This is a genomic window from Flavobacterium pokkalii (assembly GCF_014596575.1).
In the GTDB taxonomy this organism is placed as follows: domain Bacteria; phylum Bacteroidota; class Bacteroidia; order Flavobacteriales; family Flavobacteriaceae; genus Flavobacterium; species Flavobacterium pokkalii.
Window position 1 is genome coordinate 1 of the sequence record NZ_NASZ01000019.1, and the last position, 57671, is coordinate 57671.

53 protein-coding genes and 1 tRNA gene (1 of these 54 running past the window's edge) are annotated in these 57671 nt (G+C 34.7%); 35 read left to right on the top strand and 19 right to left on the bottom strand.

Annotation, left to right across the window (positions count from 1 at the left end):
- Both B6A10_RS11865 and B6A10_RS11870 read right to left on the bottom strand, forming a co-directional pair.
- Positions 1-1158, bottom strand: a 1158-nt coding sequence (locus tag B6A10_RS11865; RefSeq protein WP_188221047.1) for a sodium:solute symporter family transporter, incomplete at its 3' end; no start/stop codon positions are given.
- A 384-nt stretch (positions 1159-1542) separates the two neighbouring features.
- Positions 1543-2271: a biotin--[acetyl-CoA-carboxylase] ligase gene (locus B6A10_RS11870; protein ID WP_188221048.1), complete on the bottom strand. Its 729-nt coding sequence runs from the start codon at positions 2269-2271 to the stop codon at positions 1543-1545.
- Positions 2272-2367: 96 nt separating this feature from the next.
- On the opposite strand from B6A10_RS11870, the gene rsfS reads away from it, so the two are divergent.
- From rsfS to B6A10_RS11935, 13 genes are all read left to right on the top strand, one after another.
- On the top strand, positions 2368-2739 hold the full coding sequence (gene rsfS / locus B6A10_RS11875; protein ID WP_026715516.1) for a ribosome silencing factor: 372 nt from the start codon (positions 2368-2370) through the stop codon (positions 2737-2739).
- A gap of 18 nt (positions 2740-2757) precedes the next feature.
- On the top strand, positions 2758-4683 hold the full coding sequence (gene ftsH / locus B6A10_RS11880; RefSeq protein WP_188221049.1) for an ATP-dependent zinc metalloprotease FtsH: 1926 nt from the start codon (positions 2758-2760) through the stop codon (positions 4681-4683).
- A 110-nt stretch (positions 4684-4793) separates the two neighbouring features.
- Entirely contained in the window at positions 4794-5396 is a 603-nt protein-coding gene (locus tag B6A10_RS11885) for a lactate utilization protein B/C (protein WP_188221050.1), read from the top strand.
- Between the two features lies 1 nt (position 5397).
- Complete coding sequence (locus tag B6A10_RS11890; RefSeq protein WP_188221051.1) at positions 5398-6288, top strand: phosphatidate cytidylyltransferase; 891 nt, start codon at positions 5398-5400, stop codon at positions 6286-6288.
- Positions 6278-6928, top strand: a complete 651-nt coding sequence (locus tag B6A10_RS11895; RefSeq protein ID WP_055092615.1) for a phosphatidylserine decarboxylase family protein — start codon at positions 6278-6280, stop codon at positions 6926-6928. The genes B6A10_RS11890 and B6A10_RS11895 overlap by 11 nt, the downstream gene beginning before the upstream one ends.
- A 2-nt stretch (positions 6929-6930) precedes the next feature.
- On the top strand, positions 6931-7191 hold the full coding sequence (locus tag B6A10_RS11900) for an acyl-CoA-binding protein (protein WP_026715511.1): 261 nt from the start codon (positions 6931-6933) through the stop codon (positions 7189-7191).
- Between the two features lie 12 nt (positions 7192-7203).
- Positions 7204-7980 (top strand): superoxide dismutase, encoded by a 777-nt coding sequence (locus B6A10_RS11905; protein WP_188221052.1) that lies wholly within the window; start codon positions 7204-7206, stop codon positions 7978-7980.
- A gap of 178 nt (positions 7981-8158) precedes the next feature.
- Positions 8159-9790: an OstA-like protein gene (locus tag B6A10_RS11910; protein WP_188221053.1), complete on the top strand. Its 1632-nt coding sequence runs from the start codon at positions 8159-8161 to the stop codon at positions 9788-9790.
- Positions 9791-9959: 169 nt separating this feature from the next.
- Positions 9960-11153 (top strand): aspartate aminotransferase family protein, encoded by a 1194-nt coding sequence (locus B6A10_RS11915; protein WP_188221054.1) that lies wholly within the window; start codon positions 9960-9962, stop codon positions 11151-11153.
- A gap of 115 nt (positions 11154-11268) precedes the next feature.
- Positions 11269-12666, top strand: coding sequence for a tetratricopeptide repeat protein (locus B6A10_RS11920; RefSeq protein ID WP_055092985.1), 1398 nt, complete (start codon positions 11269-11271; stop codon positions 12664-12666).
- A complete protein-coding gene (locus B6A10_RS11925; RefSeq protein ID WP_188221055.1) occupies positions 12666-13415 on the top strand; it encodes a shikimate dehydrogenase family protein in 750 nt (249 codons plus the stop codon). Before B6A10_RS11920 ends, B6A10_RS11925 begins: the two co-directional genes overlap by 1 nt.
- 134 nt (positions 13416-13549) lie before the next feature.
- Positions 13550-15004 carry a sialate O-acetylesterase gene (locus B6A10_RS11930; protein WP_202986219.1) on the top strand — a complete coding sequence of 485 codons (1455 nt, stop codon included), beginning with the start codon at positions 13550-13552 and terminating at the stop codon, positions 15002-15004.
- A 118-nt stretch (positions 15005-15122) separates the two neighbouring features.
- Positions 15123-17633, top strand: a complete 2511-nt coding sequence (locus B6A10_RS11935; protein ID WP_188221056.1) for a PemB family protein — start codon at positions 15123-15125, stop codon at positions 17631-17633.
- A gap of 58 nt (positions 17634-17691) precedes the next feature.
- On the opposite strand, the gene B6A10_RS11940 is transcribed toward B6A10_RS11935, so the two are convergent.
- The 4 genes from B6A10_RS11940 to B6A10_RS11955 all read right to left on the bottom strand — a co-directional run bounded on the left by B6A10_RS11940 (position 17692) and on the right by B6A10_RS11955 (position 20143).
- Positions 17692-17765, bottom strand: a tRNA-His gene (locus tag B6A10_RS11940).
- 85 nt (positions 17766-17850) lie between these two features.
- A complete protein-coding gene (gene bshB1 / locus B6A10_RS11945) occupies positions 17851-18567 on the bottom strand; it encodes a bacillithiol biosynthesis deacetylase BshB1 (protein WP_055092636.1) in 717 nt (238 codons plus the stop codon).
- Positions 18568-18613: 46 nt separating this feature from the next.
- Positions 18614-19675, bottom strand: coding sequence for an isochorismate synthase (locus tag B6A10_RS11950; protein WP_188221057.1), 1062 nt, complete (start codon positions 19673-19675; stop codon positions 18614-18616).
- 33 nt (positions 19676-19708) lie between these two features.
- Positions 19709-20143, bottom strand: coding sequence for a PaaI family thioesterase (locus B6A10_RS11955; protein WP_055092640.1), 435 nt, complete (start codon positions 20141-20143; stop codon positions 19709-19711).
- Between the two features lie 139 nt (positions 20144-20282).
- Between B6A10_RS11955 and B6A10_RS11960 the strand changes: the two genes are divergently transcribed.
- The 4 genes from B6A10_RS11960 (at position 20283) to pheT (ending at position 26626) form a co-directional block, all read left to right on the top strand.
- Positions 20283-21794: a hypothetical protein gene (locus tag B6A10_RS11960; RefSeq protein ID WP_188221058.1), complete on the top strand. Its 1512-nt coding sequence runs from the start codon at positions 20283-20285 to the stop codon at positions 21792-21794.
- 33 nt (positions 21795-21827) lie between these two features.
- Positions 21828-22688 carry a bestrophin family protein gene (locus B6A10_RS11965; protein WP_188221059.1) on the top strand — a complete coding sequence of 287 codons (861 nt, stop codon included), beginning with the start codon at positions 21828-21830 and terminating at the stop codon, positions 22686-22688.
- A 286-nt stretch (positions 22689-22974) separates the two neighbouring features.
- On the top strand, positions 22975-23883 hold the full coding sequence (locus B6A10_RS11970) for a hypothetical protein (RefSeq protein WP_188221060.1): 909 nt from the start codon (positions 22975-22977) through the stop codon (positions 23881-23883).
- A gap of 322 nt (positions 23884-24205) precedes the next feature.
- Complete coding sequence (gene pheT, locus B6A10_RS11975; protein ID WP_188221061.1) at positions 24206-26626, top strand: phenylalanine--tRNA ligase subunit beta; 2421 nt, start codon at positions 24206-24208, stop codon at positions 26624-26626.
- Between the two features lie 92 nt (positions 26627-26718).
- Here pheT and B6A10_RS11980 read toward each other — a convergent pair whose 3' ends face one another.
- The 5 genes from B6A10_RS11980 to rpsA form a co-directional block, all read right to left on the bottom strand.
- Positions 26719-27273: a fasciclin domain-containing protein gene (locus B6A10_RS11980; protein ID WP_188221062.1), complete on the bottom strand. Its 555-nt coding sequence runs from the start codon at positions 27271-27273 to the stop codon at positions 26719-26721.
- 149 nt (positions 27274-27422) lie between these two features.
- Positions 27423-29546, bottom strand: coding sequence for an OmpA family protein (locus tag B6A10_RS11985; protein WP_188221063.1), 2124 nt, complete (start codon positions 29544-29546; stop codon positions 27423-27425).
- A 10-nt stretch (positions 29547-29556) separates the two neighbouring features.
- Entirely contained in the window at positions 29557-30492 is a 936-nt protein-coding gene (locus B6A10_RS11990) for a PorP/SprF family type IX secretion system membrane protein (RefSeq protein WP_188221064.1), read from the bottom strand.
- A 31-nt stretch (positions 30493-30523) separates the two neighbouring features.
- A complete protein-coding gene (locus tag B6A10_RS11995) occupies positions 30524-33175 on the bottom strand; it encodes a gliding motility-associated C-terminal domain-containing protein (RefSeq protein ID WP_188221065.1) in 2652 nt (883 codons plus the stop codon).
- A gap of 155 nt (positions 33176-33330) precedes the next feature.
- The gene (rpsA, locus tag B6A10_RS12000) at positions 33331-35106 is read right to left on the bottom strand and encodes a 30S ribosomal protein S1 (protein WP_055092657.1); all 1776 of its coding nucleotides are present in this window, start codon (positions 35104-35106) and stop codon (positions 33331-33333) included.
- Positions 35107-35573: 467 nt separating this feature from the next.
- On the opposite strand from rpsA, the gene B6A10_RS12005 reads away from it, so the two are divergent.
- Together B6A10_RS12005 and B6A10_RS12010 are read left to right on the top strand one after the other, a co-directional pair.
- A complete protein-coding gene (locus tag B6A10_RS12005) occupies positions 35574-36155 on the top strand; it encodes an O-methyltransferase (protein ID WP_188221066.1) in 582 nt (193 codons plus the stop codon).
- 293 nt (positions 36156-36448) lie between these two features.
- Entirely contained in the window at positions 36449-36886 is a 438-nt protein-coding gene (locus tag B6A10_RS12010; RefSeq protein ID WP_188221067.1) for an Hsp20/alpha crystallin family protein, read from the top strand.
- Positions 36887-36929: 43 nt separating this feature from the next.
- Here the strand turns inward: B6A10_RS12010 and cmk are convergent, their stop codons facing one another.
- Both cmk and B6A10_RS12020 read right to left on the bottom strand, forming a co-directional pair.
- Positions 36930-37622: a (d)CMP kinase gene (cmk, locus tag B6A10_RS12015; protein WP_188221068.1), complete on the bottom strand. Its 693-nt coding sequence runs from the start codon at positions 37620-37622 to the stop codon at positions 36930-36932.
- Positions 37623-37739: 117 nt separating this feature from the next.
- Positions 37740-39995: a M1 family metallopeptidase gene (locus B6A10_RS12020; RefSeq protein ID WP_188221069.1), complete on the bottom strand. Its 2256-nt coding sequence runs from the start codon at positions 39993-39995 to the stop codon at positions 37740-37742.
- Between the two features lie 110 nt (positions 39996-40105).
- Here B6A10_RS12020 and B6A10_RS12025 point away from each other — a divergent pair, with 110 nt between their 5' ends.
- Complete coding sequence (locus B6A10_RS12025; RefSeq protein ID WP_188221070.1) at positions 40106-40954, top strand: aldose 1-epimerase family protein; 849 nt, start codon at positions 40106-40108, stop codon at positions 40952-40954.
- Positions 40955-40991: 37 nt separating this feature from the next.
- Entirely contained in the window at positions 40992-41549 is a 558-nt protein-coding gene (locus B6A10_RS12030) for a DUF3575 domain-containing protein (protein ID WP_188221071.1), read from the top strand.
- Here B6A10_RS12030 and B6A10_RS12035 read toward each other — a convergent pair.
- On the bottom strand, positions 41546-41773 hold the full coding sequence (locus tag B6A10_RS12035) for a VF530 family protein (protein ID WP_055092672.1): 228 nt from the start codon (positions 41771-41773) through the stop codon (positions 41546-41548). The genes B6A10_RS12030 and B6A10_RS12035 overlap by 4 nt on opposite strands.
- A 69-nt stretch (positions 41774-41842) precedes the next feature.
- On the opposite strand from B6A10_RS12035, the gene smpB reads away from it, so the two are divergent.
- Positions 41843-42301 (top strand): SsrA-binding protein SmpB, encoded by a 459-nt coding sequence (gene smpB / locus B6A10_RS12040; protein WP_026715480.1) that lies wholly within the window; start codon positions 41843-41845, stop codon positions 42299-42301.
- Positions 42302-42313: 12 nt separating this feature from the next.
- On the opposite strand, the gene B6A10_RS12045 is transcribed toward smpB, so the two are convergent.
- Positions 42314-42955: a protein-L-isoaspartate(D-aspartate) O-methyltransferase gene (locus B6A10_RS12045; RefSeq protein WP_055092674.1), complete on the bottom strand. Its 642-nt coding sequence runs from the start codon at positions 42953-42955 to the stop codon at positions 42314-42316.
- 124 nt (positions 42956-43079) lie between these two features.
- On the opposite strand from B6A10_RS12045, the gene B6A10_RS12050 reads away from it, so the two are divergent.
- The 12 genes from B6A10_RS12050 to B6A10_RS12105 all read left to right on the top strand — a co-directional run bounded on the left by B6A10_RS12050 (position 43080) and on the right by B6A10_RS12105 (position 52104).
- Positions 43080-44045 carry a Gfo/Idh/MocA family oxidoreductase gene (locus B6A10_RS12050; RefSeq protein WP_188221072.1) on the top strand — a complete coding sequence of 322 codons (966 nt, stop codon included), beginning with the start codon at positions 43080-43082 and terminating at the stop codon, positions 44043-44045.
- A gap of 82 nt (positions 44046-44127) precedes the next feature.
- A complete protein-coding gene (locus tag B6A10_RS12055) occupies positions 44128-45015 on the top strand; it encodes a 3-hydroxyacyl-CoA dehydrogenase family protein (protein WP_055092678.1) in 888 nt (295 codons plus the stop codon).
- Positions 45016-45048: 33 nt separating this feature from the next.
- Positions 45049-45708, top strand: a complete 660-nt coding sequence (locus B6A10_RS12060) for a YggS family pyridoxal phosphate-dependent enzyme (RefSeq protein WP_055092987.1) — start codon at positions 45049-45051, stop codon at positions 45706-45708.
- 75 nt (positions 45709-45783) lie between these two features.
- Entirely contained in the window at positions 45784-47145 is a 1362-nt protein-coding gene (locus B6A10_RS12065; RefSeq protein WP_055092680.1) for an exonuclease domain-containing protein, read from the top strand.
- Between the two features lie 11 nt (positions 47146-47156).
- The gene (locus B6A10_RS12070; RefSeq protein ID WP_055092682.1) at positions 47157-47990 is read left to right on the top strand and encodes an ion transporter; all 834 of its coding nucleotides are present in this window, start codon (positions 47157-47159) and stop codon (positions 47988-47990) included.
- A gap of 1 nt (position 47991) precedes the next feature.
- Complete coding sequence (gene miaA, locus B6A10_RS12075; RefSeq protein ID WP_188221073.1) at positions 47992-48915, top strand: tRNA (adenosine(37)-N6)-dimethylallyltransferase MiaA; 924 nt, start codon at positions 47992-47994, stop codon at positions 48913-48915.
- 27 nt (positions 48916-48942) lie between these two features.
- Positions 48943-49683 carry an acyl-[acyl-carrier-protein] thioesterase gene (locus B6A10_RS12080; RefSeq protein WP_188221074.1) on the top strand — a complete coding sequence of 247 codons (741 nt, stop codon included), beginning with the start codon at positions 48943-48945 and terminating at the stop codon, positions 49681-49683.
- A gap of 14 nt (positions 49684-49697) precedes the next feature.
- Positions 49698-50033, top strand: a complete 336-nt coding sequence (locus B6A10_RS12085) for a hypothetical protein (RefSeq protein ID WP_188221075.1) — start codon at positions 49698-49700, stop codon at positions 50031-50033.
- Between the two features lie 51 nt (positions 50034-50084).
- The gene (locus tag B6A10_RS12090; protein WP_188221076.1) at positions 50085-50660 is read left to right on the top strand and encodes a zeta toxin family protein; all 576 of its coding nucleotides are present in this window, start codon (positions 50085-50087) and stop codon (positions 50658-50660) included.
- Complete coding sequence (locus tag B6A10_RS12095; protein ID WP_188221077.1) at positions 50657-50803, top strand: hypothetical protein; 147 nt, start codon at positions 50657-50659, stop codon at positions 50801-50803. The genes B6A10_RS12090 and B6A10_RS12095 overlap by 4 nt, the downstream gene beginning before the upstream one ends.
- Positions 50804-50912: 109 nt before the next feature.
- A complete protein-coding gene (locus tag B6A10_RS12100) occupies positions 50913-51626 on the top strand; it encodes a peptidoglycan DD-metalloendopeptidase family protein (protein WP_188221078.1) in 714 nt (237 codons plus the stop codon).
- A 1-nt stretch (position 51627) separates the two neighbouring features.
- Positions 51628-52104, top strand: a complete 477-nt coding sequence (locus B6A10_RS12105) for a hypothetical protein (RefSeq protein ID WP_188221079.1) — start codon at positions 51628-51630, stop codon at positions 52102-52104.
- A gap of 90 nt (positions 52105-52194) precedes the next feature.
- Here the strand turns inward: B6A10_RS12105 and B6A10_RS12110 are convergent, their stop codons facing one another.
- From B6A10_RS12110 to gyrA, 4 genes are all read right to left on the bottom strand, one after another.
- Positions 52195-52524: a hypothetical protein gene (locus B6A10_RS12110; RefSeq protein WP_188221080.1), complete on the bottom strand. Its 330-nt coding sequence runs from the start codon at positions 52522-52524 to the stop codon at positions 52195-52197.
- 27 nt (positions 52525-52551) lie between these two features.
- Complete coding sequence (locus B6A10_RS12115) at positions 52552-53136, bottom strand: 5'-methylthioadenosine/S-adenosylhomocysteine nucleosidase family protein (RefSeq protein WP_317172036.1); 585 nt, start codon at positions 53134-53136, stop codon at positions 52552-52554.
- A gap of 145 nt (positions 53137-53281) precedes the next feature.
- Entirely contained in the window at positions 53282-54556 is a 1275-nt protein-coding gene (locus B6A10_RS12120; protein WP_055092700.1) for a tetratricopeptide repeat protein, read from the bottom strand.
- 45 nt (positions 54557-54601) lie between these two features.
- A complete protein-coding gene (gene gyrA, locus B6A10_RS12125; protein WP_188221081.1) occupies positions 54602-57247 on the bottom strand; it encodes a DNA gyrase subunit A in 2646 nt (881 codons plus the stop codon).
- Between the two features lie 255 nt (positions 57248-57502).
- Here gyrA and B6A10_RS12130 point away from each other — a divergent pair, with 255 nt between their 5' ends.
- Positions 57503-57671: the beginning of an ATP-dependent Clp protease ATP-binding subunit gene (locus tag B6A10_RS12130; protein ID WP_188221082.1), read on the top strand. 2381 nt of this gene lie beyond the right edge of the window; the window shows 169 of its 2550 coding nt (coding positions 1-169); its start codon is at positions 57503-57505; its stop codon lies off the right edge, out of view.

Genomic DNA, 57671 nt, shown 5'->3' on the forward strand with positions numbered 1-57671 from the left:
CCCTTTTTGAATGTATTTTTTATGAACATCTAAAGTATAAATTGTAGAAATACTGTTTACTTTTCCAGCTAAAGAAGCCACGATAGCTGCTGTTAAAGCCGCAACCGAAAGTCCCTTTAAACCTGTTGGCAAGAATGTTAACATCGCTGAGTAAGCTCCGTCTTTTCCTCCAACTAATTGTGGTAAATGACCTCCTTGGTACAACACATAAGCCGCAATACCTGGCAACATTACAATTACAGGCATTAATAATTTCAATAAACCAGCGAATAAAATTCCTGTACGGGCTGTTTGTAAATCAGCTCCAAGGGCTCTTTGTGTGATGTATTGGTTACATCCCCAATAGTTCAGATTGATAATCCAGATACCTGCTAAATAAGATAAAACTCCAGGGAATGTCAAATATTTATCAATTTCTAATTGTGTAGAAGTCGCTGTTGGACGTGGAATAATCATTTTGAAATGCTCCGGAGCTTCCTGCATCAATACGTTGAATCCGGCTATGGCATCTTTTCCAACACCAAAATATTCCCCTACTGTTGTTAATGCAATATAAGAAGTTACTAAACCTCCAATAATCAATACAGCAACCTGAATAACGTCGGTATAAGCTACCACTTTCATACCTCCCAAAGAGATAATCAAAGCAAAAACAGCCAATCCTAACATGATCACATGAAGGTAATCACCTCCTGCTAATCCGTTAATGGCAACGGCTCCTAAGTATAAAATAGAAGTTAAGTTTACAAAAACATACAAGAACAACCAGAAAACTGCCATAATCAAAGCCGTAGTTTCATTATAACGGGTGGTTAAGAATTGTGGCATGGTGTAAATCTTGTTTTTCAAATAAACCGGAATAAACCAAATCGCAATGATAATCAAAGCAATCGCTGCAATCCACTCATAAGCAGCAACGGCAATTCCTAAGAAGAAACCTTCTCCACTCATCCCGATAAATTGTTCTGCTGAAATGTTAGAAGCAATTAACGAAGCTCCAATGGCCCACCAGGTCAATGTTCCTTCGGCTAAGAAATACGCCTTAGCATCGTGTTCGTTTTGTTCACGCTTGCGGTAAACGATGTATCCGTAGATGGATACAATTAAAAAGTAAATTATAAATACTGCATAATCTGCAAATTCGAGACTTGAGCTCATAAGAAAATAATTTTTAGTTGATTAATATTAGTTGATAGATGTTAAATTGTTCGCGTTTTATTTATTATTCCTACTCAAAACAAACCTTTAAATTAGCCTTTTATGAATAATAAAAAGCTTCATTTCAAAGCTTCCGAATTTCGTTAAAATTCTCATTATAAAATCATGCATCTGTTTTATTATTAAACATTTTTTACGAAAAATGAAATCCAAAAGTAAAATAAAAATACTTATTTCCATCATTTTTTTAAATGTAAAAACAACATTTATAAAAAACAAAGCCGTTAAAACATTAAAAAACAACACTTTAACCACTGTAAAAAGTAGTCATTTTTTTCTACAACAAAAGTAATCAGAATCTCTATTCTTTAATTTTTATGCATTTTAATACAGCATTTGAATCTCTTTTAGTCCATATTCAACTAAATGATCATCTTCTAAAAGAACAATTAATTTCCCCGCAGCCGAAACTCCTTTTATAATTCCCATAAAGGTTTTTTCATCCTGAGTTTTAAACGGCATGGGGAGTCCGAGCTTAAAAAGCAAACTCATATAATGATCCCATAAAGTAGTTGCACTTAATTTTATAAGCTCCAGATTAGTCTTTAATTCCTGAACTATTAAATTCAAAATTTCTTCTTTATCAAAAATAGCATTAGCCACAACTGCCATCGAAGACGCTTTGGGTAAATCCGTAAAATCGGTTTGATTTACATTCAAACCAATTCCAATAATTGTAAAAACAGAACCGTCACTTTTAAAACTATTTTCAATCAAAATGCCAGCAATTTTGGAATTAGCTGACATAATGTCGTTTGGCCATTTAATACTCAAATTCTTAATATTGTTTTTTTTCAAAGCTTCAATTACCGACAAGGCCGTTGCAATATTCAACAGATAAGCCTCATCTGCATTGGTAATAAAACCTTTCACAAAAACACTCATTATTAGGTTTTTATACTTTTCAGAATTCCAAACAGCTCCCATTTGTCCTTTGCCCTTAGTTTGATTTTCGGCAGTAACCACAGTAAAATTTTCCAATTCCTGAGAACCCGATAAAGCTTTCAGAAAATCATTTGTAGAATCTATGGCATCGAGTTTGATTAGTTTCATTAGCAATTATTTTTGTAACATTTTTTAATATTATGTTAAGGTTCAAAAATAATCACAAAAAATGGTAACTTTACAAACTTATTATAAAAACAATTCATGGCAAAAAAGACTGTAAATAATGATGCTTTATTGGCAAACATTATCAAAGGAATAGAAGAAGTAAAAGGAAATGACATAGATATTCTCGACCTTAGAGAAATTGATAGCGCAGTTTGCGACTATTTTGTTATCTGCAACGGAAACTCAAATACTCAGGTTAACGCCATTGTTAACTCCATCCAAAAAATCGTTTCAAAAGAAATTAAAGACAAACCCTGGCATGTTGAAGGTACTGACAATGCCGAATGGGTACTTATGGACTATGTAAACATCGTAGTTCATGTTTTCCAAAAACAAATCAGAGAATATTATAATATCGAAAGTTTGTGGGGAGATGCAAAAATTACTACAATTGCAAACAAATACTAAAAAGAAAGATAAAAAATAATGGCAAAAGATAATAATCCAAATCCTAACAAATTTAGAATAAGTCCGTGGTTAGTATATACTGCCATTTTGCTTATTTTCTTGTTCATAAGCTTTATAACCGGCAGTTCTAACTTACAGGAACCGGCTCAGCTAAAATCCTCTAACATAGACAATATGTTAGCTAAAGGAGAAATAAAAAATGTAATTATTTTCAATAATAAAGATGCTGAAATCTACCTTTCTGACAAAGGCTTAAAAGATCCTGCCAATAAAAAAGTAGCCAAAGACATCTTTGACCGACCTAACAAAGGACCACATTACACCACAAAATTTGGTGATTTAAAATCTTTTCAGGAAAAACTGGATCAGGCTAAAGCAGAGAAAAAACTGGTTGATTATGATTTTAAAGAATCCAGCAACTGGTCGGATATCATTATTAGTTTACTTCCGGTAATCATCATCATTGCGGTGTGGATTTTTATCATGCGTAAAATGTCCGGTGGCGGTGCCGGAGGAGGCGGACAAATTTTTAGCATTGGAAAATCAAAAGCAAAACTTTTTGACGAAAAAACCGATGTTAAAACTACTTTTAAAGATGTAGCCGGACTGGAAGGTGCTAAAGAAGAAATTCAGGAAATCGTTGAATTCCTGAAAAACCCTGAAAAATATACCAATCTTGGAGGAAAAATCCCTAAAGGAGCTCTATTAGTTGGACCTCCGGGAACAGGAAAAACTTTGTTAGCCAAAGCCGTTGCCGGTGAAGCTCAGGTTCCGTTTTTCTCACTATCAGGTTCTGATTTCGTGGAAATGTTTGTAGGAGTTGGAGCTTCCAGAGTTCGTGATTTGTTCAAACAAGCCAAGGAAAAATCGCCTGCTATCATTTTTATTGACGAAATTGACGCCGTAGGTCGCGCCAGAGGAAAAAATAATTTCTCCGGTGGAAATGACGAAAGAGAAAACACCTTAAACCAATTATTAACGGAAATGGACGGTTTTGGTTCTAATTCCAGTGTAATAGTTTTAGCAGCGACAAACAGAGCCGATGTTTTAGACAAAGCTTTGATGCGTGCCGGACGTTTTGACAGACAAATTTTTGTTGACTTACCGGACGTTCGTGAACGTGCCGAAATTTTTAAAGTTCACCTTGCTCCTTTGAAAAAAGTAGAAGGTTTAGATCTTGACTTTTTAGCTAAACAAACTCCGGGGTTCTCTGGTGCTGATATTGCTAACGTATGTAACGAAGCCGCTTTAATTGCTGCCCGAAACAACAAAACTGCTGTTGACAAACAGGATTTCCTTGATGCTGTTGACCGTATTGTTGGAGGTTTGGAAAAGAAAAATAAAATCATCACTCCTGAAGAGAAAAAAGCAATCGCAATTCACGAAGCGGGTCACGCTACAGTAAGTTGGATGCTAGAACATGCTGCTCCGCTTATCAAAGTAACTATTGTTCCTCGCGGACAAAGTTTAGGTGCTGCCTGGTATTTACCGGAAGAACGCCAAATTGTTCGCACCGATCAAATGCTAGATGAAATGTGCGCTACAATGGGAGGTCGTGCTGCCGAAAAAGTTACATTCAATAAAATATCTACAGGAGCTTTAAGCGACTTAGAAAAAGTAACCCGTCAGGCGCGCGCAATGGTAACCGTTTATGGTTTGAATGACAAAATAGGAAACGTTACTTACTATGATTCTACCGGACAAAGTGAGTACAATTTCTCTAAGCCTTACTCGGATGAAACCGCTCAAATTATAGACAAAGAAATTTCTTTACTTATTGAAAACCAATACCAAAGAGCCATTCAGATTCTGGAAGAAAACAAAGACAAACTGAACCAATTAGCTGATATTCTTATCGAAAAAGAAGTAATTTTCAAAGACGATTTAGAAACAATTTTTGGAAAAAGAAACTTTGACAAAAATCTGGAAGAAAGAGTCTCTTAATAAGGCTTTTAATATAAATTATTTAAAATCTTAATTCAAAATCCCGTTTTGAATTAAGATTTTTTTATCTTTGGACGGTTACAAATAATATATCAAGTACCTAACAAAATATGAGTCTTTTTAGAAAACTTTTTGGATCTAGTAATTCATCTTCAGAAGAGGAAAAAGAAAGTCAGAGCACTAACTTTTTCCCTGAAAACAATATTTCTGTTGATGAACGATTTATCTATAATTTCAAAAAAAACGGGGGGAAATTTTTATACTGTGAAAACAACGAAGAAGTAAAAGACCAATTTGAAAATATTTTAGAAGAAAACGACTGGTTTGAAAGCGAAGTATTATGTTACGACCCTAAACTTTACGGGCTTTTGGACGAAAATAAACTTCCACACACCAATCCTTCCAAACCAAAATTCTTATTATCCAGTTGCGAAAATTTAATTGCTGAAGAAGGATCTATTCTTTTTTCCTCCAAACAAATTAAACAACACAAGCCTAACGAATTACCAACTAACATCGTTGTTTTGGCCACAACCAGCCAAATTTTGGCTATGAAAAGTGACGGACTTAGCGCCATCAAAAAGAAATACGAAAGAGATTATCCTACCAATATTACCGCTATAAAATATTTTGAGAAAGCAAAAGAAGAAGACTTTACCCAATACGGCAGTTCTGCTAAAAATCTTTATTTATTGCTTTTAGAAGATCTTTAAAATGAATGAAACTCTAAAAAGATCAATTTCAGGAGCTGTCTATATCGTTTTATTATTAGCTTCTATATTATACTCCACCGAAAGTTTTTTTATACTGTTTGGTATTTTTCTGCTTATTGCTATCGCTGAATTTTGCAATCTGACTCAGCTCAACAAAATACTTCCCTTAATTGTGGGAGCACTACTCTATTGCAGTATTACGCTAATTAGTCATTATAACCAATTAACGACCGATACTATCAATCAATATTTAGGAACTAATATTGAAATCACACTAAACATTCAACAGCTTAACATCATTTTATTAGCTACTACACTGGTAGTTTCGGTAAAATGCATCCTGTTTCTTTTTTATGACAATGTTCAAAAAATAAGTACTTCTTCTAAATACTTATATTTATTTGGCTACATCACACTTCCATTTGTGTTTATCACTAAAATTTCATTTGGTATCAAAGATTACAACCCAAAAATCATCATTGGATTATTCCTTTTAATCTGGACTAATGATACTTTTGCTTATATCGTTGGAAAATCCATTGGAAAACATAAATTATTGGAACGCATTTCACCGAAAAAAACGATTGAAGGTTTTGCCGGCGGAATTATTTTTGCCATTGTAGCAGGTTATTTAATTTCCAAATATTACATTCAGGCGAAACCTGAATTTAGCCAACAATCCATATTAATATGGACTTCCATTGCTGCTATTGTGGGCGTTTTTGGAACTATTGGCGATTTAATTGAATCTAAATTCAAACGAATTGCCGGTGTAAAAGACAGCGGAAACATCATGCCGGGTCACGGAGGTGTGCTAGATAGACTAGATAGTGTTATATTTGTAGCACCAATAATATTTTTATTTTATCAAATTTTAAATTATGTTTCATAAAGAAGGAACCAAAAGCATCTTATTAGCAATTATTTTTACTGCTATAGTTTTATTAATTTCTGACAATTTAACTGATATCTTTTGGTTAAAAAAAGGATTGCAAATCTTTGCTTTTTTAGTTTTGATTATCATTTTACAATTCTTTAGAAACCCAAAAAGAACTGTTGTTATCAACGAAAATCAAATTCTTGCTCCGGTTGACGGAAAAGTGGTCGTTATCGAAGAAGTTTACGAAGGTGAATATTTTAAGGACAAACGTTTGCAGGTTTCTATCTTTATGTCACCTATCAACGTTCACGTAACCCGTTATGCGATGAGCGGAATTGTAAAATTCAGCAAATACCATCCGGGTAAATTTTTAGTTGCCTGGCATCCAAAAGCCAGCGAAGAAAACGAAAGAACAACCGTAGTGGTAGAAAACAAAACTTTCGGAGCCGTTTTATACCGCCAAATTGCAGGAGCTTTAGCCCGACGAATTGTTAACTACGCCGAAGAAGGTATGCAGGTAGTGCAGGGAACTGACGCCGGTTTTATAAAATTTGGTTCAAGAGTGGATTTATTCTTACCTTTAGGTACACCAATAAACGTAGTTTTAAACCAAAAAGCTATTGGAGGAAAAACCATTATTGCAACAAAATAATAATGACCGAAAAAGATTTAGATACAAGATTTAACGAAGCCGTAGAAAAAGCTTCCAAAATGACTCAGGCATCTTTACCTCAGGATGTTCAGTTAAGACTTTATGCTTTTTACAAACAGGCAACTATTGGTTCAATGGAAATCAGACAAACTTCTAATTTTCATTTAAGAGACGCTTTTAAAACCAATGCCTGGATGCAAATAAGCCATCTTACTGCCGATGAGGCCAAAGAAAACTATATCGAAATCATTAATTCTCTTTGAAAATAACTTTTTATGAAAAAACTTTTCTTTCCATTAACAAGTTTATTTTTTTTTAGTCTCTTAATTTCATGCAACAACAAAAAACTAACCGAAGTTGTTGAAGTACCGCTTCCTACAGCTCAGGAAAAAGTAACTATTGGTTTTCCGGATGATGTAAAAGCTAATCCTGGTTCTTTTTTATTAGACAAATTACCGTATTCTTACGATGCCCTGGCTCCAACCGTTTCGCCTTTAACATTAGAAGTACACTATTCTAAGCATTATTTGTCATACACTAATAATCTGAATGAAGCCATTGCAGGTACAGAATACGAAAACATGTCTATCGAAGAAATTCTGGCTAAACTGGATGTCAACGATATGGAATTAAGAAACAATGCCGGAGGTTTTTACAACCATTCATTGTATTGGAAATCCATGGCTCCTAATACCGGAGGAAACCCTAAAGACACTATCGCTGCTGCAATCAACAGAGATTTTGGTTCTTTTAAAGATTTCAAAACCGCTTTTATTCAGGAAGCTACCCAACAATTTGGCTCTGCCTGGGTTTGGCTGATTGTAGATAAAACCGGTAAACTCAAAATTACCAGTTCACAAAATCAGGATAATCCGCTAATGAGAAATGCCGCTGTACCGGGAACGCCTATTTTAGCCTTAGACCTTTGGGAACACGCCTATTATTTAGGCTACCAATACCGAAGAAGAACGTACATCGATTCCTTTTTTAACGTAATCAATTGGGAAAAAGTAGATGAAAATTACCGCAATGCCTTTTTAAGGAAATATTAATTCCTTTTTCGAAATAAATTAAAAAAGCCAACACGTACAAAACTTAGTATGCGTTGGTTTTTTTTATGCTATTATCTCATAAACTTTCATAAAAGTTGCTGTTTCCAAAATCATAAATAAATAGTAATATTTATTGGGTTTGTTTCCTTTTTCATAAATTTGACAAAAATATACACCCTTGAATAAATCGCTATTTTTCATCTGTTTTAGCTTGTTTTTAATTACTTCACTACAAGTAAAAGCACAAGCTCCTAAAAAAATAATTATTGAGCATTCTGATTTTGCCGATGTTAATCAGACCGAAATGCCCGATGCCTTTTTACTTACCGGGAATGTAGTGGTCAATCATGACGGAGCAGTACTAACTTGTAACAAAGCCTATTATTTTCAAAAAGAAAATTACATCAAAGCTTTTGGAAATGTACAATTGGTTCAGGGAGACACCCTTTATCTAAACAGCAAATATGCCGAATACAATGGAAATGTAAAAAAAGCATTCGCCACCGGAGATGCCGTTTTAAGTTCGCCTAATGCAACCTTAAAAACGGACACTATTAATTTTGACCGCAATACTCAGGAAGCTTTTTACAATACCAAAGGAGTCATTACCAACAACGAAAACACACTGGAAAGTAACTCCGGAAAATATTATGTTGCCGAAAGAAAATTCCAGTTTTTAACCGCGGTAACGATTACCAATCCAAAATACGTTATCAAGTCCAATCATTTGGATTATTACAGCAATTCGGGACACTCCTATCTCTTTGGTCCTTCAACAATCACCAGTAAAAACAACTACATTTATACCGAAAAAGGTTTTTATGACACCAAGAAAAACCTGTCTCATTTTCTTCGAAAATCCTATATCAAATACGACGACCGACTCATAGAAGGCGACAGTTTGTATTACGACCGAAACAAAGAATTTGCCTCGGCTACGCGAAATGTAAAAATTACAGATTCAATCAACAAAGGCATCGTAAAAGGACATTATGCCGAAGTTTTCCAGAAAAAAGATTCGATGTTTGTTACTAAAAGAGCCGTAGCTATCAATTTTGTTGAAAACGATTCGGTTTATATTCACGGAAAAAAACTGATGGTTACCGGAAAAGAAGGCGACCGAATAATTCGTGCTTTCAACAATGTTCGTTTTTATAAAACCGATATGAGCGGAAAATGCGATTCGATTCACTCCAGCACTAAAACCGCTTTGACAAAACTCATCGGAAATCCAATTCTCTGGAATGGTGAAAGCCAGATAACCGGAGATATAATGCATCTCATTGGCAATCAAAAAACACAAAAACTGGACTCGCTCAAAGTCCTCAACAACACCTTTATTATTTCCAAAGACACACTCGGAACGGGCTATAATCAAATCAAAGGAATGAATCTCTTTGGGAAATTTGAAGAAGGAAAACTCCACGATGTGGACATCATCAAAAACGCCGAAGTTATTTATTATATGCGTAATGATGACAAAGAACTCATTGGAATTAACAAAAATGTAAGCAGTAAAATCAATATTCTTTTTGACAAAAACACTATCGAAACCATTACTTTTTTCCAACAGGTGGATGGCGATATTTATCCCGAAGAAGAATTGGACGAACACGACCGAAAATTCAGAGGATTTAAATGGCGCGCTGATGAACGAATTAAATCCAAAGATGATATTTTTCCGGAAGAAGAAAATCTATACAACGAGAAAATGATTGAGGAAACTAAAAAGGACGAAGCCAAACCAAACGTCCCAATGGAAGTCAGAAAAGAAACACTCAATTACGACAAAAAGAAGAAAAAGAAGTAATCAGATTACAGGCAGCAGAAAGCAGATTTCAGATTTATAAAACTCTGTGAACTTTGTTATTAAAAAATAATTTTTGTTTCTTCTTGAAAATATTTTAAAAAAATAATAATTAAAATAAAAACTCCCTGAACTTTGCGAAAATCTTTGCAAACTTTGCGGTAAAAATAACGTGAATAACGACTTCTTAAAATACCAGGCACAAACTTCACCTTACCCATTGGGCATGGAAGTTTCACATGCCATTGGTTCTTATATCTACGGCACCAATAATAAAAAATACCTTGATTTTGTTGCCGGCGTTTCGGCTTGTACTTTAGGACATCAGCCACCACGTGTCAATCAGGCGATTAAAGATCAATTGGACAAATATTCGCACGTTATGGTTTATGGCGAATATTCGCAAAGTCCGGCAGTGGAATATTGCAAATTGATGGCTTCGCTCCTGCCCGCTCCTTTGGACAAAACTTATTTAGTCAATTCCGGAACGGAAGCAATTGAAGGTTCTTTAAAATTAGCCCGAAGAGTAACCGGCAGAAGCCAATGGATTTCCTGCTATAATGCTTATCATGGCAATACCATGGGTTCGATGAGCGTCATGGGATTTGAAGAACGCAAACAAGCCTTTCGCCCTTTAATTCCCGATGTCGATTTTATCACCTTCAATAATGAAGCCGATTTAGAAAAAATCACAACCAAAACCGCCGGAGTTTTACTGGAAACCATTCAGGGAGGTGCCGGATTTATTGAACCACACAACGATTTCCTGAAAAAAGTGCGCGCCCGTTGTACTGAAGTAGGTGCTTTGTTAATTTTGGACGAAATCCAACCGGGTTTTGGAAGAACCGGAAAATTATTTGGTTTCCAAAATTACGACATTGTCCCTGATATTATTGCCATGGGAAAAGGAATGGGGGGTGGAATGCCGGTAGGTGCTTTTACTGCTTCATCGGCGATGATGGATTTATTAACTGAGAATCCAAAACTGGGTCATATCACCACCTTTGGCGGACATCCTGTCATTGCGGCAGCCTGTTTAGCTACTTTGAAAGAATTAACTGAAACCAATTTAATGGAAGAAGCTTTAGAAAAAGAAAAGCTCTTCAGATCACTTTTGGTACACCCTTTGATACAGGAAATTAGAGGAAAAGGATTGATGCTGGCTGCAATGACCGCAGACGCCTCAATCACGAATGAAGTGATTTTAAAATGTCAGGACAAAGGACTTATATTATTCTGGCTCCTTTTTGAAGGATGCGCCATCAGAATTACCCCTCCTTTAACCATTTCTAAAGAAGAAATACGTGAAGGATGCGCTATAATGCTCGAAGTGATGGATGAAGTATTGGCTTCCCAAAAAAAATAACACCATACTTCCCCATTTTGTTAATTAAATTGTTCACAATAAATCATTTTTTTCTTCAAAAATAACCCTAAGGATGCCTAACTTTAAGCTAGGTCAAATTCTAAAAACAGACAGTATGCAACTAAGCAACGAAGAAGAAGATTATAACTTATCGCTATCCAAATTTGAGTCGATGTTGAAAACCAACAAAGTACTCTTTTTTGACTCTGAAGAATTTGAAGAAATCATACTTCATTATCTCGACAGCGGTAAGGCCGCTTTAGCGAAAAAAGCACTTAAATTAGCATTAGACCAACACCCTAAATCTACAGGTTTAAAACTGGTTCAGGTAGAAATGCTGGTTTATGATGACAAATTGGATATAGCCGAGAAATTACTTAACGAACTATATGCCATTGAGCCGCACAATGAAGAAATTTACATTCAAAAGGCAAATATCTGTTCTAAAAGAGACCAACATGAAAAAGCCGTTGAATTGTTAAAAATTGCTTTACAATACACCGATGATTATGCCGATGTGTATAATTTAATCGGGATGGAATACCTCTTTATGGACAATCTGGAAATGGCCAAGGAAAGTTTTATCAAATGTCTGGAAGAAGATATCGAAGATCAGTCTGCCTTGTACAATGTCGTGTATTGCTTTGAATTTTTAGACCAAAACGAAGAAGCCATAAAATTCTTAGACGAGTATATTGAAAAAAATCCGTACAGCGAAATTGCCTGGCACCAAAAAGGCCGTTTGCATTACGGACTAAAAGATTACGAAAATGCCATTCGCGCTTTTGACTACGCCACTTTAATTGATGATGAATTTTTAGGTGCTTTCATGGAAAAAGCCAAAGCGCTGGAGCGTTTAGGCAAATTAGAAGAAGCCATCGAAAGTTACAATAGAACTATCGAATTAGAAGACGCAACTTCTTATGCCTTGCTTCGAATAGGAAAATGCCATGAAAAACTGGGACACAAAGCTGAGGCATTGAAATTTTACAATCAAACCGTTCACGAAGATCCGTTATTGGACAAAGGTTGGATTGCCATTACCGATTTTTATTTGCGTGAGCAAAACTTCCAAAAAGCTTTGTTTTATGTCAATAAAGCATTGGCTATCGACAATCAAAATCGCTTGTACTGGAAAAGATATGCAACTATCAACAAACAGATGAACTTTTTTGAAGAAGCTGAATTTGGCTATCGAAAAGCAGTAGAATTTGGAGATACCGAAATTGACACCTGGTTGTTTTGGGTTGATATTTTACAATTTTTAGGCGAATTTGAAACGGCTATTCACACCTTATTAGAAGCCACCGATTATTTTCCGGAAGAAAGCGAAATCGAATACCGTTTATCCGGTCTATATTTTATGATTAATGATGATCGAAAAGCTAAAATTCACTTAAGCAATGCGCTTCGTCTGAATTTTGACAACTATGTCCTGATTGAAGATTTATTTCCGGTAGTTTGGGAGCAAAAAATGGTGCAAAATTATATCGAAAAACACAATAAACAATAATGACCCAAAATTCTAAAAAGCGCTTCGGGCTACTGGGGCGCAATATCAGTTATTCCTTTTCTAAAGGACATTTTACAAAAAAATTCGAAAACGAAAAATACCAGGGCTACACCTACGAAAACTTTGATATTCAGGAAATCGGTGCATTTCCTGATATCATTAAAAATACTGAAAATCTAAGCGGGATGAATGTTACCATTCCATACAAAGAAGAAGTAATTCCTTTTTTAGACAAATTATCTAAAAAGGCCACTAAAATTGGAGCTGTAAACACCATTAAATTCACTAAAAAAGGAAAATTAAAAGGTTACAACACCGATTATTTTGGATTCCTAAAATCCTTAAAACCTTTATTACAACCGCATCATAAAAAAGCCTTAATTCTGGGAACCGGAGGCGCTTCTAAAGGAGTTGCTTTTGCCTTGGAAGAATTAGGAATTGGATACACCTTTGTTTCCCGAAAAGCATCTGAAAAAGCCATCGATTATAGTCAGCTGAATTCCGATATTTTTCAAGAATACCAAATCATTATCAATTCGACACCAATAGGTACAAGCCCAAATATTGAAGCCTGTCCTGAGATTCCTTATGAATTCTTTACTGACAAACATATCGCTTACGATTTGATTTACAATCCGGCTGAAACCCAATTTTTAAAAAATGCCAAAGAACGTGGCGCACAAATTAAAAACGGCTTAGATATGCTTATTTTTCAGGCCGAAAAAGCCTGGGAAATCTGGAATAAATAAAAAATAAAAAGATAACAATTTATTATTATCAAATTCGGGTACAATCGAGGATTTAACATTAAAAAACCGCGATTGTACCCGATTTGGCATTATTTGTGAGTCAAAAAAGACTAAAAATCATTTACAATTAACTTATGACTTTAAAAAAAAACCTATTTCTGTTAAGTGCTTTCTTCTTATTTACTTCCACAATTTTTGCCGAAATAACACTACCTAAAATTTTAGGACACAATATGGTGTTACAACAAAAGAAAAAAGTGGCAATTTGGGGAACGGCAACTGCGGGCGAGAAAATTTCGGTTGCTTTTGCCGGACAAAACAAAAGCACAATTACCGATAAATCCGGGAATTGGATGATAAACCTCAATCCGTTGAAGGCCTCATTCGAAGCTCGGGAAATGATTATTAAAGGAAAAAATACTATTGTTTTAAAAAATATTTTGGTGGGAGAAGTATGGCTGTGTTCCGGACAATCCAACATGGAATATGCGATGCGCAAATACAGTAATTATGAAACCAAAACCAAAGGATATCATCCGCCGGAAGACGATTTAACCAAAGCAAATAATACCAATATCCGCATCTTTCTGGATCGAAGAAAATACATGGATCCGGATCCGGAACATTTAGGTTGGGACGCCGCCATGGGACGCTCTTTAGTCGATTTTTCGGCTGTGGGTTATTATTTTGCTAAAGATTTATACAACAAACTCCATGTTCCTATCGGAATGATTTCGGCTGCTGTACCGGGAAGCCGTATCGAGCCCTGGATTCAATCTTCAAAATTAGATTTTGAACCCAAATTAAAAAACGGAAAAATGCTGAACAAACTCAATAATGACGGTGGCGACAGCGGAAAATTTTACGACACGATGATTCAACCGTTAATTCCTTATACTCTTAAAGGATTTTTATGGTATCAGGGCGAATCCAATTGTTTTTTGGGTGAAAACATAAGTTATGCCTACAAATTAAAAACATTAATTGAAAGCTGGCGCAACGACTGGAAAGACAAAAAACTACCTTTCTATTTTGTACAAATTGCCCCTTATAATTATTCGGCATCCAAAGACAAACCGCTTACTACGGAAACACTTCCAAAATTCTGGGAAGCCCAGGCTTTGAATTTAAAATTAAAAAATACCGCCCTTGCTACTATCACTGATTTAACCGATACGATAACCGAATTGCATCCGGGATACAAATGGGAAGTTGGCCGAAGATTGAGTCTGATTGCTGCTAACAAAGCGTATGGACAAAAAAATGTAGTTTGTTCCGGACCAGTATTCCAAAAAATGAAAACAGTAAACAACACAATTGAAATCAGTTTTTCAAATACTGGCAGCGGTTTAGTCAGCCGTGACGGAAAATCATTAAGTTGGTTTAGCATTGCCGGAGCCGATGGAGAATATGTACCCGCCAAAGCTGAAATAAAAGGCAATACCGTAATTGTATCTTCTCCTGAAATAGCACATCCCTACTCGGTTCGTTTTGGATGGAATGAAGCCGCTCAGTCTAATTTTATCAATAAAGAAGGCTTGCCTGCAGTTCCTTTTAGAAGTGACAATCCCTGGAAAAAGCTTTTTTAATTAAAATTACGCTATATACAAAGTCCTGCTTCGGTGGGACTTTTTCTTTCCCTTCCATTTCTCTCTCAGATATTTTACAAAAATTACTGTATATTTACTATCAACCAAACCCTTGATTATGAATAAACCACTTTTTTGTAGTCTGTTTTTATTAATTGCCTTTTTTTTAAATGCACAAACAAAATCATCCTATCAATCTTTAGACCCAAAAAATCCAATTACTTTTAAAGGAAAAACCATCAGTTATCAGGGAAAAACCATCTCATTAGGACCAAAAGCCTTTTTTATAGATGCTCAGTTCAGTAAAGAACAGCTCTCCAAATATCCTTATGTATTTAACTCTATCAATGATGCGGTAAAACAACTTAGCAACGGAACGGAAACAGCACCAATGAGTTTGTACATTGCTCCAAACGTGTACTGGGTTGACAATCCTGATGACCCGGAAATCAGAAAACCGGAAGGAGATGGAACTGTACCTTATGCCTTAAATATTAAATGCGATTGGTTACGCTTTTTGGGTTTAACCAACAATCCCGAAAACGTAGTCATTGCAGCTAATCGCGGGCAAACTATAGGCGCTATAGGTAATTTTACGCTTTTTAAAATATCTGGCGAAGGAACCAATGCTGAAAATGTCACTTTTGGAAATTATTGTAATGTAGATTTAAACTTCCCTTTAAAACCTGAACTTAACAGAGTAAAAAGAGCAACAGCAATTGTACAGGCACAACTCATCCATTGTGATGGCGATAAAATTCTGGCCAGAAACTGCCGATTTATCAGCCGACTGAATCTTTGTCCTTTTACGGGAGGGAAAAGGGTTCTTTTTGACCGCTGCCACTTTGAATCAACTGATGATGCACTTTGCGGAACAGCTGTTTATCTCAATTCAACCTTAGACTTTTACAGTTCTAAACCATTTTATTGGACAAAAGGTACTGGTGCTGCTTTTTTAAATTGTAAAATACATTCGTTAACCAACGGGAATCAATTTTTTACAAAAGCAAATGGACAACTGGCAGTTATAGATACAAAATTCACTGCCGAAAATCCGATTTATTTGGGCTGGAATGATAATCTGCCACTCACAACCCGCAATTATCAATATTTGGTTAGTTTAAATAACAATCCTGTGTTAATTGAAAACAAAAATCCCGAATCGACTATCGATATGAGCAATTTGGATGTTTTAAATGCTTATCGGTTTAATTTTAAAGGAAAAACTATTTACAACACCTACAATCTTTTAGCCGGAAATGACGATTGGGATCCAATGAACATCAAAAATATCGTTTTAACCGCCGAAAAAGAACAAGGCAAAAAACTACGTTTTTTACCCACACAACTATTAATTGAATCCTCTCAAAAAACTTTAGAAACCAAAAAAGACAAAGCTTTATTAAAAGCCTCTGCCTTTCGTTTTGGAAATTATGAAGTACAACCCGAAAAGATAAACTGGTCAGTAGCCTCTCAGGACAAAACTATTATTGAATTAAAACCTTCTGCAAACAGCAACGAATGCGAAATTATTCCAAATCTTTTAGACGGAGACTCCAGAAATGTTATCATTACAGCCAAAACCACATCAGGCTTAGAAGCGGCTGTAGTGATTAAAATTAGTCCGCCAAAATTAGAAAGTCCGATTTTTACAGAAGCTCCTCATTTTGCAAAAATCAACAACGGTATTCTTAACGTTCAGTATAAGATAAATACCGATTTCAAAGACCAAACAATCATAAACTACTACCGATGCACCGATAACAAAGGCGGAAATCCGATTGAAATTGCGGTTTCAAGAGATAATATCCCTTTAACAGAATATCCATTAACCATCGCCGATTCGTCTTATTACATTATGGCGACACTTGCCCCAAAAAACAATCGCAGTGATGCCGGAAAAACTATAAAAATAGTGACTCAAAAAGCCATTTCAGCCAATGAAATTACAGCAAACAAAAATACCTTGATAGCTGATTTCAAAAACAGTTCAACCAAAAATCAATTGGAAATTATTCCCGGATTTTGGACTTTTTCTCCTTTAGACAAAGAAGACATCAATAATTCAAACCCAAAAGACGCCTGGTATTTTGGCGAAGGATTTGATGGTGCTGCCAATCAGTTTGGACTTTTACCAACAGGCAGAAGTGCCCGCCTGCTCTACACTCCCGTAAAAAGAAATTATACCGACATGACATTTAATCTCCAAGTGACACCATTTAAAACCGCCGGTCAGGGATTTAGTGTTGCGCATATGTACATGGACATTCTGATTAAATGGGATGCCAAAACTAATTCAGGCTATGCGTTACGTTTCATCCGAACTACAAAACACCACGATGCTGTAGATTGCATTTTATTGGAATATCAAAACGGAATTTCATATGAAATCAGCAAAGCTGTAACCACACACGCTTTTAACGGTCGTTGCAATATCAGTCTGGAAGTAAAAAACAATCATTTGACAGCAGCTTTGAGCAACAAACCGACAGATTCACTTACTGCAAACAATCAACAGGAAACGATTCTTAGTGCTCTTATCAAACCTTCAATTTGGGGCGGTTTTGGAATTTTTTATAACGGAGGTTCGCAAACCATGATAAACGAAATTCAAACGAGTTGGAAATAAAAAACAGAATTATAAAGCACAAAAAAAGCCTCTTCTTTCGAAGAGGCTTTTGATTTTGGGTGGATGATGGGGTTCGAACCCACGACCCTCGGCACCACAAACCGATGCTCTAACCAGCTGAGCTACAACCACCATTTGTTTTTTGCTTGTTTGCGGTGGCAAAGATACAACAGAAATCGAGTTCTCCAAACATTTTTTTAATAAAAATTAAAAAAAATTATCGTAAATCCGCTAAACTATTGACAGCCAATAATCTTTCAACTGTAAATCCTTCCGCAAATTCTAAGCCAACCAAGCGCCCAAGGTCTCTGGAACGATAATTTAAGCTCTCAAAAAAGTTTTTGGAGGTAATTGGCGACTCCGGTTCATTGGAATTAGGGTCATAAAATTGTGAACGATAAGCCAAAATGGCCTCTATTTTCTTTTCGGTGAATCCGGTGATGTCCACTACAAAATCAGGTTCGATATTTTTCCACTGAATGTAATGGTACACCACTTTGGGGCGCCAGGCTTTTTGAAACTTCCCTCCTGACTCCGTTTCTATTTTCATCAATCCGGATAAAAAGCAAGCATCGGAAACTAACTTACTCCCTTTTGCATGATCAATATGACGGTCATCTACCGCATTGCATAAAACAATCTCAGGTTGGTACTTGCGAATCATTTTAATAATTTCAATTTGGTGTTTTTCATCATTCACAAAAAAACCATCTCTCATATTTAAATTCTCGCGAACCGAAACACCTAATATTTTAGCCGCTGCGGCTGCTTCCTCATCTCTGATTTCAGCTGATCCGCGGGTTCCTAATTCGCCACGGGTCAAATCAATAATTCCAACTTTTTTCCCTAAAGAAACTTCTTTTAAAATAGTCCCCGCACATCCTAATTCTACATCATCCGGATGCGCTCCAAACGCTAATATATCTAATTTCATTATTTTGTTTCTCTTTTCTCTTTTTTCTATTTTCTGCCTTCTAACTTCAAAGCACACTTTTCATCGTCATCGATTTATTCACACTTTCATTCCATTCTTTCTCAGGAATACTTTCTTTCGTAATCCCGCATCCAATGTACAAATACGCCTGTCTGGACTTAATTTGCATGCAACGCAAATTCACATACAAATCAGATTTTTGCTTTTTCTCGGCAAAATCTTTTTTATTCAATTCGCCTAAAAATCCCGTATAATATTCCCGATTGTAATCTTCATTTTCTAAAATAAATGCTTTTGCCACTTCTTTTGGCAAACCACAAACGGCAGGTGTAGGATGCAATACCGAAACCACCTGATTTAACCTGGATTCTTTATTAATAACCCCTTCAATATCGGTTTTAATATGCAATACATTTCCCGCCTGAACAGTGTACGGGCTCGAAATTGCCACCTCGGAAGTTAAGCCCTTAAGATTTTCCAAAATATAATCGGTAACATATTGTTGTTCTTCGACCTCTTTTTGTTCCCAAATCACATCGGTTTTCCCTTCAAAATTTTGTGTTCCGGCTAAGGCCATCGTACAAAACTTTTTCTTACTCGCTTTTAACAAACGCTCCGGCGTGGCTCCCATCCACAAACCTATTTTTGGATGGTACCAACAATAGCAAAATGCTGTTGGAAAACGTTGAATTAATTTAGTAAAAGCGGTAACCAAATCAAAATCCGGAACCTCCAGAATTTCTTTTCGGGAAAGCACCACCTTAGTCAATTCGCCATTTTTAATCGCTGTAATTGCTTTTTGAATCAAATTTTCAAAATGCGATTTTTCCTCAACATTATCTTCCGAAGCGTAAACATGTGAATGATTTTCATCAAATGAAACTATATCCGATTCCCAAATTACCGATTGGTTCTTGGGTATCAAAATCATCTGACTGCCATCAAAAGGAGCAAAGACAAAACCGGTTTCATCTAAGGTTTCGGCAAAATACAAATGATCATTTTTTTGAAAAAAACCTCTCACTTCTGTTTTATAAGGTTTACTGTAAATCACAAAAGGTAGTTTTTGGGCTTCCTGCTGCTTCACTTTTATAAAAAAATCAATCATACATTGTTTTATTAAAAGTTAGTTGTATAGTGTTTAGTGTGTTTTCTTTCTTTTAGGCAAAACCATATTGGTGAGTTTGCACAAGGAAACCAAATTATTCCTTTCATCCACAACCCTTATTTCCCACAAATGAATGCTGGCCCCCTGATGAATAATTTTAGCCGTGGCCGTAACCATTCCTTCTCTTTTGGATTTTAAATGATTGGCCGAAATTTCTATTCCGCGCACTTCGCTTACTTCAGGATTAATAAAAATAAAAGAGGCTGCACTGCCTACACTTTCGGCTAAAGCTACTGTAGCACCTCCATGCAACAGCCCCATCGGTTGATGAACACTCGGATTAACAGGCATTGTAGCAGTTAAAAAACCTTCACCTGCATCTACATATTGAATATTTAAGGTTTCCATTAAGGTATTTTTTGAAATACGATTACAGTATTCCAGAATTTTTTCTTTATCGAATGTCATGCTTTTAATTTAATTGCTTGTAAAAATAAAGAAAAGAATAAATATTCCGCTCGAAAATAGCCGCTATATTCACTCCAAACCGATTAAATAAAGTGTCAACGAATGAGTTTTTTTCTATTTTTACAAAAAAACAAAACACATGCGTCCTTTTTCGCTACTTTTTATTTTCGGAATTCTGCTTACTATTTGTTCCTGCCGAACAGATTTTTCGACTGTTCCCAGCAACGGGAAATTAGTTTTCTCAAGAGATACCGTTTTTTTAGACACTGTTTTTTCAACAATTAGTTCGAGTACTTATCTTTTAAAAGTGTACAACCACAGCAAGAAAGATATTAATATTCCAACCATAAAATTAGGCAAAGGACTTGCTTCGAAATACCGTATAACCGTTGATGGCACGCAGGGACAAAACAACAAAATTTTCACAGATGTCGTTTTATTAGCCAAAGACAGTCTTTATATTTTTATCGAAACTACACCTACCATCGCTGATGCCAATCCGGATGATTTTTTATATACCGACGAAATTGAATTTGACAGCGGTAGTAATTTACAAAAAGTAAAACTGCTCACATTAGTCAAAGATGCTGTTTTTTTATACCCAAAAAGAGTAAACAATAACACTACTGAAACTGTCACTTTTGACGATACCGAATTTAATGGTTTTTATTTAGATGAAAATGATCCAACTAATGGCAACGAATTGCATTTTACCAATCAAAAAGCTTATGTAATCTACGGTTACGCCACCGTTCCCGAAGGAAAAACAGTCGTTTTTGACGCCGGAGCACGGGTTTATTTTCATACTAATTCCGGTTTAATTGTTCCGCAATCGGCTTCTTTGCAATGTAACGGAACGGTTTCTGAAACGAGCCAATTAGAAAACGAAATCATTTTTGAAGGCGATCGCCTGGAAGCAGATTACGCCAATATTCCCGGACAATGGGCAACGATTTGGCTTCGTGACGGAAGCACTAATCATAAAATCAATCATCTTACGATAAAAAATGCAACAATTGGTCTACGAATTGACAATCAGGACAACACCACAGTTAGTTTAAAAAACAGCCAAATTTACAATTCGTCCAACTATGGAATTTTAGCTCAAAATGCCAAAATTACCGGCGAAAATCTGGTCATTAATACTGCCGGAATAGCCACTTTAGGCTGTATCTATGGCGGAAATTATCAATTTACCCATTGCACCATTAACAACTATTGGAACGGTTCGCAACAAAAAGCTTTACTTTTAAACAATTACAAAACAGACAAAACGCCGACAGCTAAGGATTTGACTCAGGCCACTTTTAACAATTGCATTATTTACGGAGCCTATGCTAACGAATTGTTTTTGGATAAAAATGAGGCTGCTCTTTTTGAATTTCAATTCAACAATTGCTTATTAAAATCCGAATCCAACAATTCCAATTCTTTATACAATTTCAACGACAACAGTCATTACAACAATGTTATTTTGAATCAAAATCCGCGATTTTTAGACATTACCAATAACAAACTCAACATCAACAATACTTCCGCCGCTTTCGCAAAAGGAAATCCGGCTTATTTAATTTCACTGGACATTAACGGAAAAACCCGAACTTTACCGCCCGATTTAGGTGCTTACCAAAGCGCTCCTCTTACAAACTAAAAAAAACAGTTTCCGACTAAAAAAATACCCCTGATGATTTCATACAATCCAAAAGACTGGCTTACTTTTATTTTTCGTTTTCACAAAGCCGACACTTTCCGACAATTATTTCCTTTAATCATCTTAATTGGAATTTACTCCACAGCAGTTGCTTATTTAGAACTGGAATATTGGGATTTGCCGGATGACAGCCATGTAAAAAACATTTCGATGATGCATGGAATGCTTGGGTTTGTGATTTCACTTTTGCTTGTTTTCAGAACCAACACCGCTTATGATCGCTGGTGGGAAGGCCGAAAAATGTGGGGCGCATTGGTAAACAACAGCCGAAATCTGGCCATTAAACTAAACGCTATCATTGAAGACGAAAAAGACCGGGCATTTTTTAGAAAAATTATTCCCGTTTACGCTTCTATCCTGAATAAACATCTCAAAGACGAAGAAACGGCCAAACAACTCGCTGAAGATATTATATTGCACGACCACCATTCACATCGCCCGAATCAGGTAGCTAAAATGTTGTTTATGAAGGTAAATGAGCTGTACAAAAGTCAAAAAATCACAGGAGACCAACTGATTATTTTAAATAGCGAAATCCAGTCTTTAACCGATATTTGTGGCGCCTGCGAACGCATTAAAAATACTCCTATCCCCTATTCTTATAGTGCTTTTTTGAAAAAATTCATCTTTTTCTATGTCATGACACTTCCGTTTGGTTACGTTTTTAACCTCGGTTATTTTGTAATTCCTGTGGTGATTTTTATTTTCTATGTCTTGGCCAGTTTAGAATTAATTGCTGAAGAAATTGAAGAACCTTTTGGGCATGACGACAATGATTTACCAAGCACTAAAATTGCCGAAAACATCAAAAAACACATCGAAGAAATCATTTAATTTTTTTTTTAAAGTTTACTTTATACGCTAATAAAAAAGAATCTTTAAGTATTTTATTGATTTATTCTATATAAAAACACCAAAAACAAGATTATTTTACAATAATTCAACACAAAAAACAACTAATATTTCTGTAATTTTTTTCCTTTAAAAAAGCATTTTATACACTTAATCGATTTTTAAAACAGCTTTAACGGATTTTTTTTCTTTATAATTTTTATCACATAATATTTACAAAAAAATTGATACCCAATCAATCATTAACTAAATCATTTGTAAACAAATTATGAAAAAAATTGTACTATCATTATTAACACTGGCTATCTTTAGCTGTACAACAGAAAACGAAACAACAACTTCAGATGTAGCAGCAAGCAATCTTTCTGCAAAAGTTTCAACTTCAAAAAACTTAATAACAGCTGCTGAACTTCCTACTACAAATTATTCATTAACAACTTACGAAAGCTGTAGTGCTAATTGTATTGAAGCAGGTTCTGCCATTTACTTTGAAAAAACTAATGAACAAACTGTTTCATGGGGTGGACCAAATAATGACAAATTTTCTAAAACAGTATATATCAAATATTTCAACACTTTAACTGATTTTAAAATCTTAGTTCTAAGTACAGAAGGTTTCTCTGATCTTATCATCAACGGTATTGAGACTGGAATTGGTGCCACTGCAAATACTTGGGGCGAATACAGCCTTCCTTTAGGAACAACTTGGAATACTTGTGATATAAAGAATTTCAATGTAAAAGTTGCCGGAAATGGTCCACAAGCAGAATTCAATACTAGCTATGGTCTTGTTGGAAAATGTGAAAGTACTTGTTCTACTTCTTTTACAGGAAAAAGTATTTCATGTGACGAAACTCGTGAAGTTGAGTACACATTTACTTCAAAAGATGATGTTTCTAATTTAAAAATTCAAGGTGGTTTAACTAACTTTACAGGTGAAGATGCTGTAGTAACAATTACAGGTGGAAATTTAACTCATACTCAAAGAATTCCGGGAGGAGAAAAAAATTCAAATAGAATAATCACTATCGAAGGTAGTGTCAAAGCATGTGAAACTATCACTATTAATATCAAATGGAATTCTTCTAATTCTGGTGGAATTATAACAGGTTCCTGGTCAGCTGGTGGAACTGGAGTTTCTGTAGATCCTGTTGCAGGATTAGAATGTCAAAACTAAACCTTTTTTATCATTAAACAAATTGAGGCTCATTACTTTTTTGTAATGAGCCTCAAATATTTATAACCTACAATTGTTGAATACAAATAATAAAAATGACTTTTAAATTTGTACAACTAAGATAATAACAACAATGATTTACCAACTTCAAAAATTGCTAAAAAAATCAAAAAACACATTGAAGAAATCATCTAACTTTTGTTTCGAAACATTAATTATACTTCAACAAAAAATATTATTGATAATAAACAGAAAACAAAGTTTAATCACTTTGAAGCTCGGTTGACAATCCTTATATTTGCAACCTTATTAAAATATTCAAATGAAAATATCTTACAACTGGTTAAAACAATTCATTAAAACCGATTGGAATTCAGAACAAACAGCAGCTTTACTGACTGATTTAGGACTTGAAGTAGAGGTTGTTGAAAAATATCAATCTGTAAAAGGAGGATTAGAAGGTATTGTAGTTGGACATGTACTTACATGTGAAAAACATCCGGATGCCGACAAATTAAAAGTAACTACCGTTGACTTAGGAAATGGAGCGCCAATACAAGTTGTTTGTGGTGCAAGCAATGTTGCCGCAGGACAAAAAGTACCTGTAGCGACTATTGGAACCGTTTTATACGATAAAGAAGGAAATTCATTTACCATAAAAAAAGGAAAAATCCGCGGACAGGAAAGTCACGGAATGATTTGCGCCGAAGACGAATTAGGTCTTGGAGAAAGTCATGACGGAATTATGGTCTTGGATAACGATTTAGCTCCGGGAACTCCTGCTGCTAAAGTTTTCAAAATAGAAAATGACGAAGTTTTCGAAATTGGCTTAACGCCAAACCGCGCCGATGCCATGAGTCACCTGGGGACTGCCCGTGATTTAAGAGCTGGTTTACTTCAAAACGGAGTTAGCGTTGAATTGATTACGCCATCTGTAAGTAATTTTAGAGTGGATATGCGCACTTTAAAAATTGATGTCAATGTTGAAGCACCGCTTTTGGCTCCACGTTATTGCGGAGTTACTATTTCGGGAGTTACTGTTAAACCATCTCCGGCCTGGTTACAAGACCGTTTGAAAGCTATTGGAATCAATCCAAAAAACAATATTGTGGATGTAACGAATTATGTTTTACATGATTTAGGACAACCATTACATGCTTTTGATGCTGCTAAAATCAATGGTAAAATCCATGTAAAAACAGTGGAAGCCGGAACTAAATTTACTACTCTGGACGAAGTAGAAAGAACTTTACACGAAGAAGACTTAATAATTTGCGATGAAAAAGGACCTTTGTGTATTGCCGGAGTTTTAGGCGGACAACATTCCGGAGTAAGCAATCACACTACTGCTATTTTCTTAGAAAGCGCTTATTTTAATCCGGTAAGCGTTAGAAAAACAGCTAAAAGACATCAAATCAGCACCGATGCTTCCTTTAGATTTGAAAGAGGAATTGATCCATCCATTACAGCTTATGCTTTAAAACGTGCCGCTTTATTAATTCAGGAAGTAGCCGGCGGTAACATCACTTCGGAAATTGTTGACATCAACACTAAGAAAATCGAAGATTTCTCAGTGTTTTTGAATTTTGATAAGGTAACTAAAATCATTGGACAAAAAATCCCAAAAGATACAATCAAACAAATTTTAGTTTCTTTGGACATCAAAGTAAACAGTGTTTCGGAAGCAGGATTAGGTTTGACTATTCCGGCTTATCGCGTGGATGTACAAAGAGAAATTGATGTTATTGAAGAAATCCTTAGAGTCTATGGATACAACAAAATTGATTTTTCAAACAAATTAAACGCGACTGTATTTAACGCTCCAAGAAACGAAGATTACAAATTGCAAAATATCATTGGAAACCAATTGAATTCACAAGGATTCCACGAAATGATGGCCAATTCCTTAACGACATCTTCTTATGTTCAGCTTTCTGAAATGCTAAAAGAAGAGCACAATGTAACGATGTTGAATCCATTGAGTAACGATTTGGCAACTATGCGTCAATCTTTATTGTTTTCAGGATTAGAAGCCATTGCTTACAATATCAATCGTAAAAATGCCGATTTAAAATTATTTGAATTTGGTAAAACCTACCATAAATTCCTTTCAGGATACGAAGAACACAAACATTTAAGTTTGTTTTTAACGGGGAACAAAAATCAGGAAAACTGGACTAATCCTCAAAAACCTTCCGATTTCTTTTTATTCAAAGGTTATGTTGAAGGAATTTTATCCAGATTAGGAATTCAAAAAACACTAAATTCACCTGCAAAATCAGATGTGTTTTCTGAAGGAATTACCATCGGAACAGGACACAATGTTTTGGTAGAATTTGGTGTGGTAAAAAAATCAATTCTAAAACATTTCGGAATCAAACAGGAAGTTTTCTTTGCCGATTTAAACTGGGAAAATGTAATAAAATCAATTCCTAACAAAATTAAATTCACCGAAATTAATAAATACCCGGAAGTTAGAAGAGATTTAGCCTTATTGCTTGATCAAAATGTGAGTTATGACAGTATTTATAGCATCGCCAGACAAACGGAAAAAAGCTTATTGAAAAACATCAATCTTTTTGATGTTTACGAAGGAAAAAATCTTCCGGAAGGTAAAAAATCTTATGCTTTGAGTTTTATTTTACAAGACGATTCTAAAACACTTACCGATGCTCAAATTGACAAAATTATGAGTAAACTGCAAAAGAATTTTGAAACCGAACTTGGAGCTACTTTGAGATAATATTTTAAGAAAGTACATAAAACAAAACCCATCCCGTTGTAAAAAACAGGATGGGTTTTTCATTTGTAACAAATTACAAAACCAACAAACAACTATGATTTTGGCAATAAAACCGTATCCACTACGTGAATTACACCATTCGATTGATTCACATCAGCAATCGTAACTTCAGACATTCCTCCTTTTTCATCTGTAATGTATAATTTTTTTCCTTTCATCCAGGCAGTTAAAGTACCGCCACTAACTGTTTTTAATATCGCTTTACCATTACCTGCCTTAATTGCTTTAGCGATATCAGAGGCATTCATTTTTCCTGCCACGACATGATACGTAAGGATATTTTGCAACATTTTTAGATTTTCAGGTTTTAACAATGTCTCCACAGTTCCTTTTGGTAATTTGTCAAAAGCAGCATTAGTTGGGGCAAAAACGGTGAACGGTCCTTTTCCTTGTAAAGTTTCCACTAAGCCGGCAGCTTTTACGGCAGCTACTAAAGTGGTGTGATCTTTAGAATTAACAGCATTTTCAATAATGTTTTTAGTAGGATACATTGGAGCACCACCTACCATTACCGTTTTTTGAGCAAAAGAGTTTACTCCGAATACTAATGCAAAAAATGCAACTGATAAAATTTTTCTAGCTTTCATAATGATACTTTTTTAAGTTATATAAAAGCATTTACGGTAATAGATTCACTTTGGTTTTAAAAAGAAATAAAAAAAGTGAGACATTAAAAACATCTCACTTTTTTTATCTTTCCTGTATTTATTTTTGGAAACCAAAAACTTTGTAAAGCTTACAAATTCTTTATCACAAATTCACTTCTTCGGTTTAACTCATGTTGTTCTTCCGAACAGGATTCACTAGGTTCACATTTTACAATTTGTACCGTTTCGCCATAGCCTTTGGCAAAAATTTGTTTGGCCGAAATTCCCTGACTAATGAAATAATCGCGGGTAGAATTGGCTCTTTTCGTTGAAAGTTCCAGATTATATTTTGCATTTCCGCGATTATCGGTGTGCGAACCAACCTCAACCACCATATCCGGATATTTTTTCATCAAATCAATTACCTTATTCAAAATAGGCTTCGATTCTTTACGAATGTACCATAAATCATAATCAAAATAAATGGGATCGGTTTTAATAAGCAATCGGTCTTTGTCTTTTACAATATCTTTCTCAGCTGCCACAATCGTTTCCACCTTTTCCTTCTTCTTGGCTTCGGCTACAGCAATGGCTTTTTTAGCAGCCAATTCTTTTTCAACTTTAGCTTTTTCAGCAAGGATTTGGGCTTCTTTCTTTTGTTTGACAACAAGCAAAGCTGCTTCTTTTTTCTTTTGTTCTATGGCAGCTAATTCTTCTCTCTTAATCGCTTCTTTCGATTTTAAAGCCATCGAAGCATCATTGATTTTCTTTCTGTCTTTATACAACTTCAGGAATTTTGAAGCTTCGGTATATTGTTCTTTTGACGCGTAAACAGTATAGCTTTTTTCGCAATCAACCGAAAAAGAAAAACGTCCGTCAGCAGTTGTCAGTGCCGTTTCAATTTGTTTTTTATTAGCATCCTGCAAAATTACTTTTGCACTGCTCAAAGGAAGTTTGGTGTCGATATCCGTTATAATACCGGCAATGTACTGCATACAATTTTCTACTACCAAAGGCTGAATTTCGTTGATTTCATAAATATCATCCGAGCCTTTTCCGCCTTTTCTGTTCGAAGCAAAATAACCGTGTTTAGTTTCGGAATCAATTACAAAAGAAAAATCGTCATAACCGGAATTAATTGGCAAACCAACATTCAAAGGCGTTGAAAACTCGCCATTTTTTATTTCAGAAACAAAAACATCCAACATTCCGTAACCCTCATGTCCATTGGAAGAAAAATATAATTTGTTCTCTTTTGAAACAAACGGAAATTGTTCTTTTTTATCGGTGTTAATTGTTGGCCCTAAATTCTTAGGCGCTCCATAATCCGAACCTAAAATTGCCACACTGTAAATATCAAAAGAACCTAAAGAACCCGGCATATCAGAAGCAAAATACAAAGTCTTCTCATCCTGACTCAAAGCTGGATGTTCTACTGAATAATTATCGCTATTGAATGGCAAAGCGGTTATATTACGCCATTTCCCATCAATCAATTCGGCTTTATAAATTTTAAGCGTAGAAATTTTATGGTCATTTTTAGCCCTCACACCGTCGTTAGAATTATTGCGGGTAAAATAAACTGTTTTCCCGTTTTTAGTAAAAACAGCATTCGCATCGTGTAACGGAGAATCTAATTCGACAGCAAACTTTTTAACAGAATCCAGTTTTGGGTTTTTAAGCGAAACCGCCATTAAATCCAAATAACTTTCGTTATTCCATTTGTACATTTTTTCAAAAGCATAAGGCTTTATTTTTACAGCCGAAAAAACTAATTTTTGTTTGTACGGAACCGCTCCAAACTCTGAATTTGGGGTATTAACAGGCATATTTTTAATATCGTAGCGATTGCCTAAAGCCGAGATATTTTCTAAAACCAAATTGTCTTTTTCCAATTTTTCAATTGCTTTTTGATTATTGGTTTTCAAAAAATAATCGCGCATTACTTTATTTGCTTCTTCATAATTTCCCGAAGCTTTTAAAGTTTGTGCATATTTAAAATAATAATCTCCGTCAACACTTTCCGGAAAACGGGCGATTAAAAAACGGTATTGTCTTTGCGCATTTGCATAATCATTGGTAAAATAATAACTGTCCGCCAGATTTTTTACAACTTCAAAAGAGCGGTTGTTATCTATAATCGATTCATACAACGGAATCGATTCACTGTAATACGTTCGGTCAAATAAGCGTTTGGCTCTTTGTAAATCCTGAGTTTGTGCCTTTGCAAATTGAAACGCCAACACAATTAAAATAAGAGATATTCTTTTCATCGTTATCATATTAAAAGAATCTTGGTGATTTATCAAAACCTTTACCTAATAAATCTAAATTAAACAGCATAAAAACTTCGTGTGTGCCCGAATTGAATTGCCCAAAATTTGAAGTCGTATAATCGTAAGCGTAACCAACACTTATACTTGGAGAAACTTTGATATTCATCAAGGCACTTACCGAATCATCAATGCGGTAAGAAGCTCCCAATTCAAATTTTTCATTAAACAATACATTAGCAGAAACATCCAAAGAAGCAGCCGAACCTGGAACAATTCGGCTCATAAAAGCCGGTTTCAGCTTAAATGAATCCGACAAATTAAACACATAACCTCCGGTGAAAAACATATGTGCTTTCTCAGAACCAAAAGCATTAATTCCGGAACGTTCTTCGATGTGTTTGGACGAAAGTAAATTAGGCGCCGAAAATCCTAAATAATAATTATCGGTAAAGAAATAAGCTCCTGCACCAATATTTGGAAAAACATGATTTATATTTTCCTGAAAAGCGGCATCTGTTGAAGCGTCTCCACTTTCAAAAACAAAACCGTTAAAATTCGTTTTAAACGAGGTGAATCCTGCTTTTAATCCCAAAGATAATTTTGCCCGACTGCCCATATCCAAAACATAGGCAAAATCAGCATAGAAATTATCTTCTTTTTTAGCTCCGTCACCAATGTCATCAGAAATAATTGAAACGCCCATTTCAACTTTTTTATTCAATGGTATGTGTCCAAAAAAATTAAACGTTTTAGGTGCTCCAACCGCTCCCGCCCACTGCGAACGATACAAAATCCCTAAGTCCAGCATGGCTTGCGTTCCGGTGGCATAAGCCGGATTGACCACATTCATATTATACATATAATGCGTATATTCCGGATCTTGCTGGGCAGTTACTTTTAGTAAAAACAATAAAAAACTGATACTGAATATTATTTTTTTCATTCGAAATCTTATTTAATAATAATGAATCCCTCTAGCGGTTTAAGTATAATCTTCCCTGAATTGGTTTTTTATTTCCTTTGTTCAAATGAAGCACATAAAAATAAACTCCGTTTGGTGCTATACCGTCTATACCAACTTTGTAATCAGAATTTCTACCATCCCAGGCCGGCTTACTTTTATTTCCTTTGAAAAGCAAATTGCCGTAGCGGTTGTATATTTCTAAAGTAAAATCAGGATAAATAAATTCGATTGTTGGAATTCTAAAAGTATCATTCACCGTATCTCCATTTGGAGAAAAACCGTCCGGAATAAAGAAATCCGGTGTTTCTTCGCAATTAGAAAGCACCACTGTTACCTCTAATGCATCTGAGTAACAATTGGTCGAATTGGAAAAATTAAATCCATAATAGGTTTTTCCGTCCGTTAAAAGCGAACTTGCGTTTAACTGATTACCATTTTCGGCAGCATCAAACCAAACCAAAGTATCATCGGCAGTAGTTTTATCACTTAAATTCTGAATGGTTGGATTGTCTAATCCGCAGAAATTTTGTCCGTCTGTAGCAAGAACCGGAGTATCTGATTCGTTAATAGTTACCGTTACAGCTGCTCTTCCGGATTCACATCCTGTGGTTGCATTTGCTTCTTTTACATAATAAGTTCCCGTAACTAATAATGTAGAAGTATTTAAAACAGTAGAACTTGAAACCGAATCAAACCATTGGTATTGTGAACCGCTGGGTGTCAAATTAGCAATGCTTGCCAAATCATTTTTACAACCAACAAAACTGCTTCCAGAGGGAGTAACCGGAACGGTATTTACCACAAACGCTTTGGTTTTATTCAAAGCCATCACACTACATCCATTCCCATTATCAAGAACAGAATTTAAAGTAAACGTGGTATTTCCTGAATTAGCAAGCGCTGAAGCCGGAATTACAAAACTGGTATTTCCTGAAGCAACGTTAAGCGTAACATTTTGATTAGTTGCAACATTTGAATCACTTAAAGAATAATCAATCGTGATATTAGTCAACGTTCCCAATCCTGTTAGTTGAACCGTAGCAGTCTGTCCTAAACAAATATTATTAATACTTAAAGCCACCGCAGATACATTTGGTAAAGGCTTCACTGTAATTAATTTAGCCAAAGCCACCGAATTGCTACAACCTGTAGTTAAGTTTACAATATTCGTAACGGTAAACACTGTATTTACGCCTACATTCGGAATTAAATTAGCCGGAATAGCAAAATTAGCTATACCGCTGGCAACCGTAAAATCCAATTGTTGGTTAGCCGCTGTGTTATCTCCTGATAAATTATAGGTTATTCGGTAATTTCCGTCTGTCAAATTAGTATTTCCTGATAATTGAACCTGAGCATCCATTCCTTTACAAACCGGATCTATAACGACTGTTGCATTGTTAATTCTTGGCAAAGGATTAATACTCAAAACATCTGTAATACTGCCTAAGGTATTAGTACAAGCACCATAATAAGAAGTATTTTTGATACTGGTTATCGTAAAAGTGTAATCTCCTACTGTTTGTAAATAATTTTTATCTATTAAAAAATTAAAAATTCCATTTGTAAAATTTCCATTTACAGTAAAAGGATAATTTGAAATTCCGTTGTTAATCGAGTAAGCAACATCATAATTCCCATTTGGCACTGGCTGTGGTCCTTTGGTTAATGTAGCGGAATAAGTGGCTGCAGGGATTTGGTCTTCACAAATATCAGAGTTTACCATCAAGGTACTTCCTGTAAAATCTATTAGGTCTTCAATAATTATTTTTACATCTGTATATGAATCGGTACAAATTGGATTATTGGACGTTACCGTATATCTAAAACTGTAAACTCCGGCTCCGAAGTTATTATAAATTGTTTGAACATCAACCTTATTATCAATAGAGCTTGTGATTTGACCTGTAGCATTTAATTCTGTCCATTTTCCACCTGCATCTTCTCCAACCAATAAATTATTTAAATTCAAATTATTATAAGCTGCCAAATTTACATTACTACAAAGAAGTAAATCCATAGGGTCTCCTGGAACAGGTTTTCTAAAAACAGAAACAGAGATTGATGCTGATTGCTCCGGACAACTATCTAAAGTAGGAATTGTATAAGTATAAGAATAGTTTCCTTCTCCCAAAAGCTTAGGATTAATTGTATTCCCTGACAAAGTAACCGAAGTAGTATTACCTGTCCATGTACCGTTTTGCAGAGGAGCTAATTGAGTTCCGTCAAAAGCTAAAAACAAATTAAAAGAAGTTACATCATCACAAACAGAAACATTTGGACTGGGAACGCCGGTATAAGGACCTATTTTAACCGTAACAGTAGCTTCATTATCGGAACAAACAGAAGGATCCTGAACATAAGTATAGGTGTAAACATCACTATTACGTAGTAATTGTGCATTCAAAATCCCATCAAAAATTGCAACTTCAAGTGGTTTCGAATTATCAATCCAAGTACCTCCTGTCGCAGGACTACCTCCCAAAAGACTAAAAAGATTGATAGTCTTACTACTATCTTTTATTAAATCATCAGCACAAATGGTGAGTGAAGCATCTTCTCCTGCACATTGCGAGTAACTATTTGAGGATAAAAAAATTAAAAAAAAGAACGATACTGTTACAAAATATTTTTCAATAAAATAAAGTAGTTTTTCAATCATACTTGGAATTTTTTGATGACACTTCAGCTAATTTATTGCTAATGTAAGAAATAAAGTATCAAGAATATCAAAAAAAATCGACAAAATACATCGTAGAAACACCATAAAAAAAGCCCCACAATTTGCGGGGCTTTCAAAATTATAAAAACAGAGAATTATTTTTTCTCAGATTTTTCCATTTTAGCTTTCAAAGCAGCTAACACATCATTGTTATCTCCTAAAGTTGCAGCAGGTGCATTAGTAGAAGCAGCAGCAGTGTTTTCAGAAGCAGCTTTCACATTTTTCTCTTCTTCTTCACGGAAGATAGCAGTGTGAGAAGCAACTACTCTTTTGAATTCTTTGTTGAATTCAATTACTTTGAAATCAGCAGATTCACCTTTTTTCAATTTCTTTCCGTCTTCTTTTTCCAAGTGACGAGTAGGAATGAAAGCAACGATATCTTCACCAAATTCTACAGTAGCTCCTTTGTCAACGATTTCAGAGATTTCACCATTGTGGATAGTTCCTACAGCAAAAGCTTCTTCATATTTATCCCAAGGATTAGCAGTAGTTTGTTTGTGACCTAAAGATAATTTACGTCCTTCAACATCTAATTCTAATACAACAACATCTAATTTCTCACCTACGTTTACGAATTCAGATGGGTGTTTGATTTTCTTAGTCCAAGATAAATCAGAGATATAAATTAATCCGTCGATTCCTTCTTCTAATTCAACGAAGATTCCAAAGTTAGTAAAGTTTCTAACGATACCTGTGTGTTTAGAACCAACTGGGTATTTAGAAGTGATATCAGTCCAAGGATCTTGAGTTAATTGTTTGATACCTAAAGACATTTTACGATCGTCTCTGTCAAGAGTTAAGATAACTGCTTCAACCTCATCACCTACTTTTACGAAATCCTGAGCAGAACGTAAGTGAGTAGACCATGACATTTCAGAAACGTGGATTAAACCTTCAACACCTTCAGCAACTTCGATAAATGCACCGTAATCAGCGATAACAACTACTTTACCTTTTACTTTATCACCTACAGTTAAGTTAGCATCTAATGCATCCCATGGGTGAGCGTTTAATTGTTTCAATCCTAATTGAATTCTTGTTTTCTCATCATCGAAATCAAGGATTACAACGTTTAATTTTTGATCTAATTCAAGAACTTCAGATGGGTGGTTGATTCTTGACCAAGATAAGTCAGTGATGTGGATTAATCCATCAACACCTCCTAAGTCAATAAACACACCGTAAGAAGTAATGTTTTTAACAACACCTTCTAATACTTGTCCTTTTTGTAATTGACCAATGATTTCTTTTTTCTGTACTTCAATATCAGCTTCGATAAGCGCTTTGTGTGATACTACAACGTTTTTGAATTCGTGGTTGATTTTCACAACTTTAAATTCCATAGTTTTGTTTACGTAAACATCGTAATCTCTAATTGGCTTAACATCAATTTGAGAACCTGGTAAGAACGCTTCGATACCGAATACGTCTACGATCATACCACCTTTAGTTCTGCATTTAACGAAACCGTTAACGATTTCTCCAGTTTCATTAGCAGCGATAACTCTATCCCATGATTTGATTGTACGTGCTTTTCTGTGAGACAATACTAATTGACCTGTTTTATCCTCACGGATGTCGATTAATACTTCTACTTTATCTCCAACTTTTAAGTTAGGATTGTAACGAAATTCGTTTAAAGAGATAACACCTTCAGATTTAGCATTGATATCAACGATTACGTCTCTATCAGTAATTCTTACAACAACTCCTTCTACTACTTCTTCTTGATCTGTAGAGATGAAAGTTTTAGATACTAATTCTTCGAATTCTTGTAAGTTTTTCTCATCAACTGCATCAATACCTTCTTCGAAATTGTGCCAGTTAAAATTTGCTAAAAACTCTTCTTGTGATTTTAATTGTTCAGACATGCTGATTAAAAATTTGTATTCTGTGTTCGCTTGAGCTTCTTAATGTGATAGAAAACTACAGAAGTTGTTGATATAAATAGTTGATACCTAAAGGAAACTCTTATTCACCAAAAGGTGCGCAAAATTACAACATAAATTCGTAACCACAAAACAAATCTCACTGATAATCACTTAGTAAACAAAATAATAACCCAAACAGCGATTTTATCAGTCATTTCAACTAAAATTTGACAACTTTTCGAAAGTTGTCAAATTTACTAAACAGCGATTTTTACTGATTTTTGGAGCAGAAAGTATTGATTTTTAATGATATTTTGTAAAGCTATTTTGATATATTTGAAAATTAATAACACAACCGCTCATACACATCTACCTTTTTCAGGTGGCTTTATATGATTTTATCATACATACACGTTAGTTGTGCTTAATTCACGAAAAACATCCTACAAAAACTTTAAAACATAAATATGAACGATTTAAATATTCTAGACAAGCCTAAGATTCACTCAGAAATCGAAAAGAAGTCTAAAGAAATTGGTTTTACAATGCCTTCTGACCTTTACATCGGAACTTTATTAAAAACATTGACAACATCTAAACCAAAATCAAATATTCTGGAATTAGGAACAGGCATTGGATTGTCTCTATCCTGGATGATAGATGGAATGGATTCTGAATCCAAATTAATTAGTATCGACAATAACCCGAAACTGATTGAGATAGCTGAAAATTATTTTGGAGAAGATAAAAGAGTGAAAATAATATATGCGGACGGAACAGAATGGATTAAAAGTTATAAAGGAGAAAAATTTGATTTAGTTTTTGCAGATGCCTGGCCAGGAAAATATAGTGAAGTTGATGAAATACTTGATTTAATAAAAATTGGTGGCCTATACATTATTGATGATATGTTGGCTCAACCTAATTGGCCTGAAGGACATCAAGAAAACGTTGATAAACTAATAGAATATTTAGAAAATCGAAAAGATTTCAATCTGACTAAAATGAATTGGTCAACTGGAATTATAATAGCAACAAAAAAGTACTAAGTATAACAAAAGCTATAATCCCACGCTGCCGCACGAATCCTTTCGTGTGGCAATTAAACATAATTATTAAAACCTAATGAGATCCTTCCTTCGTCAGAATGACAAGTTTGCGATAAAAAAACAACCATTCAAAAACTGAAAATTTGACATTTATTTCTTAAAAATTATCAAAATTTTCAGAAACAAAATTACATCAAAAAACACAACAACTAACTTATTGTCAGTTTATTGCAAATGGTATTTTCTTTGCTATTCAATTATAAAAAGATTGTTTAACTTAAAATTTTATTATTATGACAATTGTTAGATATCAAAACCAATGGCCTAGTTTATTTGACAGATTTTTTAATAATGATTTTGAAAGTTGGAATAGAGACAATTTTTCAAAAACCAACACTACTTTACCTTCTTTAAATATCAAAGAAAACAAAGACTTCTTTTTTGTAGAAGTGGCTGCTCCGGGATTTGAAAAATCAGATTTCAAAATTGAACTGAATAATGATTTATTAACCGTTTCTTCTGAAAAAAAACTAAACAATGAAGTCAAAGATGGAGAACGAATTACCAAACAGGAATTCAGCTACCAGTCTTTTAGTCGTTCCTTCACACTTCCTGAATTAGTCGATGAAGAAAAAATTTCAGCCAAATATGAAAATGGAATTTTAGCTATCAGCATCCCTAAAAAGGAAGCCGCAAAACCAAAATCTCCAAAATTAATCGATATCAAATAAACTAAAAACAAAAAAAGAGTTAGTTTTCGCTAACTCTTTTTTTTTATTCTTTAATTTTATCCTGAACCAATTTCAAAACCAATTCAAATTGCTCTTCCCTGTTCAGATTAGAATTATCAATTTCTATTGCGTCTTCTGCTTTCACTAAGGGCGAATTACTGCGATGGGTATCAATGTAATCGCGTTCTTCCACATTTCGAAGCACTTCTTCAAAAGTTACCTGATCGCCTTTTTGGATTAATTCATCATAACGTCTTTGTGCTCGGGTTTGCGCACTGGCAGTCATGTAAATTTTAAGTTCGGCATCCGGAAAAACAACTGTCCCAATGTCTCTACCATCCATAACAATTCCTTTGTTTTTACCCATTTGCTGTTGCTGTTCTACCAATTTAGCACGAACCTCCGGAATTTCAGCCACCTTACTCACAAAACCGGAAACTTCAATAGTACGGATTTGCTTTTCCACATTTTCACCGTTTAAATACATTTCAGCAAAACCTAATTCGGTATTAAATTGAAATTGCAACTGGATGTTTGGCAAACTTTCAACTAGCGATTGTTTATCCAAATAATCGGTTTTTATATAGCCTTTTTGCATCGAAAAATAAGCAATCGCACGATACATGGCTCCTGTATCTACATATACATAACCTAATGCTTTAGCCAGTTGTTTAGCCAAAGTACTTTTCCCAGTTGAAGAAAATCCGTCGATTGCAATGGTAATCTTTTTATCCAAAATTCTAGTTTCTAAGTTTATTCAAAAAAGCAATAAAAGTACATTTTTTTAATCTTAGCAAACAAAAAAGGCTGTTGAAAATTTCAACAGCCTTTCTTTATAAATTAAAATCTAGAATTATTTATCTTTTGTAAAAGGAATGGTTCTGCCATCTCCAACAATCATATCGAAACCAGATTTATCTTCTTTAAATTTAAATTTCAAACCAGCTCGTTTGGATTCAAATTCATCTTTTCCAATGGATTCAACCGAAAAATCGGAATAATCAGGAATATCAACGTTTAACAAAGTATTCTTTTCTGAAATGGTAATTTTAAAAGGCAATCTGGAATTAGAATAAACACCAAAATACGGATCATAAATCATATCTTTTTCTACTAAACCATTCGCTGCTGTCCAGGTATTATTAACCTCATTACTATCCGGAAAAACATGTTCCGGATCTAAAACAATACTTTCAATTTCTTCAACAGAGTTATGTTTAAATGTCCATTGTGTATTTTTTTGCCAAACTTCAACAGGCAATTTTACTCTGTCGGTTTTTCCGCTTTTAAGTTTAATATCCATTACCACAGGCATAGGCATTTTTTCAAAGTTTTCTATTGTGATATATACTCCTTTTGCCGGGTCATTTTTTACATATTTAATAGCATTCACACCCTGATCAAAACGCCAGTTGTATTGGAACCATCCTCTCCAAAACCAACTTAAATCTTCTCCTCCTACGTTTTCCATGGTTCTAAAAAAATCATCCGGCTGCGGATGTTTGAAAGCCCAACGCTCCATATAGGTTTTGAAAGCCAAATCGAAGCGTTCTTTTCCTAAAATTTGTTCTCTCAGAATCACTAATCCTGCACTTGGCTTAGCATAACATAATTTACCAATATTTGCTTCTTTCATATTATCCGGCGAACTCATCATCGTTTCTAATTTCGGATCGGTATATAAAAAGCTGCTCTCATGCATATCTTCTTTTTCACCCTTAAACTCTCCGTTATTAAAATCAACATCACTAAGCGAGTTAATAAAAGTATTAAAGCCTTCATCCATCCAGGCAAATAGTCGCTCATTTGATCCAACAATCATAGGAAACCAGTTATGTCCAAATTCGTGATCTGTAACTCCCCACAAACTTTTTCCTTTTGACTTCCATCCGCAAAAAACAATTCCCGGATATTCCATCCCTCCTTCATTTCCTGCCACATTAGTAGCTACCGGATAAGTGTATTCTATCCATCTTTTAGAATAATTTTCTATCGAATGTTTTACAAATTCTGTTGAACGCCCCCAGGCATCGTTGCCGGCACTTTCCTCTGGATAAACCGAAAGCGCCAATGCTTTTTTTCCACTTGGCAAATTGATTCTGGCTCCATCCAAAATAAAGGCTGCCGAAGACGCCCAGGAAACATCTCTTGCATTATTCAGTTTAAAATGCCAGGTTTTAGAATTCCCCGAAGTATTTTTGGCCGTCAAAACATCATTCAAAGAATGAATCATCACCGTATTATCGCTATTCTTAGCTTCATTATATTTTTTAAATTCTTCAACAGAAAAAACTTCTTTTGGATTCGTCAATTCTCCGGAACAAACCACAACATGATTCGATGGCGCTGTAATTGATATATCAAAATCGCCATATTCCAAATAAAACTCAGATGCTCCCAAGTACGGATTCACATTCCACCCTCTTACATCATCATACACACACATGCGGGGATACCACTGTGCGATGGTAAAAATCTTTCCGTTTTTAGTTTCCAAAACTCCGGTTCTGTCCGAACCTTCATTTGGAGAAATATAAGAAAACTCTATTTTGAATTCCACTTTCCCTCCTTTAGACTTTAACTCTTTCGGAAGAAACAACTGCATTCTGGTATCACTTATAAGATACTTAGCCTCCACATCAGCTACTTTCTTATTATCGATTTTTATAATTTTTACTGATTTGATTTTGTGCCCTCCGTCAAAAACCTGTCCCTGACGTCCATTTCGACTTCCGGTAATCGGTACAATAGCCTCACCACGGGAATCTCCCCTGAATAAATTTTGATCCAGATTCAACCACAAAAATGACATTGAATCAGTACTATTATTGGTATAGGTAATAATATCTGTAGCCGAAATTTCATTTGTTTTTTCGTTTAAAACAGCTGTTAACTTATAATCAGCTCTGTTTTGCCAATATTCAGCGCCGGGCTGGCCACTGGCCGAACGGGTCAATGTTCCGTTTTTGGTATAAAAATTCGGGCTGAAAGCATCATGATAATCATAATTAGAAACCTGTTTGATAACTGATATTTCCTGTGCTGCCAAAGAAGCACCTCCTAGTAATATTGCTATTTGAAAAATAGCGACCGACTTATTTATTTTCATATTCTTTTCTATTTAAAACAAATTAATAAAAAAAATTACAGATTTCTTCTATAATAATGGTGCTTTAATTTAATTTTATGAAATATCTTTACCTCATAAAATTCTAAATTTTGACAACAAGTATTTCAAACAACTTTCTTTCAGCAAAAATTAACTCTAAAGGCGCTGAATTATTTTCTTTAAAAACAAATAACCAGGAATACATCTGGGAAGGAAATCCTGATTTTTGGGGTAAACATGCACCTGTTTTATTTCCAATAGTAGGCACATTAAAAAACAACAGCTATCAAATTAACGAGAAAAAACACAAGCTGTCCCGTCACGGATTTGCCCGGGATATGACTTTCGAATTAATTGAAAAAACCGAAAACAGCGCTACTTTTTCCATTCAATCTTCCGAAGAAACCCTTAAAGTTTATCCATTCGAATTTGAATTGCAAATTCAATATTTACTTGAGGAAAAAAAATTAAACACCAGCTATAAAGTCATTAATAAGTCACAATCTCAAATGCCTTTTTCCATTGGAGCGCATCCGGCCTTTGCGTTAAACGGAAATTTTGAAGATTTTGAAATTCAATTCGAAAAAGACGAACCACTTGTCTATTCTTTATTAGAAAATGATTTAATTTCTAATCAGACAAAGACACTCGAAAAACAAAATGGTGTTGTTCCTCTAAATTACAAACTCTTTGAAAATGACGCTTTGATTTTTAAAAATCTAGTTTCCAAAAGTTTAAACATCCTAAAAAATAAAACTCCGCTGCTAAAAGTAGATTTTCAGGGATTTCCACACTTGGGCATTTGGACTAAAAAAGACGCACCATTTCTTTGTATCGAACCTTGGTATGGTTATTCAGACACTAATGATTCAACTGGAAATCTTTTTGAAAAAGAAGGCATTCAACTTTTAGATGCTAATGAAATTTTTCAATCTAATTTTACAATCGAAATAGCTTAAATTTTCACTCAACAAAAACGCTTACAGCAAAATTCTAATGAAAAAAACATTCTTTTTAAGCATACTTTTACTTGCAACCTTTGTTACAAATGCCCAAACTTACATAAAAATCAATGGTTTATCAGCTTTGGTAGCTGTTCCACAAATTGGTATTGAAACCAGTATTGGATCAAAATCAACTTTTAGTGTTGATGTTTTTGCTTCATTTTGGAAATCTTTTGACGGAAAACCAATGCAAGCAGTAATGCTAACACCTGAATACCGCTATCATTTTAAAGAAAAATACAATGGGTTTTATGCAGGAGCTCATGCCGGACCTGACATTTACAAAATTCAAAAATGGAATTATTGGGGAACTAATAAATACGAAGAAGGGCTTGGTTATCGCATTGGTGCCACAATCGGATATCAAAAAAAGATAAACAACAAGTTTGTTTTAGATGCTTTTTTTGGTGGAGGTTGGCATCAGGGCTTTTATAAAGGTTATTATACTGATGGAACTCCCGGAAGATATGAAACAGCAAAACATTACAACAAAAGCGGTGAATGGCTTCCATACAGAGGCGGAATCATGATTTCTTATCAACTAAATTAATCAAATCTGGGCATTGACCTAACATACAATTCTTCGACTTTTTTTCTCGCCCAATCGGTTTTTCTCAAAAAAGTTAAACTCGATTTCACCGTTGGATTATGAGAAAAACAACGAATTGGAATTAATTCAGCCAAAGTATCAAATCCATAATACTCAACTAATTTTTCTACAATTACTTTTAACGTTTTTCCGTGAAGCGGATCATTTGATAGTGGTTTTTCCATAAATACAAAAATAAATCAATTTCGTTAAAACTTTGTGGAGATTTACTAATTGTTTCTACATTTGCATTCATGGTAAAGACAGTCAACATACTTAATAAAAGAGCGCGATTTGATTATGAAATAATCGAAAAATACACGGCAGGAATTGTGCTGGCCGGTACTGAAATCAAATCCATCCGATTAGGAAAAGCCAATATCGCTGAAAGTTTTTGTGAATTCAACGAAAAAAACGAACTCTTTGCTATCAATACTTATATTGAAGAATACGCTTTTGGGAACCAATTTAATCACAAATCCCGAAGTGAAAGAAAACTGCTTTTAAACAAACGCGAATTAAAAAATCTCGCCCGAAGCGTTCAGGCAAAAGGTTTGACTATTATTCCACTGCGTTTATTTACCAACGAAAAAGGAATTGCCAAACTGGAAATCGGACTTTGTAAGGGTAAGAAAAATTACGACAAACGCGAATCTTTAAAAGAGCAGGACACGAAACGAGATTTGGACAGAATCAAAAAAGCTTTTAATTAATTTTAAAAGCCTTTAATTTTTATCTTCTAATAAAGGAACAAAACGAAATTCACCCAATTCATGTTTTTCAAATTGGGTTTCGTTTTTACGAATGAGTAATGTCATAATTTGAATTTCCTCCCCAAGCGGAATAACCAATCGACCGCCAATTTTTAATTGTGCCATCAAGGGTTGCGGAATATAAGGAGCTCCGGCCGTTACAATAATACTGTCAAAAGGGCCGTAAGTTGGCAATCCTTTATAACCATCTCCAAAAGTAAGATGTTTAGGTCTGATTCCTAATTTTGGAAGTAAAACGGAGGTTTGTTTAAACAACTCATTTTGTCTTTCTACACTATAAACCTTTGCTCCCATCATACACAAAACCGCCGTTTGATAACCGGAACCGGTTCCTATTTCCAAAACTTTATGATCCTTTTTAATTTCCAACAACTGTGTTTGAAAAGCAACGGTATAAGGTTGCGAAATAGTCTGACCTGCTCCAATAGGAAAAGCCTTATCCTGATAAGCATAAGCCTCAAAACTGGAGTTCAAAAAAAGGTGTCTCGGGATTTTTTTTATCGCATCAAGAACCCTCAAATCAGTAATCCCCTTTTGTTGCAAAGTGCTTACTAATTGATTGCGAAGTCCTTGATGTTTGGCTGTATCTTTCAATGGTTAGGGTTTATTTTTTTTGTAAAAATAACAGTAAAAATTCCAAAATGCAAAACCCAAAATCCAATTCAATTATACTATTATATTAAATTGAATTTCCTACTTTTGTTAAAAATACATTATCATGCTTAAAGTAGGAGTTTTAGGTGCCGGACATCTGGGGAAAATTCATTTACGTTTATTACAACAATCTGAAAAATACGAGTTAGTTGGTTTTTATGACGAAAATCAGGAATACGCTCAAAAAATCGCTAAAGAATTTGGTTATACTAACTTTACTACCATTGCCAAATTAATTCACGCCGTAGATGTAATTGACATTGTAACTCCCACTCTTTCACACTACAAATGTGCCAGAGCCGCGATAAAATCAGGCAAACACGTTTTTATTGAAAAACCAATTTCCAATACGATTGAAGAAGCCGAAGAAATTATTGCTTTAGCCAATGAATACAATGTAAAAGGACAAGTGGGGCACGTAGAGCGTTTTAATCCTGCTTTTATTGCTACCAAAAACATGATTGAAAATCCAATGTTTATTGAAACACATCGTTTGGCAGAGTTCAATCCTCGCGGGACAGACGTTCCGGTAGTTTTAGACTTAATGATTCACGATATCGATGTGATTTTAAGTGTGGTTAATTCAAAAGTAAAAAACATCAGTGCCAGCGGTGTTTCGGTAATCAGTGAAACTCCGGATATTGCCAATGCGCGAATCGAATTTGAAAATGGTTGTGTAGCCAATTTGACTGCCAGCCGAATTTCGATGAAAAACATGCGCAAAACCCGCTTTTTTCAAAAAGACGCCTATATCTCGGTGGATTTTTTAGAAAAGAAATGTGAGGTAGTAAAAATGAAAGATGCTCCTGAAGTTCCCGGAGATTTTGATATGATTTTGCAAAATGCAGAAGGCGTAAAAAAACAAATCTATTTTTCAAATCCTGACGTAACACAAAACAACGCTATTCTGGACGAATTGGAAACTTTTGCAGATGCTATCAATAATAATACTACTCCGATTGTTACCTTAAATCAGGCAACTGAAGCTTTAAGAGTAGCTTATCAGATTATCGATTGTTTTAAAAAATAATATCCTAAATTAGTTTAAAGTTTAAGGTTTAAAGGTTTTTAAAACTTTAAACCTTAAACTTTTTTAACTTTAAACAAAAAACATGAAAATAGTAGCAGTAATAGGTGCAGGAACTATGGGTAACGGAATTGCGCATACTTTTGCGCAAAATGGTTTTACCGTAAAACTGGTTGATGTTTCCGAAGAAGCTTTGGAAAAAGGCATGAACACTATTTTTACCAACCTCGAAAGAATGCAAAACAAAGGAAGCATTTCTGCCGAAGACAAAATGAAAACCCTTTCCAATGTTATCTGTTACACCGATATAGAAGACGGAATTGTTGGCGCCGATTTAGTCATTGAAGCTGCAACCGAAAATCTGGATTTAAAACTACGTATTTTTAGAAAATTAAACGAATTCTGTTCGCACAACACCATATTTGCCACGAATACTTCTTCGATTTCCATTACCCAAATTGCGGCTGAAGTAGCGCATCCGGAACGCGTGATTGGGATGCATTTTATGAATCCGGTTCCTATGATGCCGTTGGTGGAAGTCATTCGCGGATATAACACGAGTGATGAAGTCACCGAATTTATCATGAATTTGAGTAAAAAATTAGGCAAAACTGCTGTTGAAGTTCATGATTACCCTGGTTTTGTTGCTAATAGAATTTTGATGCCGATGATAAACGAAGCCATTGAAACCCTATACAACAAAGTGGCCGGTGTAAGTGAAATAGACAATGTGATGAAATTGGGTATGGCACATCCAATGGGACCATTGCAATTGGCTGATTTTATTGGCCTTGATGTTTGTCTTTCAATCATGAATGTAATGTATGATGGTTTTAAAAATCCAAAATATGCTCCTTGCCCACTTTTAGTCAATATGGTAAATGCCAAAAAACTGGGTGTAAAATCCGGAGAAGGATTTTATGATTATTCCGAAAGTAAAAAAGCCGAAAAAGTTGCTAATCAGTTTCTTTAAATAATTTTTTTAACAAAAAAATATAAGATGCCAATGTCAATACCTACTAATTTACAGCAAGTAAAATCAACATTGCCTGAAAACGTAACGCTGGTTGCAGTTTCTAAAACCAAACCCGTTTCGGATTTAATGCAGGCTTACGAAGCAGGACAACGCATTTTTGGAGAAAACAAAATCCAGGAAATGGTTGAAAAATGGGAACAAATGCCTAAAGATATTCAATGGCACATGATTGGTCATGTGCAAACGAATAAGGTCAAATTCATGGCACCGTTTGTGAGTTTGATTCATGGCGTGGATAGTTTGAAATTATTACAGGAAATCAACAAACAGGCTCAAAAAAACAACCGTATAATTGATTGCCTGTTGCAAATACACATTGCCGACGAAGAAACAAAATTCGGATTTGACGAAGAAGAACTTGAAATACTTTTAAACTCAATTGAATTTCAGGAAATGAAAAACATTCGTATTTTGGGATTGATGGGAATGGCTACATTTACAGATAATCAGGAAAAAGTAAAACAGGAATTCACACACTTGAAAGCGATTTTTGACAGTATTCAAATGCAGTCAGTTCCAACATTAAACTTTTCTACATTATCCATGGGTATGTCTGGCGATTATAAATTAGCTATCGAATGCGGTAGCAATATGATACGTGTGGGTAGCAGCATTTTTGGAAGTAGATAATATTTAAATTAAGAATAAACGATTATTGATTTCAGTTTTAAACTGGACACTAAAAACCGAACACTGAACACTATTTTGTACGCAATACTAGACATAGAAACTACCGGAGGACAATACAATGAAGAGGGCATTACCGAAATCGCTATTTATAAGTATGACGGTCACCAAATTGTAGATCAATTCATTAGTTTGGTCAATCCTGAAATTCCTATCCAACCGTTTGTGGTCAAATTAACCGGAATTAATAACGCGATGTTGCGTTCGGCTCCAAAATTTTTTGAAGTAGCCAAACGCATTATTGAAATAACCGAAGGTTGCATTTTAGTCGCTCACAATGCCGATTTTGATTATCGAATATTGCGAATAGAATTTCGTCGTTTGGGTTATGATTTTAATGCCAAAACCCTTTGCACGGTTGAATTATCTCAAAAATTATTACCGGAGCAAACATCGCATAGTTTAGGAAAATTGGTTCGTGCTTTAGGAATCCCAATGGCTGACAGACACCGTGCCAGCGGAGACGCTATGGCAACGGTAAAACTGTTCAAAATGCTTTTGGATAAAGATGTTGAAAAAACCATTATCAGCGGTTTGATTAAATCGGAAATCCAAAAAGGAATTGCGCCTAAATTATTAGATATTATCGACAGCCTGCCTTCAAAAACCGGAGTATATTATATTCACAATGAAGAAGGTAAAATTATTTTTATTGGCAAAAGCCGAAATATCAAAAAAAGAGTCAATCAGCATTTTACCGGAATTACCCGAAGTGCTAAAAAAATTCAGAAAGAAGTTTTTACGGTTACCTACGAAGAAACCGGAAACGAACTTATAGCAATGATTAAAGAACTTCAGGAAATCAAGGTTAACAAACCTGTTTACAACCGTTCTTCCCGCAAAGATCGCTTTTCATGGGCTATTTATTCCGAAAAAGACACCGAAGGTTATCTGCAATTGAAATTGCAAAAAACCGATGGCCGCAAAAAAGAAATTCTTTCCTACGCAAATGCCCTGGACGGAAAAAACGCCTTATTTCGCATAACGGCTAATTATCATTTGTGTCAAAAATTAACCGGATTATATGAAACAAAAACCCATTGTTTCCAGCACACCATAAACGAATGTGACGGCGCTTGCATAGGCAAAATTCCTAGTTCGGAATACAATGAAAGAGTGCTCCGGTTTATTGACAAAAACAGTTTTGAAAACAAAAATTTAATCATCATTGACCGCGGCAGAAATACCAGCGAAAGAAGTGCTGTTTTAGTAGAAAATGGTGTTTTTAAAGGTTATGCTTTTTATGATTTGAATTACCAGATTACCAATCCGAATATCCTGAAAAATATTCTGGTTCCTATGGAAAGCAGTCGGGACATTCAACGTCTGATTCAGGCTTACATTAGAAAAAACAAAGCGATAAAAATCATTCATTTTTAAATTACCATTGCATGAGCTTTTTATCAACATATGCACTTTTCAGAAAAAAAGTTTACGTAGTAATTTATCAAACTAACACCAAAGCCGGACGTTTATTTGATTTAATATTACTGGGACTCATTCTTTTCAGTGTCTTGTTGGTAATGATGGAAACGGTTTCAGAATTTAATTTAAAATACCATTCCTATCTAATAACATTCGAATGGATCATTACGATACTGTTTACCATTGAATATATTTTTCGAATTCTTTCCATCAACAAGCCTGTACGCTATATTTTTAGCTTTTACGGAATCATCGATTTACTGGCTATTTTACCAATGTACCTTTCACTGGTAATTACCGGAAGTAATATTTTGACGGTCATCAGAGCGTTACGATTGTTGCGTTTGTTTAAAATTTTGAATAATCCGCAGTTTACCACACAATCTTTAAAACTAAAAAGAGCACTAGAAGCAAGCAAAGGAAAAATTGTCGTTTTTATTTATTTTGTTCTCATCAGCACCATAATTATTGGTTCTACCATGTATCTGATTGAAGGTAAAGAAAGTGGTTTTACCAGTATTCCTACCAGCATTTATTGGACTATTGTAACCTTGACCACTGTAGGTTATGGCGATATTTCACCTCAAACTCCTTTGGGACAATTTATAGCTTCCTTTGTTATGATTATGGGTTATGGCATCATTGCTGTTCCCACCGGAATCGTATCTGCTGAAATCAATAAAATAAATAAAAGTAAAGATGTTACGCCTCAAAATCCCTGCATAAATTGTGATAACACCGATTATCCTGGCAATGCAAAATTTTGTCCTCAATGCGGACATTCATTAGAAAACAATTAAAATGAAACACCTCATTACCATAGTCGGACCTACAGCCATTGGAAAAACAGCTTTGAGTATTCAACTGGCTAATCATTTTAATTGCGAAATTGTTTCCTGCGACAGTCGGCAGTTTTTTAAAGAAATGACTATCGGAACAGCCGTCCCTAATGCTGATGAATTGGCTGCTGCAACACATCATTTTATCCAAAGCAAATCAATTTTTGAAAATTATACCGTAGGCGATTACGAAAAAGAAGCCATTTCTAAAATTGATAGCTTATTCCAATACAATGATTATGTAATTTTGGTCGGAGGTTCGGGCTTATATGTCAATGCGGTTTTGAAGGGTTTTGATGATTTTCCGGACATTGATAGCGCTATTCGTGAAGAAGTTACTGCTAATTATGAAAATTTGGGACTGAATTATTTACAGGAACAACTTCAAAAATTGGATCCAGACTATTTTGAAAAAATCACCAATGAAAATCCGCAAACCTTACTCAATCCGCAACGCATGATGCGATTTGTGGAAGTTTGTTTGGGCACCGGAAAACCTTATTCTTCTTTTTTAAACCAAAAGAAAAACGAGCGTAACTTCACTCCTATTCTCATCGGTTTAGAAGCCGACAGGGAAATGATGTACAACCGCATCAATCTCCGCGTGGACATTATGATGAACGAAGGTTTGCCAAAAGAAGCCGAAAATTTATATCCACACAAAGCATTAAATGCACTTCAAACGGTTGGTTACCGTGAATTATTTGCTTATTTTGACAAAGAATTCACTTTGGAGTTTGCCATTGAAGAAATCAAGAAAAACACCCGTCGTTTTGCAAAACGCCAATTAACCTGGTTCAAACGCGATGAAAACACCAAATGGTTTGATTTTCAAACACCAATAAATAAAATTATTGATTACATTGATTCTCAAACAAAATCATAAATCGTTAATCTGAAATCATAAATTTACATGCCTATTTCTCCTAATTTCACTTCTGTTTTAAGCAAAGATTACGAAATCAACTTTACGCAATGTTTGCCTTCAGGAAGTATAAAATACACCGAATTATGCAACCTTTTGCAACTTACTGCTGCAGAACACGCCGAAATTGGAGGCATCAGCTTTAGCGATATGCAGCAATTTGATCAGGCATGGGTTTTAAGCCGAATGCGGGTTGAAATTACCTCTTTACCCAAATGGAAAGATACTGTGACGGTAAAAACATGGATTAACAGTCTGGAAAATTCCCGTTCGGTACGTGCCATGGAAATGTATTTGAATGGAGAAAAAATTGTAGGCTGCGAAACTTTTTGGGCTGTTTTTAATACCAAAAGCCGTCGTCCGGAACTTTTAAGTTTGACACACGACCATTTCGAACTTTTTCCGGAAGTAAGAGCCACCAAAGAAGGTTTTTCAAAAATTGACATCAATCCCGATAAAGAAGAAGTTTTTGGCAAAACGGTTATTCTGTCTGATTTGGACATTGTCAATCACGTCAATAATGTCAAATATCTGGAATGGTGTATGGATTTGGTTGATGAAAACATCATTTTGAAACAAAAAATCAAAAGTTTTGAAATGAATTTCATGAAGGAACTTTCTCTACGTGATCAGGTAATTATTCATGAAAATGTTGCTGATGAATGCATTGTTTTTAGCATCACTAAAGAAGATAAAAACTGTTATGCATTGCAGATGAATTTGAAGTAAACATATAAAACAAAATGATTAAAATTGAAAAATATAATCAATCAAAAACAATTAAAATAACAACATGCATTTTTGTTATTTTAATATTAGTCTTTATAATTTCAACTTTTGCTAGATATTATTCAACAAAATTAAATCTAACAAACCCTTTAATTCCAAAATATTTGGTCGAAATGTCTATTAGACCATTTTTAAAGAAAGGAATAATATTAATTAGTGGGCTTTTTGGAGTTTTAGCCTTATCATTTCTTAAAAAAAATCTTTTGGCTTTTATCCTTGGACTTATAGTAATAACATATTTTATTTTCTCAAATCACTATATAGGAAGTTGGCATACTCAAATTAACTAATATTCTAAATCTTAAATCTCACTAAAACATTCTTTACTTATATTTGTAAAAATGGAAGAAAGAAATTTATATATAATTGCTGGTTGTAACGGTGCTGGAAAAACCACTGCATCATTTACAATTTTACCAGAAATACTGGATTGTAAAGAATTTGTGAATGCTGATGAAATTGCGAAAGGTCTTTCGCCATTCCAACCTGAAAAAGTAGCATTTGAGGCTGGTAGAATAATGCTTCATCGAATTAATGAACTACTTTTTCAAAACCAAAATTTTGCTTTTGAAACGACACTTGCCACAAGAAGTTACAAAAACAAAATTATTGAAGCTAAAAGCAAAAATTACAACGTCACTTTACTCTTTTTTTGGTTAAAAAATCCTGAATTAGCGATAGAAAGGGTAAAAACAAGAGTTTCTGAAGGTGGTCATAATATCCCAGTTGATGTAATTGAACGTAGATATAGTAAGGGTATTAAAAACTTATTCGAAATTTACATCCCAATTACAGATCAAGTTCTTATCTTTGATAATTCAGAAGGCCAACATAAATTAATTGCTGAAAAATCAAGTAGTGAAGATTTAAACATTCTTAACGAACAGAAGTTTAACGAATTAAAAAAAAACTTATGACACCTGAAGCCAAAATAGAACGTAGAAATAAAATCATAAAGGGACTTGAAAAAGCTTATGAGAAAATGCTTCTTTTCAAAAAAAAACATAAAAGCGAACTTGTAATCATCAAAAATAATAAGATTGTAAAAATAAAAATGTAACACACTTTTGTTATTGAATTTATCTTTTATATCAAAAACACAATTAGATAATTTCAAAAACAATCTTAATTTTTACTAATAAAAAGTTATAAAGCCAGGCTGAATTTTCATGCTTGGCTTTTTTTGTGTTACTTTAATAAAAAAAGAAATCATCGAAAATCTGTTCCAAAATAGCGATTCTGTCCATTTATTAGTCAATGCGCATTCCCAAGAAGATTATTTTACTTTGGATTTATCGGTTTCGAATTCGGATTTAAATAAATTCAACTTAAATAATGTTTCGGCGTTTGAAACCTATCTGGAAGAACAACGAAAAAAAACAGCAGGCAAAATCGCTTTTGGCGGCTATCTTGAAAAACGGAATTTGTACCAAAGAAGTTCCAATTTTAAAAATAAAACTACTCAGGAACGCAACATTCATATAGGTATTGACTTATGGGCAGCAGCCGGAACTGCCGTCATTTGTCCGCTTGATGGCTGTGTGCATAGTTTTAAAAACAATACTTCCACAGGCGATTATGGTCCGACAATTATTTTGAAACATCAAATCAAAAATCAGGAATTTTATACTTTATTCGGACATCTGTCGTTAGAAAGTATAACAAATCTAAAAGTCGGGACGCTTTTTAAAAAAGGACAACAACTGGCAACTTTGGGAAAACCGGAAGTAAATGGCGATTATGCGCCGCATTTGCATTTTCAAATCATCAAAAATATCGGCGATTTTTCAGGTGATTATCCGGGTGTTTGCAGTGAAAATGATTTGGATTTTTACAAAAAAAATTGTCCCAACCCTAATCTGTTATTAAAAATAAAAAAGTAAAATGAAAAAACTGATTCTTATCTTAAGCCTGATTGCAGTAGTAGGATGTAAATCAAAAAAAGCACATCAAAAAGAACCAAAACCGGATGATATTGTAAAATTGGCTTCAAGCCAAATCAATTCAAGTCAGAAAAACAAAGCTTACGAATTAGGCAAACGCGTTTTAATGACCTGTAATACTTCCAAGTTTAAACCGTTTACAAGCAGTGAAGCTACGGCTTCGGTAATTCATAATATTACCATAGATAAACTTTCAAAAACCTGCACGAAATTCAGAATGTGGTATGGCAGTTTTATTGACTTACAACTGGCAGAAGTATATCAAAATAACGAAGATCAAACTACCGTCTATCGATTTAAGGCTTTATATACTAAAAAAGTAGCCAACAAAGAATTGCGTGTTTTTATAAATTCCGAAAATCTGGTTTCAGCCATAAAAACCTCTGATTGGGTTGACCATTTCACCTATAACAAATAAGAGCAGTTAAATATGAAATCAAAATCCACCAACTATTTTTGACCACATTACCATAACAAAAAAACAACTAAATCAGCACTTAAACTCCAATTATTGCCAATTCAATTCGCTTATTTCGATAAATTCCAATGCTGGAATAGCATTTTCAAAGCGGTATTTTTTCCCTTTGGAAGCCAGTTTCCAAAAAAAATCAGCGTCAATCGGATAAGGGATTTTTAAGGACAAAATCCGGTTTTTATCAGGAATTGTTTTCGCAATTCCATAAACGTAATTCATGACATCATAAACGGTAAACTGAAGCTGAAATTCGGCTCGGAGTTCTTCGCTATTTGCTAAACAAACAGTGGAAGTTTCCGTTTCTAAATCCTGAAACGGAACTCCCACTATCTTTTCTAAAGTTTCAAAAACAATACTTTTCATAAGCTTTTGAAAAACAATTGTGATTTTTTATCCAATTTGAAAAATTTCGCCAAATGCCAAAGCCGCTTTATGCACTAAAACCGGCCAGTCTTCGGCTGCATTATCATCGGCGCCATCAGAGATATATTTTAGACATAAAAACGGTATTTTCTCTTTCATCGCAATGGTTGCAATTGCATAAGCTTCCATATCCACAACGTCATACTTGGTTTCAGTATGTCCCATTTCAAAATTATCGCCGGTTCCGCAAATTCCGAGGGGAAATGGCTCCATTTGCAATCCATACTGCAAAACAGACGGAATATTAGTATATGGCGTTACATAACGTTCATAACCCAATCCGCTCACATCCATGTCACGCTGTACAAACTGAGTACAACACACCACATCACCCTTTTTAAAAGCACTACTTCCTGCCGAACCCAAATTAACAATTAAATCCGGTTTTTTTTGATGAATGGCTTTCGTCAATTCATAAGTTGCATTTACTTTTCCTACTCCTACAAACAAGGTATTTTGTTCGTTAAATACCTCAGCTGCTTCCATTTCTAAAGCAAAGACAAACAGTATGTTTTCTATTTGAAATTGATAGTTTTGATTAATTGTTATCACGTATTTTAATTATTTTATCAATCTGTTAAATTAAAAATGCAAAATTACAAATTATAAACCGTACTCCGGAATATTAAAAATTTGAACTAAAAAAAGCCATCAATGAGTAATCAAAGATGGCTTTGGGTGTTGTAGTCTACAAAACTTATTTTTTCATTTTAGCTTTGATAGCATTTTTCTCTGCTGTCATTTCTAAAGCTCCGTACACTCCCGAAAGTGTCTTAGCTATATCCTGATTCTCAGGATCTAACTCGTATGCTTTTTTCAAATAAGGCAAAGTACTTCTAAATAGGTCTTCTCTTTTCTTTTTCAAAACATCGTAACGTTTCATTTCTTTATCAGAAGTCCCTAATTTATTCATCTCTTCAATAAGTGGTTTTTCATTTTGTAATTTCAAAACCGCTAAATTGATGTAAGCGTTAATATAATCCGGTTTTAATTCAATTGCTCTTTTATAATACTTCTCAGCTTCTTCATTACTGTTATTATTCGAAGCGATAACTCCTAAATTATAAACTAATCCGGCATCATTTGGATTTTTAGCCAATACTTCGGTTATAATTTCTTTGTACTTATCAAAATCTTTGGTTTGCAAATACAAATTTGCTTCAGTCAATTTTAAAGATGAATCATCCGGATTTGCTTTTACAGCATCAGCTACTGCTTTTTTAGCCTCAGCAATCTGACCTTTTTCAACCAAAATCAAAGCCATATTTTTGTAGATTTCACCTCTTTTTGAAGGAATTTCTTCTGTTCTTGGCTTTTCGTGAGTTCCTAATTTAACCGCTCTGTCTCTTTCAGCAGCAGAAGCAAAACCTACTTCCTGTCCGTTAACTTTGCTTACCGCTAAATATTCAGTTCCTTTTCCTGAATAATTTAGTTTTTTCAACTCCGAATACAATTCCATTGCTTTATCATAATCTTTAGCACTTACATAAGTAGAAGCCGCATAATAAAGATTGATTGTATCATTTCTATCTAACAAATAAGCTTCGTATAACTTTTGAGCCCCTTCGATATTATTATTTGCCTTAGTTGCCTCAACTCCGCTATTAATCAACATACCTTTGATTCGGGTAATTGAGGTAGCTGCCTGAGCAGAATACTTCGCTTTTCCGGAAGCTTTTTCGTTAGCAATTAATTCTTTATAAGTATCTGCCGCTAATTTCATATTAGCATCAGTATCTACTTTTTTCTCCACAAAATCCATGTAGGCATTTCCTTTTAAGAAAAGAGCCTGTGCTTTTTCTTCTTCAGAAGCATTAGCTATTAATGGTTCAGCTGCTTTTAAAACTGCCAAAACTTCTTTCATATCACCTGCTTTAGCTGCTTTATCTGCCGCTCTTAATTCTTTTTTCTGTGCAAAAGTTGCCACAGACAATAATAAAGCCGATGATAACATTATAAATTTACTATTCATAATTGTTCTTTTTTAATATTTATAATTTTTATTTTGATTCTAAATTTATGCTTCATCGTCGTCATCGGAATCATCAGCTTCATCATCAGGAGCCTCATCTTCCTCTTCGTCGTCTTCGTCTTCAGTTGAGCCATCATCTTCTAAAACCTCTAAAACAGGTTTCACTCTTTCGATAGATTCCCCTTGAACCACATTACCTTCTTCATCTACAACCACTTCTTCCTCATCGTCTTTCATAACTTTAGCAACTGCCGCAATAGAATCGTTTCCTTTCAGGTTAATTAATTTAACCCCCTGAGTAGCACGTCCCATTACTCTTAAATCTTCAATTGCCATTCTGATTGTCAATCCGGATTTGTTGATAATCATCAAATCATCCGCATCGGTAACCGCAGAAATAGAAATCAAACTTCCTGTTTTTTCGGTAATGTTAAGCGTTTTAACACCTTTTCCTCCACGGTTTGTAATTCTGTAAACATCAACACCATCATCTTCAACTAATTTGGTACGTTTACCGTATCCGTTTTCAGTAACAACCAAAATTTGAGAATCGCTTATCGCATCTTTATCCACAGTAACCATACCAATTACCTCATCCGATTCATCTTTTAAGCTAATTCCGCGTACCCCCGAAGCAGTTCTTCCCATCGGACGGGTTTTAGTTTCTTCAAAACGAACTAACTTACCAGATTTAACAGCGATGATAATTTGGCTTTCTCCGTTTGTCAATTCAGCACCAATTAATTCATCTCCTTCTTTAATAGTAATAGCAGCAACACCATTAGCTCTTGGTTTAGAATATTTCTCCAAAGAAGTTTTCTTAACCTGCCCTTGTTTAGTAACCATTACTAAGTTATGTGTCTTAATATAATCCTGATCTTTTAAATCCTGAGTACAAATAAAAGCTTTTACTTTATCGTCACTTTCGATATTAATCAAATTCTGGATTGCTCTACCCTTAGCGGTTTTAGTTCCTTCCGGAATTTCATAAACACGCATCCAGAAACATTTTCCTTTTTGGGTAAAGAACATCATATATTGGTGGTTTGTAGCCACAAACATGTGCTCTAAGAAATCCTGATCTCTGGTTCCGGCACTTTTTTGACCAACACCACCTCTGTTCTGCGTTTTGTATTCCGATAAATTCGTACGTTTGATATAACCGGCATGTGAAATAGTAATTACCACATTTTCATCGGCAATTAAATCCTCGATACTTACATCTCCGCCTGAATATTCAATAGAAGAACGACGCTCATCACCGTATTTATCACGGATTTCGATTAATTCTTCTTTAATTAAATCGGTTCTTAAATTTACGTCGGCTAATAAAGCTTTCAAATGATCAATTAACTTCATCAACTCCTCATATTCCGCACGTAATTTATCCTGCTCCAGACCTGTTAACTGACGCAAACGCATCTCAACAATCGCACGAGCCTGAATATCGGTCAATTTAAATCTTTCGATTAATTTTTCACGGGCTTCTTCGGTATTTTTCGAACCTCTGATTAACGCAATTACTTCGTCAATATTATCCGAAGCAATAATCAATCCTTCTAAAATATGCGCTCTTTCTTCGGCTTTACGCAATTCAAATTGTGTTCGGCGAATTACCACATCGTGACGGTGCTCTACGAAATAATGAATCAAGTCTTTTAGATTCAACATTTGCGGACGACCTTTCACTAATGCAATATTGTTTACACTGAAAGAAGATTGTAATTGTGTAAACTTAAACAAGGTATTCAAAACTACATTTGGCGTAGCATCACGTTTCAAAATATAAACGATACGCATACCATTTCGATCCGATTCGTCACGAATATTTACAATTCCTTCAATCTTTTTCTCGTTAACTAAATCAGCAGTACGTTTAATCATATCTGCTTTGTTAACCTGATAAGGAATTTCAGTAACTATAATACATTCTCTGCCGTCAACTTCTTCAAAATTAACTTTAGCACGCATAACCACACGTCCTCTTCCTGTTTTGAAAGCTTCACGAACACCTTCATAACCATAAATCACACCTCCGGTCGGGAAATCAGGTGCTTTAATATGAGTCATTAACTCATCGATTTCAATATCATTATTATCGATATAAGCCAAGGTTCCGTTTACAACCTCAGTAAGGTTATGAGGAGGCATATTAGTTGCCATACCTACTGCAATTCCTGTTGCTCCGTTTACTAATAAAGTAGGAACACGCGTAGGCATTACTTTTGGTTCATATAAAGTATCGTCAAAGTTCAATTGGAAATCAACCGTTTCTTTTTCGATATCCGCCAGAATTTCTTCTGAAATCTTTTTCATTCTGGCCTCGGTATAACGCATCGCTGCCGGACTATCGCCATCCACAGAACCAAAGTTCCCCTGACCATCAATTAACAAATAACGCATACTCCACTCCTGTGCCATACGCACCATAGTGTCATATACCGAAGTATCTCCGTGTGGGTGGTACTTTCCTAAAACCTCCCCAACAATTCTTGCTGATTTTTTATGAGCAGATCTTGAAGTTACTCCTAAATCATACATCCCATAAAGTACTCTTCGATGTACCGGCTTCAAACCATCTCTAACATCAGGAAGTGCTCTGGATACAATTACCGACATTGAATAATCAATGTAAGCTGATTTCATTTCATCTTCTATGTTAATAGGAATTAACTTTTCTCCTTCAGACATAAGTTGTTATATTAATTAATTATTTTCGTTTCAAAACGTGCCAATATACGGATTTTTGAAATTTTTAAAAGCTTTTCCTCGTACTAATTTCAAAGATTTATTAACAAACAAAGCTCCACTTTTGTTTACTATTTTAAAGAAAAAAACAAGCGTTTTTCTCATTTTTTTCGTCAATTAGCTGACATAAGTACTTAGGTATGGTTTTTGTTTTTCAATTAACAATTCACTAAATTTACAATACTAGAAATAAAAATTATGGATGACAATTTTTCACCAAGAGTAAAAGATGTTATTACCTACAGTAAAGAAGAAGCTTTACGACTAGGTCATGACTTCATTGGGACAGAACACCTGATGCTTGGTATCCTTAGAGATGGTAATGGTAAAGCAATACAAATATTAAACAACCTGTCTATAGACCTGG

What these genes read in the sequence shown, in the direction of transcription:
- B6A10_RS11870 (WP_188221048.1), bottom strand. Translation starts at nt 2,271, where the DNA reads ATGAAACTAATCAAACTCGATGCCATAGATTCTACAAATGATTTTCTG.
- rsfS (WP_026715516.1), top strand. Translation starts at nt 2,368, where the DNA reads ATGGCAAAAAAGACTGTAAATAATGATGCTTTATTGGCAAACATTATC.
- ftsH (WP_188221049.1), top strand. Translation starts at nt 2,758, where the DNA reads ATGGCAAAAGATAATAATCCAAATCCTAACAAATTTAGAATAAGTCCG.
- B6A10_RS11885 (WP_188221050.1), top strand. Translation starts at nt 4,794, where the DNA reads ATGAGTCTTTTTAGAAAACTTTTTGGATCTAGTAATTCATCTTCAGAA.
- B6A10_RS11890 (WP_188221051.1), top strand. Translation starts at nt 5,398, where the DNA reads ATGAATGAAACTCTAAAAAGATCAATTTCAGGAGCTGTCTATATCGTT.
- B6A10_RS11895 (WP_055092615.1), top strand. Translation starts at nt 6,278, where the DNA reads ATGTTTCATAAAGAAGGAACCAAAAGCATCTTATTAGCAATTATTTTT.
- B6A10_RS11900 (WP_026715511.1), top strand. Translation starts at nt 6,931, where the DNA reads ATGACCGAAAAAGATTTAGATACAAGATTTAACGAAGCCGTAGAAAAA.
- B6A10_RS11905 (WP_188221052.1), top strand. Translation starts at nt 7,204, where the DNA reads ATGAAAAAACTTTTCTTTCCATTAACAAGTTTATTTTTTTTTAGTCTC.
- B6A10_RS11920 (WP_055092985.1), top strand. Translation starts at nt 11,269, where the DNA reads ATGCAACTAAGCAACGAAGAAGAAGATTATAACTTATCGCTATCCAAA.
- B6A10_RS11925 (WP_188221055.1), top strand. Translation starts at nt 12,666, where the DNA reads ATGACCCAAAATTCTAAAAAGCGCTTCGGGCTACTGGGGCGCAATATC.
- B6A10_RS11930 (WP_202986219.1), top strand. Translation starts at nt 13,550, where the DNA reads ATGACTTTAAAAAAAAACCTATTTCTGTTAAGTGCTTTCTTCTTATTT.
- B6A10_RS11935 (WP_188221056.1), top strand. Translation starts at nt 15,123, where the DNA reads ATGAATAAACCACTTTTTTGTAGTCTGTTTTTATTAATTGCCTTTTTT.
- bshB1 (WP_055092636.1), bottom strand. Translation starts at nt 18,567, where the DNA reads ATGAAATTAGATATATTAGCGTTTGGAGCGCATCCGGATGATGTAGAA.
- B6A10_RS11950 (WP_188221057.1), bottom strand. Translation starts at nt 19,675, where the DNA reads ATGATTGATTTTTTTATAAAAGTGAAGCAGCAGGAAGCCCAAAAACTA.
- B6A10_RS11955 (WP_055092640.1), bottom strand. Translation starts at nt 20,143, where the DNA reads ATGACATTCGATAAAGAAAAAATTCTGGAATACTGTAATCGTATTTCA.
- B6A10_RS11960 (WP_188221058.1), top strand. Translation starts at nt 20,283, where the DNA reads ATGCGTCCTTTTTCGCTACTTTTTATTTTCGGAATTCTGCTTACTATT.
- B6A10_RS11965 (WP_188221059.1), top strand. Translation starts at nt 21,828, where the DNA reads ATGATTTCATACAATCCAAAAGACTGGCTTACTTTTATTTTTCGTTTT.
- B6A10_RS11970 (WP_188221060.1), top strand. Translation starts at nt 22,975, where the DNA reads ATGAAAAAAATTGTACTATCATTATTAACACTGGCTATCTTTAGCTGT.
- pheT (WP_188221061.1), top strand. Translation starts at nt 24,206, where the DNA reads ATGAAAATATCTTACAACTGGTTAAAACAATTCATTAAAACCGATTGG.
- B6A10_RS11980 (WP_188221062.1), bottom strand. Translation starts at nt 27,273, where the DNA reads ATGAAAGCTAGAAAAATTTTATCAGTTGCATTTTTTGCATTAGTATTC.
- B6A10_RS11985 (WP_188221063.1), bottom strand. Translation starts at nt 29,546, where the DNA reads ATGAAAAGAATATCTCTTATTTTAATTGTGTTGGCGTTTCAATTTGCA.
- B6A10_RS11990 (WP_188221064.1), bottom strand. Translation starts at nt 30,492, where the DNA reads ATGAAAAAAATAATATTCAGTATCAGTTTTTTATTGTTTTTACTAAAA.
- B6A10_RS11995 (WP_188221065.1), bottom strand. Translation starts at nt 33,175, where the DNA reads ATGATTGAAAAACTACTTTATTTTATTGAAAAATATTTTGTAACAGTA.
- rpsA (WP_055092657.1), bottom strand. Translation starts at nt 35,106, where the DNA reads ATGTCTGAACAATTAAAATCACAAGAAGAGTTTTTAGCAAATTTTAAC.
- B6A10_RS12005 (WP_188221066.1), top strand. Translation starts at nt 35,574, where the DNA reads ATGAACGATTTAAATATTCTAGACAAGCCTAAGATTCACTCAGAAATC.
- B6A10_RS12010 (WP_188221067.1), top strand. Translation starts at nt 36,449, where the DNA reads ATGACAATTGTTAGATATCAAAACCAATGGCCTAGTTTATTTGACAGA.
- B6A10_RS12020 (WP_188221069.1), bottom strand. Translation starts at nt 39,995, where the DNA reads ATGAAAATAAATAAGTCGGTCGCTATTTTTCAAATAGCAATATTACTA.
- B6A10_RS12030 (WP_188221071.1), top strand. Translation starts at nt 40,992, where the DNA reads ATGAAAAAAACATTCTTTTTAAGCATACTTTTACTTGCAACCTTTGTT.
- B6A10_RS12035 (WP_055092672.1), bottom strand. Translation starts at nt 41,773, where the DNA reads ATGGAAAAACCACTATCAAATGATCCGCTTCACGGAAAAACGTTAAAA.
- smpB (WP_026715480.1), top strand. Translation starts at nt 41,843, where the DNA reads ATGGTAAAGACAGTCAACATACTTAATAAAAGAGCGCGATTTGATTAT.
- B6A10_RS12050 (WP_188221072.1), top strand. Translation starts at nt 43,080, where the DNA reads ATGCTTAAAGTAGGAGTTTTAGGTGCCGGACATCTGGGGAAAATTCAT.
- B6A10_RS12055 (WP_055092678.1), top strand. Translation starts at nt 44,128, where the DNA reads ATGAAAATAGTAGCAGTAATAGGTGCAGGAACTATGGGTAACGGAATT.
- B6A10_RS12060 (WP_055092987.1), top strand. Translation starts at nt 45,049, where the DNA reads ATGTCAATACCTACTAATTTACAGCAAGTAAAATCAACATTGCCTGAA.
- B6A10_RS12070 (WP_055092682.1), top strand. Translation starts at nt 47,157, where the DNA reads ATGAGCTTTTTATCAACATATGCACTTTTCAGAAAAAAAGTTTACGTA.
- miaA (WP_188221073.1), top strand. Translation starts at nt 47,992, where the DNA reads ATGAAACACCTCATTACCATAGTCGGACCTACAGCCATTGGAAAAACA.
- B6A10_RS12080 (WP_188221074.1), top strand. Translation starts at nt 48,943, where the DNA reads ATGCCTATTTCTCCTAATTTCACTTCTGTTTTAAGCAAAGATTACGAA.
- B6A10_RS12085 (WP_188221075.1), top strand. Translation starts at nt 49,698, where the DNA reads ATGATTAAAATTGAAAAATATAATCAATCAAAAACAATTAAAATAACA.
- B6A10_RS12090 (WP_188221076.1), top strand. Translation starts at nt 50,085, where the DNA reads ATGGAAGAAAGAAATTTATATATAATTGCTGGTTGTAACGGTGCTGGA.
- B6A10_RS12095 (WP_188221077.1), top strand. Translation starts at nt 50,657, where the DNA reads ATGACACCTGAAGCCAAAATAGAACGTAGAAATAAAATCATAAAGGGA.
- B6A10_RS12100 (WP_188221078.1), top strand. Translation starts at nt 50,913, where the DNA reads ATGCTTGGCTTTTTTTGTGTTACTTTAATAAAAAAAGAAATCATCGAA.
- B6A10_RS12105 (WP_188221079.1), top strand. Translation starts at nt 51,628, where the DNA reads ATGAAAAAACTGATTCTTATCTTAAGCCTGATTGCAGTAGTAGGATGT.
- B6A10_RS12110 (WP_188221080.1), bottom strand. Translation starts at nt 52,524, where the DNA reads ATGAAAAGTATTGTTTTTGAAACTTTAGAAAAGATAGTGGGAGTTCCG.
- B6A10_RS12120 (WP_055092700.1), bottom strand. Translation starts at nt 54,556, where the DNA reads ATGAATAGTAAATTTATAATGTTATCATCGGCTTTATTATTGTCTGTG.
- gyrA (WP_188221081.1), bottom strand. Translation starts at nt 57,247, where the DNA reads ATGTCTGAAGGAGAAAAGTTAATTCCTATTAACATAGAAGATGAAATG.